The following is a 55,271-nucleotide window of genomic DNA, read 5'->3' on the forward strand; positions in this document are numbered from 1 at the left end:
ATAGCTCACTAGTCGAGTCGGCCTGCGCGGAAGATGTAACGGGGCTCAAACTGGACACCGAAGCTGCGGCTGCATACGCAAGTATGCGGGGTAGGGGAGCGTTCTGTAAGCCGTTGAAGGTGTGTCGGAAGGCATGCTGGAGGTATCAGAAGTGCGAATGCTGACATGAGTAACGATAAAGGGGGTGAAAAACCTCCTCGCCGGAAGACCAAGGGTTCCTGCGCAACGTTAATCGGCGCAGGGTGAGTCGGCCCCTAAGGCGAGACCGAAAGGTGTAGTCGATGGGAAATCGGTTAAAATTCCGATACCACGCATAACTGCGATGGGGGGACGGAGAAGGCTAGGCTGGCCGGGCGTTGGTTGTCCCGGTATAAGCGTGTAGGGAGTGGACTTAGGCAAATCCGGGTCCACAATCCTGAGGCGTGATGTCGAAGTACTCTTCGGAGTACGAAGCAGTTGATGCCAAGCTTCCAGGAAAAGCCTCTAAGCTTCAGGTTATGTGTGACCGTACCCTAAACCGACACAGGTGGTCGGGTAGAGAATACCAAGGCGCTTGAGAGAACTCGGGTGAAGGAACTAGGCAAAATGGTGCCGTAACTTCGGGAGAAGGCACGCCGGTGTGTACGTGAAGCCCCTGCGGGTGGAGCGGAAGCCGGTCGAAGATACCAGGCCCCTGCGACTGTTTATTAAAAACACAGCACTCTGCAAACACGAAAGTGGACGTATAGGGTGTGACGCCTGCCCGGTGCCGGAAGGTTAATTGATGGGGTTAGCCCTCGGGCGAAGCTCTTGATCGAAGCCCCGGTAAACGGCGGCCGTAACTATAACGGTCCTAAGGTAGCGAAATTCCTTGTCGGGTAAGTTCCGACCTGCACGAATGGCGTAACGATGGGGGCGCTGTCTCCACCCGAGACTCAGTGAAATTGAAATCGCTGTGAAGATGCAGTGTATCCGCGGCTAGACGGAAAGACCCCGTGAACCTTTACTACAGCTTCACAGTGGACTTTGACATGACTTGTGTAGGATAGGTGGGAGGCTTTGAAGCCGGGACGCCAGTTCCGGTGGAGCCGACCTTGAAATACCACCCTGGTCATGTTGAGGTTCTAACTCTGTCCTGTTATCCAGGACGAGGACACTGTGTGGTGGGTAGTTTGACTGGGGCGGTCTCCTCCAAAAGAGTAACGGAGGAGCACGAAGGTGCGCTAAGTACGGTCGGACATCGTACGGTTAGTGTAAAGGCACAAGCGCGCTTGACTGCGAGACAGACAAGTCGAGCAGGTGCGAAAGCAGGTCTTAGTGATCCGGTGGTTCTGTATGGAAGGGCCATCGCTCAACGGATAAAAGGTACTCCGGGGATAACAGGCTGATACCGCCCAAGAGTTCACATCGACGGCGGTGTTTGGCACCTCGATGTCGGCTCATCACATCCTGGGGCTGAAGCCGGTCCCAAGGGTATGGCTGTTCGCCATTTAAAGTGGTACGCGAGCTGGGTTTAGAACGTCGTGAGACAGTTCGGTCCCTATCTGCCGTGGACGTTGGAGACTTGAGAAGAGCTGCTCCTAGTACGAGAGGACCGGAGTGGACGAACCTCTGGTGTTCCGGTTGTCACGCCAGTGGCACTGCCGGGTAGCTATGTTCGGACGGGATAACCGCTGAAAGCATCTAAGCGGGAAGCCCCCTTCAAGATGAGGTCTCCCTGAGGACTTGATCCTCCTGAAGGGCCCTTGAAGACCACAAGGTTGATAGGCTGGGTGTGTAAGCGCTGTGAGGCGTTGAGCTAACCAGTACTAATTGCCCGTGAGGCTTGACCATATAACACCGAAGCGGTTTTTTGGATTGCGAGTGTAGCGCAGCTTTCGTTCAGCAGTTTGTGAGAGCAACAGGTTTTTGCCTGATGATCATAGCGGACTGGAACCACCTGACCCCATACCGAACTCAGAAGTGAAACAGTCCAGCGCCGATGGTAGTGTGGCATTGCCCATGCGAGAGTAGGTCATCGTCAGGCATCTTATCCCAGGCCCCGGTAGCAATACCGGGGCCTTCTTGCGTTTGGGGATTGGCGGGTAGTAGCCTCGCTGCCAGGCCAGAGCTGACCTGCCCCCCAGATCAAAGCCCGATGAAGTGCTCGGGCTGCCTGTGAGCGATCCCTCAAATTCTGATAACGATTGTCAAATCTCTGCGAATGTGAACTGGTACAGCTGTTTCACGTTTTGAAATGGGTTATAAAGTAGTCATAACAAAAAACTACGAATCCGTTCAGAGGCAAGGCAAAAATGACAAATCAGGATGGGTGCAGTAAGCGCTCAGTCAGGAGGGGTGTACGTGGCAGGCAAATTGATTCGACCGTTGACGATTCTCGGGATCGCGCTGTTGGCGGCGAGTACCTTGTCATGGGGTAAGCTCAAGCCCATTGATGAGGACGCCATGTCCGATGTGGTCGCCCAGGCTTACATCTCCATCGACAAGCATTTCAATCCGATCGCCGGCGATAATACATCGTATACCCGGGTTAACTTTGGTCTTGATATTGAAACCCAGTTGAATGCTGATGTGCTTGAACTGGGGCGCTATCAGCGTACGGATGATCCCAATGCGCCGGCGGACAGCGCTGACGTCCTGATTAACGATTTTGCACTCGGTTTCATCTATAACGAAGACTACTTCCGGAACAATCCAAGCATGCCTCGCCCGCTCAAGCCGGACGGTTCGAGCTATCGTGATGGAGAGATTGTCCCTTTCAAAATCACCGATCCGTTCATTGAGTTCGCGATGGACGAGGGGACCAACGAGCTGACCGGGTTTCGTATCGGCTTCGGTCAGTCAGAGGGATATCTTTCGGGGGATGTGCAGTACCTTACCGGCAACGTGAACGTCGACATTCGTGATAACGGATCAGGGATGAAGGCCGCCAGTTCCAGCTCGAATAACTTGCTGGACAGAATTGTCGTTGCGCTGGCACCTTTGTTGACAGCAAATAGTCCCCTCTACACCAACGCAAAGCTGGTCGACCAGCAGGGTAACCCGGACAATATTCGGGCTCAGTACATCGGCATTCCCAATGGGGATGTCTTCTACTTGTATGACGTAGACGCAACGACTCGCTATATCCTTTATCAGGCTGCAGAGCAGTTGGGCGTGCTTTCTAATGATATGGTCGTACATGGGTGCAGTGGGACCGTCATTCTGGCGTGGTGTGGATGGGCCTGGGAAAAGGACACCGTTGAAATCAAGCCGAATAACTGTCAGATGCTGGGTGTCAGTGTCTGTTTTGACCTGGGCATGTACAAATCCCTGCCTATCGGTCAGGTTGAAAAGCGTAACGGCAAAAAGTACCTCACCGGACCTTCCTCCGGAATGTTCCTGTCCTTTCAGACCAAGGACCTTCAATGGCTAAACGACGTGCGCAAGGAAAATCCAAACGATGCAGACTTCATCAAGGCAACCAGCGGCGCGTTCTTCAACATTCCGAATAGTGTAATTGAGGTTGATCTGAACCAGGCTCTGAAAGGTACGCCTCGGGTGAGAACCGAGTACATTGACCGCGGCAGGGGGTTGTTCTGATGAAAAAATTCCGTGCGCTCAATGTGTTGATGCTTGGTATTCTGGGGCTGTCCGCCAGCGCTTTGGCCGAATTGCAGTCTCTGGATGATCAGGGGCTCGCCAGTGTAGAGGGGCAGGGCCTTGGCCTTGTGCTTGAAAACTTCAAGTTTGAACATAGGGATGATGCGGCAAATGGGAAGATCTACAGGATTGAGGGGCTGAAAAGTTCGTTTGGTGAGGACGTTGTGGTGGCGGTCGACCAGCTCTATATCGCCAGGGCAGGTTCAAACTATGGCGAAACACTCAATCCGGTCAATCTTGGTCGTCTGGGCAATCCATTCAACATCGATGTGGTGGATGGAAACACTATCGGGATCACCAACAAGGCGGTACTGGAAATCCGGGCGCCTGTTCAGCACTCCCCGGATGGTGTTCAGAACAAGGATCTTGACCTGGATGGGCAGATGGATCCTGTCCGTAACCCGGACGGCACGCCAAAAAAGGATGCCAACGGAAATACTATTCTGCGTGAGTACAACGTAGCTTCTGCCGGCTATGACTGCCTGACCGGCGCAGCCGGGGGTGGGCTGTGTGACAGCCGGATCGCGGGTGCGGGTTATGCAAACGGAGAGCGTCCGGATATCGGGTTGAAGCTGGATATTTCAGTGGGATCCAAATCGCCCTCGAAACTGAATATTCATGCGAAGGCTGCAGTTGTGGATGGTTCTCACCTCAGAGTGTGGGGTGAGGATAACAAGATGGTGGGAGAGTTTCGGCTCAATTTCTATACGCCCGAGTTGACCATCTCCACATGTGAGGATGGTGGTGCAACCTGCGGCAGGGAAATTCTGTTCAAGAATTTCATACTGGAATTGCCGCTGGGTAACGCAAGGCAGCCCATGGCCATGAACGTGAATGGCTCGGGAAATTTTGTCTATGAAATCAAATCCATTGCAGATGCGGCACAGGACAAGTTTGGTGTTTCCCCCACGTCGTTGCCCTCTGCGTTGGGTTGGAGTGGTGGCGGCACCCGCAGTGCAGCCTCCAACAAGGCGCTTTGGGACTGGTTTAACGACTACTATCAGGATCCCGCAAACCGCGGCAACCTTTTCATAGGGAAGCTTGAGGTTCACGACAGCGGCGGAGTCAATGATTTCGGGTCAGCGCGAGTCGAAAACCTGCTGATACAGTACATGAAGATCAGCAGCCATGATCTTGCGAGGTGAGTGGGCGATGAGCACATTGAAAGTGGGTTTGATTCTGGTTTTCCTGGCCTCGTCGTCATTTGCGGAGCTCAGGGCCGTTGAAGAATCCGAGCTGGATGATGTTTCCGGTCAGGGCGGGATCTATCTTTCCGGCGACATCACCATCAATGAGAATGGCGGACCGTTACAAAACGCCTATTTCGGAAACTGTGCGGATAGCAGCAAGAAGTGCGGTGCCCGGATAGCCTATCAGACACGAGAAAATGGTGGCTGGTTTGTGATGGACGATATCCGCGGTCGTTTCAGCTTCCAGGGACTCACCCTGAGAGTCAGACATATCAACAGCGGTTTTGGTGGAGATGGAGCAAAATTTGACAAGGACGTACTGGAAATCGGCTTGCCCGATAAAGTGCGTTTTGATGACGTGCGCTACACCTATGCCACGAGCAGCACAGCCCGGCCAACCGACCCCGGTTTTCAGCAAACCAATATCTATTCAGTGCACATGCAGGGCGACGTGACCATGGAAGGGAACCTTCTGGTTTTCCCGACCGGAAACCCGTGAGGAGGTGACAGAGATGCGTAGGAACCTGTTTGTGCTTGCCCTGCTTGGTCCCGTTTCAGCGGGCGCTGCCCTGCAATCGCTTGATGAGTCCGCACTCGGAGAAGTGAGCGGGCAGGCGGGACTGTCTCTTGAGGTATCGGCCAACCTGTCCATCGATTCGGTGAACTATTGGGATGATGGAGCCGGCCTGAGCTTCAGGGGCGTAAGGATCGAAGCGACCGGGGACCCGTCTCGTGGTGCGGCCCAGGATTACCAGATTGGCGTGACGGATGCCGGAGGTCTCTATATTCCATTCAACTGGCGTGACAACAGGCTGGTCGTCAGTGACGTTTCTCTCTCGGATCATTGGGATCGTAGTCTGGGTACATTCATTTCCGACATTAACGCCGCGGGGAGATTGCATGTTCAGGGTTACCACGGTGCAGGACTGAAATACAGTCTGGACATGGTGCTCAGCAACAGCCGGTTCACATTCAGGGATCAGGGTAACGAGTTTATCCTCGACGATATCAGTGGCTGGATATCAGCACACGATAACCTCTTGGTATTTGCTACGGATCCCAAGGATACCTCAGGGCAGCCTTTCATCTACATGAGCTTCCCGCGCCTGCGGGCAAGCTGGGATGTGGGGGCGGTGCGTTACAGCAATAACCCTGCCGTTTTTGGCGGGATCGGCAATGGCGGTGGTGCCAGTCTGCCAAGCTACGGAGGGCTGCATCTGGATTATGATGTCAGCACCATCTTCCGGATTCATGCCGGTGGGCGCTCGGGTGCCGGATTCACAGTCGACAACAATACCGTCATCTATGGCGCAAACTTTCGCTATCTGGATAACGGTAATGCACTGGCACTTGAGGGAATCACGGGGCAGTTTTTCCTGAACAATCTCACTTTGGACGTGGCGTCCGATCCCGAAGGCGATCTTGGTCTCGCTATCCAGTTTGACCGCTTCAAGGGCAATCTGGATATCGCACATCTTCGGGCTGGTGACATGAGTCGCTCTTTCGGTGTGTTACAGTTTGCCTTCGATTTCCGGGACGGCACCTGGAATGGCCGCAATTATACCAACCGGTTCTACGTTCAGGGCCAGGGAGACCGGAATACCGGATACCAGGGGATAAGGATAGATGCAGAGTGGAGTCTCCCGGAAGCGACTGCGCGCTACATTGACGATGGCAACGCCGTGATCTTCAGCGGGATCCAGGCATGGGGGCGAGGCGATATTACATTTGATGTGACGCGTGCCGGAAATGTAAATGGTCAGGAATATTTTGATGGCCTGCGTATCGGCTTTGAAAATGTGAAAGGTGGATACAAGATTGACGGGCTGAGAGTGGGGCGTGATGATGCGCCGCTCCAGGGCGGCACGGAGCTCTTGCTGGCACTCGAAGTGTTCCCGGCATATGACTTTACGTTGAACGGTCATTATACGTTGGGCCCGGGAGGGGCGCAGGGTGAAGGTATCACGGTCAACGCCGACCTGCATGTCACGGAAGGTAATGCGGCCATCATGGTCGATGAAAACAGTCAGGGGGTCTGGCTGACAGGTGTTGATTATGATCAGCATCTGCGTGACATGACCATTGATGTCGACGCTCAGGGGCTAATGATTGTCAAGGGTGAGGCATGGAGTACGCTCGATATCAGTGACCTTCGAATCGGCTCCCGTCAGTCAGACAGTATCGGACGGATTGTCCTCAAGCGTTATGAAAAGGGATCAACCATGTCTGTACGTGCAGGCGGTGCCGGCCAGGTATGTGTAGGCGGATCGGGGACGTCTGCTTCATCGTGTGCTGCGTCGGGAGGGCGCTGGGAGGATCGGGGTCAGGAAGGCGTCACCATCGCACTGAAGCAGATCTTTTCTCCGGCAGTGAACAGCGACAAGCGAACTCAGCTGATCTGGGAGACCAATCGCAGAAAAAGTGGCAGCAAATCACTCAATGGCACGGGCACCCAGCTCATCATTGATGACATTTCCACGAATGATGGTGTTGATGGAAGTAATACCTACGGATTCCGTAATGATATCAACGTGGACGTATATGAAACACGCGTCGTCACGAAACGCAATGGCGTCGGTGGTGGGGCTCCGGGGACTGTCAGGACTGCGCTCGGATTTGCAGTCAGGGCGCAGACATCCTTCAAGGAGCTTTCAATCGGTAGCGTTCAGTTGAAGCATCCGGACGTCAGTGCGCCTGAGAAAATTATCTATGGCATGCGTTTGCAGAACTTCAACATTACCAGCAACCTGACTGCCACACCCATCGACTAGGTTTCCCAAACCAGCTAGACTGTCTGGTCATGGCTGGATCTAATCTGCGTGATCTTATCCTTGAGCAAGTGGCCGGCACCGACTGGGTGTCCGGCCAGGCTGTGGCCGAGCGATTAGGGGTATCCAGGACTGCAGTCTGGAAACATATCCGGGCGCTTCACGCAGAGGGATACCCTCTGGAGCACATCCGTGGGCGCGGATACAGACTCTCGCCTGATACGGACCTGATCTGTGAGCAGGATTTCAGGGATATTGCGTGCAGGGCGGGTTTCAACCATTCAGATATACGTTACTGCTTTCGTTGCGGCTCGACGAACGATGAAGTGCGGCGTCTGATGGGCTGCGCCGTGTCCTCGATTAGCCTGGTCAGCGCCGAACAGCAGTTGAAAGGGCGTGGCAGAATGGGGCGACCCTGGTCCAGTCCCTTGTGCAAGAGCCTGTACCTCTCGTTGGGAACATCTTTCTCTGTAGGCTATGAAGCATTGTCCGGCCTGAGTCTCGCGATTGGCGCAGTAGTTACAGATGTATTGCAGACTTTTGCAAGTGCACCTCTGTCGCTCAAATGGCCAAATGATATTCACGCAGGGGGAAGAAGCTCGCTGGCATCCTGGTTGAGGTTGAGGCCGAACAGGGAGGAGTCGTCAGAGTTATTGCGGGTTTGGGAATTAATATCCATGAAGATCCTCTTCTGGAAAACCTGGATCAGCCTGCGACCTGTCTTTCCGTTCAGTCCGAGACACCCGTAAGGCGAAAAGAAGTCTTGCTGCAACTGTTGCCCGGGCTCAGAAGGCTTGTTGAGCGCTATCCTTCCGAGGGCTTTCAGGCGTACAAGGGGCTTTGGAATAAATATGATTCCATGATTGGACGTCAGGTGGTCATGAAAGGTCATGGCGGGCGTATCACCTCTGCTGGCTGTTATGATGGGGTGGATGATCTGGGGCGATTACGTTTGAAGACAGCCGATGGCGTGGAGCTGGTCTCGGCCGGTGAGTTGTCGTTGAGGTCGGCGTAATGAACTGGCTGGAGGTCGATCAGGGAAACAGCCGTGTAAAGTGGCGGTTTCGTGCGGATGATCTGGTGGTTACCGAGGGGACGGCTGAAACACCCGAGCATGTTGCCGGACTGCTGGCAGCGAAGGACTTGAGCCCCGGAAGCATTGCCTTATCCAGTGTCCGCGATCCGGGCGAGATCTCGAAATGGCAAACGCTATTTCATTCAAGCGATTTGTGGGTGGTCCAATCGAAGGCCGAGGTGCCGGGGCTGGTGATCGCCTACCGTGAACCGCGTCATCTGGGGGTGGATCGTTGGCTCGCCATGCTTGCTGCTGTGCGCAGATTTCCTCGGGAAACGCTTGCGATTGTTGATGCCGGAACGGCATTGACATTTGATGTGGTGAATCGTGAGGGGGTACACCTGGGTGGAATGATTGCCCCGGGGTTGCAGTTGATGGCCAGAGCTGTGGATGAGGGGATGGCACGTGTCAGTCCGGATACGGAAATACCCGCCGTATTTCTTGGCAAAAGCACTTCCGAGTGTGTCAGAGGAGGTCTTTGGGCTGCGTTGACAGGTATCATAGAAGTGGGTTTGCGTAGTGTTAAAGAGACCGGGGTCGACCGACTGATCCTGACCGGGGGAGATGCCGCCGGTTTGGCCGACGTCTTGTCCCTGCCCGTCACCCTGACCTTGCAGGACGACTTGGTGCTGGAAGGTGTTTATCATGCGAGATGCTTGGAGTTTTCCCAATGAGATGGATATTCCTTTCGCTGCTGCTTTTGAACGGATTGGTATTTTTGGTTCAGTACAAGGGTTGGGCAGGGAGTGCGCCTGTACCGCAGCAAGCGGTTGTGAATGAAAAGGCGCAACCTTTGATCCTGTTGAAGGAGCTGAGGGCAACAGACCCCTATAAGTCAGTCCTCGTTGCCGATTCGAGCCATCGCACCTCCAAAAAATCCCGCGAGCAGTTATGTATGCTGTTCGGCCCCTTGTATGATGAGGACGCTGCAGATGAGCTGTTATCCTATCTCGTCAAAAACCGCATAGAGGCGAGAAAGATTGTGAAGGAAAGGGAAATTGCGCCCGACTATTGGGTGTATATCCCCCCTTGCCATCACGCGCTCAGGCAAACAGAAAGCTGGCGGAGCTGCGTGTCAGGAAGATAGACAGCTACCGAATCAGTCAGGGTCCCTTGCGAAATGGTATTTCGCTGGGTCTTTTCAGGAATATTGACAGTGCACGGGCGATGCTTGAAGAACGTCGCAAGCAAGGCCTGAATGCGGAGCTGAAAGAGGTGCGGCGGACGCGCAAGGAATACTGGGTTGCGCCACTGGAGCCATCCAGCATCGGCTTGCGTGCAAGGCTCGATCCGTTGTTTCTGGGCAACAAGGTCTGGTCGCGAGTCGAACGGCGAGAAATTTTATGCGAAGGGCTTGCATCGCAAAAAAAAGTTCCTTAGTATAGCGGCCTCTCGAAATGAGAGACCTTGTGAGCTGGCGTAGCTCAGTTGGTAGAGCAGCTGACTTGTAATCAGCAGGTCGGGGGTTCGATTCCGTCCGCCAGCTCCATTCAGTTTCGGGCGTTATGCCTTAGGGTGTGACGCATGTGGAGGGGTTCCCGAGTGGCCAAAGGGATCAGACTGTAAATCTGACGGCTCAGCCTTCGTAGGTTCGAATCCTACCCCCTCCACCACTTTTTAAGTGGGATATGCGGGCATCGTATAGTGGCTATTACCTCAGCCTTCCAAGCTGATGACGCGGGTTCGATTCCCGCTGCCCGCTCCAGGTGAAGAGCTCATATAGCTCAGGTGGTAGAGCACTTCCTTGGTAAGGAAGAGGTCACCGGTTCGAGTCCGGTTATGAGCTCCATTTTTATAGTGTATTCTGAGCAGGTCGTCGCCAAAGTCCGTATCCTGGGAGAGTGTAGCAATGGCAAAAGAAAAATTTGAACGTACCAAACCGCACGTCAACGTCGGTACTATTGGTCACGTTGACCACGGCAAAACAACGCTGACCGCTGCACTGACGCGCGTATGTGCGGAAACCTGGGGCGGCGAAATGAAGGCGTTTGACCAGATCGACGCAGCGCCGGAAGAGCGTCAGCGTGGTATCACTATCGCGACTGCGCACGTAGAGTATGAGTCTCCCAAGCGTCACTATGCACACGTGGACTGTCCGGGACACGCTGACTACGTGAAGAACATGATCACTGGTGCGGCGCAGATGGACGGTGCAATCCTGGTCTGCTCCGCTGCTGACGGCCCCATGCCTCAGACTCGTGAGCACATCCTGCTGGCGCGTCAGGTTGGCGTACCGTACATCGTGGTCTTCCTGAACAAGGCAGACATGGTGGATGACGAAGAGCTGCTCGAGCTGGTTGAAATGGAAGTTCGTGACCTGCTGAACCAGTACGAGTTCCCGGGTGACGACACGCCTGTCATCATCGGCTCTGCACTGATGGCCCTGGAAGGCAAGGATGACAATGGTCTGGGTACCAGCGCCGTGAAGAAGCTGGTTGAGACCATGGACGAGTACATCCCCGAGCCGGAGCGTGCCATCGACCAGCCGTTCCTGATGCCGATCGAGGACGTGTTCTCCATCTCCGGTCGTGGTACTGTGGTGACTGGCCGTGTAGAGCGTGGCATCATCAAGGTGGGCGAGGAAGTGGAAATTGTCGGTCTGCGTCCGACCACCAAGACCACCGTTACCGGTGTGGAAATGTTCCGCAAGCTGCTCGACGAAGGTCGTGCGGGCGAGAACATCGGTGTTCTGCTGCGTGGTACCAAGCGTGACGAAGTTGAGCGTGGTCAGGTTCTGGCGAAGCCGGGTACCATCACTCCGCACACCAAGTTCGAGGCAGAGGTCTACGTACTGAGCAAGGACGAAGGTGGTCGTCACACTCCGTTCTTCAAGGGTTATCGTCCGCAGTTCTACTTCCGTACCACTGACGTGACCGGTGCGGTTGAGCTGCAGGATGGCGTGGAAATGGTCATGCCGGGTGACAACGTGAAGATTGGCGTCACCCTGATTGCACCGATCGCCATGGAAGAAGGTCTGCGCTTTGCGATCCGCGAAGGCGGTCGTACAGTAGGTGCGGGCGTTGTTTCCAAGATTATCGAGTAAGTAGCGTTTTTCAGGTAGGCCAGTAGCTCAATTGGCAGAGCGGCGGTCTCCAAAACCGCAGGTTGGGGGTTCGATTCCCTCCTGGCCTGCCACTACCTGAGCCAGGATATCTATGAAGGCTGATACAGAAAAGGCATCAGGAGCATACGACCGCCTTAAGTGGGCGGTCGTTCTGTTGCTGGTGGCTGTTGGTGTTTGGGGTAATCAATATTACTCCGGGGAGTCGGTACTCTATCGTGTGCTGGCACTGCTGGCCTTGGCTGCCGTGGCAGCCTTTGTGGCGGCTCAAACGGAAACCGGTGCACGGTTTGTGGAGCTGCTCAAGGCATCCCGGGCAGAGATTCGTAAGGTGGTCTGGCCTAACAGGCAGGAATGGACTCAGACTACCTTGGTTGTCATTGTGTTTGTGTTGGTGGTTGCGCTGCTTCTTTGGGGGGTTGACTCCCTGATTAGCTGGGTGATCGCCACGGTTATAGGCTAGGGGGCCACGTGTCTAAGCGCTGGTATGTAGTGCAGGCGTATTCAGGCTATGAAAAGCAAGTTATGCGCGCGCTGAAAGAGCGTATAGCCCTGCATGGAATGGAAGAATACTTCGGTGACATCCTCGTGCCGACTGAGGAAGTCATCGAAATGCGTGACGGTAAGAAGCGCAAAAGTGAGCGCAAATTCTATCCGGGCTATGTGCTGGTTCAGATGGATATGAATGACCAGACATGGCACTTGGTCAAATCCACGCCGCGGGTACTCGGCTTCATAGGCGGGACGGCAGACAAGCCTGCGCCGATCAGTGAGAAAGAGGCTCAGGCAATTCTTCAGCGCGTTGAAAGTGGTGCTGAAAAGCCACGTCCCAAGACGCTGTTCGAGCCAGGCGAGACGGTGCGCGTAACAGATGGGCCGTTTGCCGACTTTAATGGTGTGGTCGAAGAGGTTGACTACGAGAAAAGTCGTGTTAAAGTAGCTGTCCTGATTTTTGGGCGTGCAACGCCTGTTGAACTTGAGTTCGGGCAGGTAGAGAAAGAATAACCGCTAAAAGTATCAAGGGCTCGTGCTGAACTGCAGTACGGGCTTTTTGTGTCTCAAATGAGGGGAGCAGCATTGCGGCTGCGTTAATACCCAGGAGGTAAACATGGCAAAGAAAGTTCAAGCGTATATCAAGCTGCAGGTCAAGGCTGGCCAGGCAAACCCGAGTCCCCCGTAGGCCCGGCGCTCGGTCAGCATGGTGTGAATATCATGGAATTCTGCAAGGCCTTTAATGCCAAGACTCAGGGCATGGAGCCGGGTCTGCCGATTCCCGTGGTGATCACGGTTTACAATGACCGAAGCTTCACATTCATCACCAAAACTCCGCCCGCATCAGTGCTGCTGAAAAAGGCTGCTGGCATCAAGAGTGGTAGTGGACGTCCCAATACGCAAAAAGTCGGGACTGTCACGCGTGCCCAGCTGGAGGAGATCGCCAAGGTCAAGGAGCCTGATCTCACTGCTGCTGATATGGATGCGGCCGTGCGTACCATTGCGGGTACCGCCCGGTCTATGGGTTTGAATGTGGAGGGTTAAGGCATGGCTAAACTGACCAAGCGCAAAAAAGTAATTCTTGAAAAAGTGGATGCCAACAAGGCATATACTGTTGAAGAAGCCGTTGCCCTCCTCAAGGAGTTGAACGGGCTGGTTAAGTTCAAGGAATCCATTGATGTGGCGGTGAATCTGGGTATTGATGCCCGTAAATCCGACCAGGTCGTTCGTGGGTCCACCGTTCTTCCTCACGGTACCGGAAAATCCGTTCGTGTGGCTGTTTTCACGCAGGGTGCCAATGCAGACAAGGCACGTGAAGCAGGTGCAGATATCGTTGGCATGGAAGATCTGGCTGAGCAGGTCAAGGCCGGTAATCTCGACTTTGACGTGGTGATTGCTACCCCTGATGCCATGCGTGTCGTTGGCCAGCTGGGTCAGATTCTTGGTCCGCGTGGTCTGATGCCGAACCCGAAGGTGGGTACTGTTACCGCTGACGTGGAAACTGCAGTCAAGAATGCCAAGGCGGGCCAGGTGCGTTACCGTAATGACAAGGCCGGCATCGTACACACCCGTGTGGGCAACGTCGATTTTGATGCCAATGCGATCAAGGAAAACGTTGAGGCGCTGCTTGCTGACCTGAAAAAGGCCAAGCCGCCTGCAGCAAAAGGTGTATATCTCAAGAAGGTAACTTTGTCTTCCACCATGGGCCCGGGTCTTCAGATTGATCTGAATGCCCTGAGTGCATGATGGAAACGATTTGGTGGTCTTGCGACTGAGCGTCGTAGGCTGTCAAAGACCGCAGGTCCTCGCGAGAGGTTAAAGTTGCCTGCGCAGACGGTGTGAGTAGTTCACCTACCAGCGCCGTGATCCAGGCCCGCCCCGGCGGGCAATACTGAAACGCCGGACTTTCCGGCAAACACAGGAGAAATCCAGTGGCAATTAGACTTGAAGACAAAAAGGCGATTGTCGCTGAGGTTAACGACACTGCCAGCCAGGCGCTTTCAGTGGTTCTGGCCGACTATCGAGGTGTTGAGTCCAACGATATGGCAGCATTGCGTGCCAAGGCTCGTGCAGAGAATGTTCATCTGCGCGTAGTTCGTAACACGCTTGCACGTCGTGCGGTGGAAGGCACCGAGTTTGAGTGCATCAAGGATGCGCTGGTTGGTCCGACCCTGCTGGCATTTTCCATGGAGGATCCGGGTGCGGCCGCGCGCATCTTCAAGGATTTCGCCAAGGAAAACCAGAACTTTGAAGTTAAGGCGTTGGCCGTGGGGGGTGAGTTGCTGGGTGCCAATCAGTTGGATCGCCTCGCTAACCTGCCGACCCGTGACCAGGCTCTGGCAATGCTCATGAGTGTCATGTTGGCGCCGGTAACCAAGCTGGCCCGCACACTCAACGAAGTACCTGCCAAGGTAACCCGTGTGGTTGCTGCAGTGCGTGACCAAAAGAAAGCGGCGAGTTAAATTTAATTTTTTAGGAGAAACTACCAATGGCTCTGTCAAAAGACGATATTCTGAATGCAATTGCTGAAATGAGCGTAATGGACGTAGTCGAGCTCGTTGAAGCAATGGAAGAGAAGTTTGGCGTATCTGCAGCAGCTGCTGTCGCCGTAGCCCCTGCGGCTGCTGGTGGTGACGCTGGTGCGGCTGCCGAAGAGAAGACCGAGTTCGATCTGGTTCTGACTTCCGCTGGTGACAAGAAAGTGAACGTCATCAAGGTTGTGCGTGCCATCACTGGTCTGGGCCTGAAAGAAGCCAAGGCTATGGTTGACGGCGCTCCGGCCACTGTTAAGGAAGGCATGAGCAAAGAAGACGCTGAAAAGGCGAAGAAGGAACTCGAGGAAGCGGGTGCTACCGTCGAGCTCAAGTAAGCAGTCTGTGCTCGATGAAACTGGCTGGCGTGCATGGCACGCCGGCCTTTTTCCGTTGTAAAAGCGCCATTCCAAGACCTCTGTTCCAGGGGCGAAGCCGAAGTGTCATGACATAGCTGGGGAAAATCGATGACATACTCCTACACCGAAAAAAAGCGTATCCGTAAAGAGTTCGGGAAACTCCCGGTCATCATGGATGTGCCTTATCTGCTCGCAATCCAGTTGGATTCATACCGCGATTTTCTTCAGGCCTCTACATCGCCTGAAGAGCGGCTGGAAGTCGGGCTGCACGCAGCTTTCAAGTCGGTTTTCCCGATCACGAGCTTTTCCGGAAATGCCGCGCTCGAGTACGTAAGCTATCGCTTGGGCGAGCCGGTATTCGACGTCAATGAGTGCCAGATCCGCGGGGCGACCTATTCTGCGCCTCTGCGTGTGAAAGTTCGACTGGTGATTTACGACAAGGAAAGCAATAACAAAGCCATCAAGGATATCAAGGAACAGGAAGTCTACATGGGCGAAATTCCGCTCATGACCGAAAATGGTACCTTTGTGATCAATGGTACCGAGCGGGTTATTGTTTCCCAGCTGCATCGATCTCCTGGTGTGTTCTTTGATCATGACAAGGGCAAAACACACTCTTCAGGCAAGCTCCTGCATTCAGCCCGCGTCATTCCTTATCGCGGTTCCTGGCTGGACTTTGAATTTGATCCCAAAGACTGCGTATTCGTGCGCATCGACCGGCGCCGGAAGCTGCCTGCGACAATTTTGCTGCGTGCTCTCGGATACGATTCCGAACAGATCCTGGAGATGTTCTTCGAAACATCCCGGTTCACGCTCAAGGAAGACAGCGCAATGCTTGAGCTGGTACCGTCTCGTCTGAGAGGGGAGCTGGCTACCTTCGATATCAAGGATCCTGACGGCAACATCATTGTTGAAGAGGGGCGCCGGATTACTGCGCGCCACATTCGTCAGGCTGAAAAACTCGGTATGACCGAGCTTGAAGTCCCGCTGACCTATCTTTATGGAAAGGTGCTTGCTCACAACGTTGTCGATCCCCAGACGGGTGAGATACTGTTTGAGTGCAATACGGAAATTACAGAGGATGTCGTCAGCAAGCTCCAGGAAGCCGGCATCACTGAAATTGAAACGCTGTATACCAACGATCTGGATTGCGGACCCTTCATTTCCGATACGCTGCGCATTGATCCCACACGCACCCAGCTGGAAGCGTTGGTCGAAATCTATCGCATGATGCGCCCGGGTGAACCGCCTACGAAAGAGTCTGCGGAGAACCTGTTCAATAACCTCTTCTTTACGGAAGAGCGGTACGACCTGTCGGCCGTTGGCCGCATGAAGTTCAATCGCCGTCTGGGTCGCGAAGATCCGACTGGTCCGGGGACCCTCGACAAGCAGGACATCATCGATGTACTCAAAACCCTGATCGACATTCGTAACGGCAAAGGTCAGGTTGATGATATCGACCATCTCGGTAACCGCCGCATCCGCTCCGTGGGCGAGATGGCAGAGAACCAGTTTCGGGTTGGTCTGGTGCGGGTGGAGCGCGCAGTCAAGGAGCGCCTGAGCATGGCAGAATCCGAGGGGCTGATGCCTCAGGATCTGATCAATGCCAAGCCGGTCGCTGCGGCCATCAAGGAATTCTTTGGATCCAGTCAGCTGTCCCAGTTCATGGATCAGAACAACCCGCTGTCCGAAGTCACGCACAAGCGCCGTGTTTCCGCGTTGGGTCCGGGTGGCCTGACACGAGAGCGTGCAGGATTTGAGGTGCGGGACGTTCATCCGACTCATTACGGTCGGCTGTGTCCGATTGAAACGCCGGAAGGTCCGAACATCGGTTTGATCAACTCCCTGGCAACCTATGCGCGTACCAACCCTTATGGCTTTCTGGAAACGCCCTACCGCAAGGTCGTGAATGGTCGCGTTACGGATGAGATCGAATACCTGTCGGCCATCGATGAGGCTGAGCAGGTCATTGCCCAGGCGAGTGCCCGTGTCGATGAAGAAGGCCGTCTGCTGGATGACCTCGTGACTGTACGCCACCAGAATGAAACGACAGTGATGCCACCGGAGCGCGTCAGCTATATGGATGTGTCGCCGCGGCAGGTTGTCTCCGTGGCTGCGTCTCTGATTCCGTTCCTTGAGCACGATGACGCCAACCGGGCCCTGATGGGTTCCAACATGCAGCGGCAGGCTGTGCCGACGCTCAAGGCGGAGAAACCGCTGGTGGGTACGGGATTTGAACGTTACGTGGCGCAGGATTCGGGTGTATGCGCCGTGGCCCGGCGTGGTGGTGTTGTGGTGAGCGTGGATGCTGCCCGTATCGTTGTCCGTGCCAATGAGGATGAAGTCGATGGGGGTGATGCAGGTGTCGATATCTACAACCTCACCAAATATACCCGCTCGAACCAGAATACCTGTATCAATCAGCGTCCCATCGTCAAGGAAGGTGATGTAGTGCAGCGGGGTGATGTCCTGGCAGACGGACCCTCCGTTGACCTGGGTGAGCTCGCACTGGGTCAGAACATGCGCATCGCGTTTATGCCCTGGAATGGATACAACTTTGAGGACTCCATTCTGCTGTCGGAGCGCGTGGTTCAGGAAGACCGTCTGACGACGATTCACATTCAGGAATTGAGCTGTATTGCGCGGGATACCAAGCTTGGGCCCGAGGAAATCACGGCGGATATTCCCAACGTGGGTGAAAGTGCGCTCTCGAAGCTTGATGAGTCCGGCATCATTTATATTGGTGCGGAGGTAGAACCGGGCGACATTCTGGTAGGCAAGGTGACACCGAAGGGCGAATCACAGCTGACACCGGAAGAAAAGCTTCTGCGCGCGATTTTTGGCGAGAAGGCTTCTGACGTCAAGGACACCTCCTTGAGAGTAGGCACCGGTGTTCGCGGTACGGTTATCGGCGTACAGGTCTTCACCCGCGATGGCGTTGAGAAAGACCAGCGATCCAAGGAGATCGAAAAGGCTGAGCTGGACAAGTACCGCAAGGATTTGACCGATGAGTACCGTATTGTTGAAGGTGCGGTATTCAAGCGGCTGCGCGATGCCTTGACGGGGCAGACCGTGTTGTCGGGCCCGGGTCTGAGCAAGGGTGATGTGCTGACAGAGTCACACCTCAATGCGTACGAAAAGGACGAGTGGTTCAAGCTCAAGATGATGGACGATACGCTCAATGATCTGCTGGCCAAAGCGGAGCAGCAGCTTGAAGAGCGTCGGGCCTCTATTGAGGAGCGTTTTGAGATCAAGAAGCGCAAGCTTTCCAATGGCGATGATCTGGCGCCGGGCGTGCTCAAGGTGGTCAAGGTCTATCTGGCCGTGAAACGACGGATTCAGCCTGGTGACAAGATGGCCGGTCGTCATGGTAACAAGGGTGTCATCTCCGCGATCATGCCTGTTGAGGACATGCCCTATGACGAACAGGGCAATCCGGTGGATATCGTCCTCAATCCGCTGGGTGTGCCGTCGCGCATGAATGTCGGCCAGGTGCTGGAGACACACCTGGGCGCAGCGGCAAAGGGTCTGGGGGATCGGATCAACGAAATGCTTGAGCAGCAGCGTCGCGTTGCAGAGATCCGGGACTTCCTCAAGCAGATCTACTGTGAGATTGGCGACAAGAAAGAGGATCTGGATAGCCTGTCTGACGCCGAGATCATGGAGCTGGCCGAGAATCTGAAGGACGGCGTGCCCATCGCAACGCCGGCTTTTGATGGTGCCAAAGAGGAAGAGATCAAGAAAATGCTGCGTTTGGCGGGTCTCGACGACAGCGGGCAGATCCGTCTGTTTGACGGGCGTACCGGCGAGGAATTCCATCGTAAGGTGACTGTTGGCTACATGTACATGCTGAAGCTGAATCACCTGGTGGATGACAAGATGCACGCCCGGTCCACAGGCTCCTACAGCCTTGTTACGCAGCAGCCGCTGGGTGGTAAGGCTCAGTTTGGTGGTCAGCGATTTGGTGAGATGGAGGTTTGGGCACTGGAAGCGTACGGTGCTGCCTACACACTGCAGGAAATGCTTACTGTCAAATCCGATGATGTGGCAGGGCGGACCAAGATGTACAAGAACATTGTGGATGGCAACCATCAGATGGAACCGGGCATGCCGGAGTCATTCAATGTTCTCGTCAAGGAAATCCGCTCGCTGGGTATCGACATCGAACTGGAAACCGAATAACTGGATTGAACGAGGGGAGGGTGTCCTCCCCCTGTCATCAGAGGCCACTGCCCATGAAAGATTTGCTTAAAGAAATCAAGAAAGAGAATCATAACAACGAGTTCGATGTTATCCGTATCGGACTGGCATCGCCCGACATGATTCGCTCCTGGTCCTACGGTGAAGTCAAGAAGCCGGAAACCATCAATTACCGGACGTTCAAGCCAGAGCGTGATGGCCTTTTCTGTGCCAAGATTTTTGGTCCGGTCAAGGACTACGAGTGCCTTTGCGGAAAATACAAGCGCCTGAAGCACCGGGGTGTCATTTGTGAAAAGTGTGGCGTTGAAGTCGCACCGGCGAGCGTGCGTCGCGAGCGGATGGGTCACATCGAGCTTGCCAGCCCCGTTGCACATATCTGGTTCCTGAAGTCGTTGCCATCCCGTATCGGCCTGCTCCTTGACATGACGCTTCGGGATATCGAGCGGGTGCTGTATTTTGAATCCTTCATCGTCATTGACCCGGGCATGACCAGTCTGGAGCGCGGGCAACTGCTCAATGATGAGCAGTATTATGAGGCGCTTGAAGAGTTTGGCGATGAATTTGATGCCCGCATGGGAGCTGAAGCAATCCAGGCGCTGCTGGCGGACATGGATCTGGAGGATGAGATTCGCCGTCTCCGCGAAGAGATTCCGGCGACCAATTCCGAAACCAAACTGAAGAAGTTGTCCAAGCGGCTGAAGCTCATGGAGGCGTTCCTGGATTCCGGGAACAAGCCGGAGTGGATGATCCTCAAGGTGCTGCCGGTTTTGCCGCCTGATCTGCGCCCTCTGGTACCGCTGGATGGTGGACGTTTCGCCACCTCTGATCTCAACGATCTGTATCGTCGGGTCATCAACCGGAACAATCGCCTCAAGCGACTGCTTGAGCTCAATGCGCCGGATATTATCGTACGCAACGAAAAGCGTATGCTGCAGGAGGCCGTTGACGCGCTTCTGGACAATGGTCGTCGTGGTCGGGCAATCACCGGATCAAACAAGCGTCCGCTGAAGTCCCTTGCAGACATGATCAAGGGCAAGCAGGGTCGTTTCCGTCAGAACCTGCTGGGTAAGCGCGTTGACTACTCCGGGCGTTCGGTCATCGTTGTGGGTCCGACACTGAGGCTGCACCAGTGCGGTCTGCCCAAGAAAATGGCGCTTGAGCTGTTCAAGCCATTTATCTTCTCCAAACTGGAGCATCGCGGCCTGGCGACCACCATCAAGGCGGCCAAGAAAATGGTCGAAAGGGAGGAGCCGGTCGTTTGGGATATCCTGGATGAGGTGATCCGCGAACATCCCGTATTGCTTAACCGTGCGCCGACACTGCACCGCCTCGGTATTCAGGCATTCGAGCCTGTTCTGATTGAAGGCAAGGCCATTCAGCTCCATCCGCTGGTATGTACCGCCTATAACGCAGACTTTGACGGTGACCAGATGGCCGTTCACGTGCCCCTCACGCTGGAGGCCCAGCTCGAGGCGCGTGCCCTGATGATGTCAACGAACAACATCCTGTCGCCGGCCAATGGTGAACCCATTATTGTACCGTCACAGGACGTTGTACTCGGTCTGTACTGGATGACCCGAGAGCGTATCAACGCGCCCGGCGAGGGTATGGCATTTGCCGATACGGATGAAGTGGAGCGTGCCTATGGTGCAGGCAAGGTTCATCTGCAGGCCAGAATCAAGGTTCGCATACGTGAGGTGGCATTTGATGACGAGGGGGGCGCCAGGAAACGGTGACACTCTATGACACCACCGTGGGACGCGCGCTCCTGTATCGGATTGTGCCTGAGGGGCTGCCTTTCGAACTGGTCAATCAGAACATGACCAAGAAGGCGATCTCAAGGCTTCTGAACGCCTGTTACCGGCGTGTTGGTCTCAAGGAAACGGTCATTTTTGCAGACCAGATCATGTATACCGGGTTCCGCCTCGCGACCGTATCCGGCTCCTCCATCGGTGTGAACGACTTCGTGATCCCCGAAGAGAAGGCCCGGATCATCGCTGCAGCCGAAGCCGAGGTCAAGGAAGTTGAAGAGCAATATGCATCCGGTCTGCTGACTCAGGGTGAAAAGTACAACAAGGTCATTGATATCTGGTCACGGGCAAATGACCAGGTCGCCAAGGCCATGATGGAGCGCCTGGGTTACGAGGAAGTGAAGGACCGTGACGGCAACATCGTCAAGCAGCCTTCCTTCAACTCCGTCTTCATGATGGCGGATTCCGGTGCACGGGGTTCGGCGGCGCAGATCCGTCAGTTGGCCGGCATGCGTGGCCTGATGGCCAAGCCGGATGGCTCGATCATTGAAACGCCGATCACGGCAAACTTCCGTGAGGGACTCAACGTACTCCAGTACTTCATTTCCACGCACGGTGCGCGGAAGGGTCTGGCTGATACCGCATTGAAGACGGCGAACTCCGGTTACCTGACACGCCGTCTTGTCGACGTCGCTCAGGACCTGGTGATCACGGAAGAAGATTGTGGTACGGAAGAAGGCCTGATCGTGACGCCGCACATTGAAGGTGGCGACGTGGTTGTACCGCTGGGTGATCGGGTGCTCGGTCGCGTACTGGCGATTGACCTTGTCAAGCCGGGTACGGATGAAGTCATTCTGCCTCGTGGCACCCTGCTGGATGAAAAACTTGTGCAGGTCGTTGAGGCGTCCGGTGTGGATGAAGTCCTGGTACGTTCACCGATTACCTGTGAAACCAAGTACGGCGTCTGTGCCAAGTGTTATGGCCGGGATCTGGCCCGCGGTCATCTGGTCAACGTGGGTGAGGCTGTAGGTGTCATTGCCGCGCAGTCCATTGGTGAGCCGGGTACCCAGCTGACCATGCGTACGTTCCATATTGGTGGTGCGGCGTCACGGGCGTCGGCCGTTGATAATATCCAGGTGAAGCACGGCGGTACCATTCGTCTGCATAACATCAAGTCCATCGAGCGTGAAGACGGACAAGCAATCGTCATTTCCCGCTCGGGTACGCTGGCCGTAGCCGACGAGCAGGGGCGTGAGCGTGAATCCTACAAGCTGCCTTACGGCGCTCTGCTGAGTATCAAGACGGGCGATGTCGTCGAGCCGGGTACGGTTGTGGCGAAGTGGGATCCGCATACCCACCCGATTGTCACGGAAGTGGCTGGACGGGTTTCATTCGTTGGAATGGAAGAGGGTATCACGGTCAGAACACAGACAGATGAGACCACCGGCCTCTCCAACATCCAGATTCTGGATGCCAAGGAACGCCCTGCGGCAGGCAAGGACATCCGTCCGATGGTTCAGATCGTGGATGAGTCCGGTGAGCCCGTTAAGTTTCCGGGAACCGATACCCCTGTTCAGTACTTCCTGCCCCCGAATGCCCTGCTCAGCCTTAAAAACGGCGATCAGGTCAAGGTTGGTGAGGTGGTTGCCCGTATTCCGCAGGAATCATCCAAAACACGGGATATCACCGGTGGTCTGCCGCGTGTTGCCGATCTGTTCGAAGCAAGAAAGCCGAAGGAGCCTGCAATTCTGGCAGAAGTGACCGGTGTCGTATCTTTCGGTAAGGAAACAAAAGGAAAGAAACGCCTGGTGATTACCCCGAAGGATGGCGAGCCGGTCGAGACGCTCATTCCCAAGTGGCGTCAGCTGAACGTGTTTGAGGGTGAGACCGTTGAAAAGGGCGAGGTGATTTCCGATGGCCCGGTCAACCCGCACGATATCCTGCGGCTGCTGGGTGTCAGCGAACTGGCCAAGTACATTATCAATGAAATCCAGGAGGTCTACCGTCTCCAGGGCGTTGTCATCAACGACAAGCATATCGAAGTGATTGTTCGCCAGATGATCCGCAAGGTTGAAGTCCTCGAGCCGGGCGACACGCCGCTGATTCAGGGTGATCAGGTCGAATACGTGACCATTCTGGAAGAAAATGAAAAGGCGCTTGCCAACAATCTGATGCCGGCACGCTATGAGCGTGTGCTTCTGGGTATCACCAAGGCATCGCTGGCAACTGAAAGCTTCATTTCCGCGGCATCCTTCCAGGAGACGACCCGCGTGTTGACGGAAGCGGCAGTGACTGGCAAGCGCGACCATCTTCGCGGGCTGAAGGAAAACGTGGTGGTGGGGCGTCTCATCCCTGCGGGTACCGGTCTGGCCTACCACAGCGAGCGGAAACGCAAGCGCCAGAGCCGCGAAGGGGTCACCGCTGCGGAAGTCGAAGCAGCGCTGAGCAGCGAACTGAACAAGTAAAGAGGTTGGGTAAAAAAGAACCAATCCTCTTGACTGTACAAGGGGGGCAAATTAAACTTGCCCCCCTTAAATCCAAAGGTGGTTATACAATAGACAGTAACTGGAGTAACTGAATGGCTACGATAAACCAGCTCGTGCGCAAGCCGCGCAAGCGCAAGGTGGTCAAGAGCGACGTACCCGCTCTGCAGGCCTGCCCTCAGCGCCGTGGTGTGTGCACTCGCGTATATACAACAACCCCGAAGAAGCCGAACTCGGCGCTGCGTAAAGTCTGTCGTGTGCGCCTGACCAACGGCTATGAAGTCACCTCGTACATCGGTGGTGAAGGACACAACCTGCAGGAGCACAGCGTCGTGCTGATCCGGGGCGGTCGTGTCAAGGACTTGCCGGGCGTGCGTTACCATACCGTTCGCGGCACACTCGACCTGGCTGGCGTGAAAGACCGTAAGCAGGGTCGTTCCAAGTACGGTGCCAAGCGCCCGAAGTCGTGATCACCAAGTAAGGCTGGTTCGCCCATGTCGGGCGCATACCAGAGCAACCTGAAGCATTGAGGAAAAGAAATGCCTAGAAGACGTGTAGTCGCAAAGCGGGAAATTCTGCCGGATCCCAAGTTTGGAAGCCAGAAGCTGGCCAAGTTCATCAACCATGTCATGGTCAGCGGAAAGCGCTCAGTAGCCGAGCGCATTGTTTATGGTGCACTCGATATCGTAGCCGAGAAAACCAAGAAAGAACCTTTGGAAGTTTTTGAGAAAGCACTGGAAAACATCCAGCCGCTGGTTGAGGTCAAGTCCCGTCGTGTTGGTGGTGCAACCTACCAGGTGCCGGTAGAAGTGCGTCCATCGCGTCAGATGGCGTTGTCCATGCGCTGGCTGGTGGATTATTCCCGCAAGCGCAGCGAGAAGTCCATGGCTCAGCGTCTGGCTGCCGAGATGATGGAAGCTGCCGAAGGGCGTGGTGCAGCGGTCAAGAAGCGTGAAGATACGCACCGCATGGCCGAAGCGAACAAGGCTTTTGCCCACTATCGCTGGTAAACCGATCCGAGACTGTAATAGGATATAGAACATGGCTAGAACGACCCCGCTTGAAAGGTATCGGAATATCGGTATCAGTGCGCACATTGATGCTGGTAAGACGACCACAACCGAGCGTATTCTTTACTACACAGGTGTCAGTCACAAGATCGGCGAGGTGCACGACGGTGCAGCGACGATGGACTGGATGGAGCAGGAGCAGGAGCGTGGTATAACCATTACCTCTGCTGCGACCACCTGTTTCTGGAAGGGCATGGATCAGCAGTTTGACCAGCACCGCATCAATATTATCGATACCCCGGGACACGTGGACTTCACCATTGAGGTAGAACGTTCCATGCGTGTGCTGGATGGCGCGGTGATGGTGTACTGTGCGGTCGGTGGCGTGCAGCCGCAGTCCGAGACCGTATGGCGCCAGGCCAACAAGTACAACGTGCCCCGTATTGCATTCGTCAACAAGATGGACCGGATGGGCGCAAACTTCCTGCGCGTGGTTGAGCAGATGAAGACTCGTCTGCAGGCCAATCCGGTTGTCATGCAGATCCCTATCGGTGCCGAAGAAGATTTCAAGGGTGTTGTGGATCTCGTGACCATGAAGGCGATTTACTGGGATGACGAGACCCAGGGTATGACCTTCAAGCTGGAAGAGCCTCCCGCGGACCTCCAGGATCTGTGTGAAGAATGGCGTGAAAAGCTGGTCGAGAGCGCTGCCGAGGCGAACGAAGAGCTGATGGACAAGTACCTCGAAGGCGAAGAGCTCAACGAGGAAGAAATTCATCGCGCGATTCGTATTCGGACTCTGGCAGGCGAAATTGTACCGGCATTCTGCGGCTCGGCCTTCAAGAACAAGGGCGTGCAGGCGGTTCTGGATGCGGTGATCCGTTATCTGCCTTCGCCGGTTGACATTGAAGACGTCAAGGGTGAAACACCCGAAGGCGAACCGGCAACCCGCAAGACCTGTGACGACGAGCCTTTCTCTTCGCTGGCGTTCAAGATTGCGACTGACCCGTTTGTGGGTACGCTCACGTTCATTCGCGTTTACAGCGGCGTCGTGAGCAGTGGTGATGCCGTGCTGAACAGCGTCAAGGGCAAGCGTGAGCGGGTCGGCCGTATCGTTCAGATGCATGCCAACGATCGTCAGGAAATCAAGGAAATCCGGGCGGGTGATATCGCGGCTTGTGTCGGTCTGAAGGATGTCACGACCGGTGACACGCTCTGTGCAATTGATGCGCCGATTATCCTGGAGCGGATGGAATTCCCGGAGCCGGTTATCTCCATCGCGGTTGAACCCAAGACCAAGAGTGACCAGGAGAAAATGGGTCTGGCCCTGCAGCGGCTGGCTCAGGAAGACCCGTCCTTCCGCGTTCATACGGACGAAGAGTCTGGTCAGACTATCATTTCCGGTATGGGTGAGCTGCACCTTGAAATTATCGTCGATCGTCTGAAGCGTGAATTCAAGGTAGAAGCGAACGTCGGTAAACCTCAGGTTGCCTACCGTGAGACGATCCGCAAGCCGGTTCAGCAGGAAGGCAAATTTGTGCGTCAGTCTGGTGGTCGCGGTCAGTACGGTCACGTCTGGCTGAAGATTGAGCCGAATGAGCCGGGCGCAGGGTACGAGTTTGTCAACGAAATTGTCGGTGGTGTGATTCCGAAGGAATACATCCCGGCGGTTGACAAGGGTATCCAGGAACAAATGGAAAATGGTGTCATCGCTGGTTATCCGGTTGTTGACGTCAAGGTTACCCTGTATGACGGCTCATACCACGATGTGGACTCCTCGGAAATGGCGTTCAAAATCGCCGGCTCCATGGCATTTAAGGAAGGTGCTCTGAAAGCGGATCCGGCGCTGCTGGAGCCGATCATGAAGGTCGAAGTTGAAACGCCGGAAGAGTACATGGGTGACGTCATCGGTGACCTGAACCGCCGTCGTGGCATGGTTCAGGGCATGGATGATCTGCCTGGCGGTATCAAGAGCATTCGCGCCGAGGTGCCGCTCTCGGAAATGTTTGGTTACGCTACAGATCTGCGGTCAGCAACCCAAGGTCGCGCAACCTACTCCATGGAATTCTCACATTACGCCGAAGCCCCGAAGCCTGTGGCTGAAGCGGTGATTGCTTCACGGAAATAGTTATCATTCATTTTGCTGGAAAGAGGAAACGAAAATGGCAAAAGAAAAATTTGAACGTACCAAACCGCACGTCAACGTCGGTACCATTGGTCACGTTGATCACGGCAAAACAACGCTGACCGCTGCACTGACGCGCGTATGTGCGGAAACCTGGGGCGGCGAAATGAAGGCGTTTGACCAGATCGACGCAGCGCCGGAAGAGCGTCAGCGTGGTATCACTATCGCGACTGCGCACGTAGAGTATGAGTCTCCCAAGCGTCACTATGCACACGTGGACTGCCCGGGACACGCTGACTACGTGAAGAACATGATCACTGGTGCGGCGCAGATGGACGGTGCAATCCTGGTCTGCTCCGCTGCTGACGGCCCCATGCCTCAGACTCGTGAGCACATCCTGCTGGCGCGTCAGGTTGGCGTACCGTACATCGTGGTCTTCCTGAACAAGGCAGACATGGTGGATGACGAAGAGCTGCTCGAGCTGGTTGAAATGGAAGTTCGTGACCTGCTGAACCAGTACGAGTTCCCGGGTGACGACACGCCTGTCATCATCGGCTCTGCACTGATGGCCCTGGAAGGCAAGGATGACAATGGTCTGGGTACCAGCGCCGTGAAGAAGCTGGTTGAGACCATGGACGAGTACATCCCCGAGCCGGAGCGTGCCATCGACCAGCCGTTCCTGATGCCGATCGAGGACGTGTTCTCCATCTCCGGTCGTGGTACTGTGGTGACTGGCCGTGTAGAGCGTGGCATCATCAAGGTGGGCGAGGAAGTGGAAATTGTCGGTCTGCGTCCGACCACCAAGACCACCGTTACCGGTGTGGAAATGTTCCGCAAGCTGCTCGACGAAGGTCGTGCGGGCGAGAACATCGGTGTTCTGCTGCGTGGTACCAAGCGTGACGAAGTTGAGCGTGGTCAGGTTCTGGCGAAGCCGGGTACCATCACTCCGCACACCAAGTTCGAGGCAGAGGTCTACGTACTGAGCAAGGACGAAGGTGGTCGTCACACTCCGTTCTTCAAGGGTTATCGTCCGCAGTTCTACTTCCGTACCACTGACGTGACCGGTGCGGTTGAGCTGCAGGATGGCGTGGAAATGGTCATGCCGGGTGACAACGTGAAGATTGGCGTCACCCTGATTGCACCGATCGCCATGGAAGAAGGTCTGCGCTTTGCGATCCGCGAAGGCGGTCGTACAGTAGGTGCGGGCGTTGTTTCCAAGATCATCGAGTGATCGTTGATCAGCGTTGACGAAAAGGGCGGTCTTAACCGCCCTTTTCTTGTGTTGTCCCTGGGGTTGACAGCATTGTTCACTATGCGTACAATGCGGCTCCTTTTTAAAATGGGATGACGGTTAGTCGCCTGTCAATTTGGAGTAACACATGCAAAGCCAGAAGATTCGCATTCGGCTCAAGGCGTTTGACTATCGGTTGATCGATCAGTCTACGCAGGAGATTGTTGAAACGGCCAAGCGCACTGGTGCTCAGGTACGCGGACCCATTCCGCTGCCCACGCGCAAGGAGCGTTACACTGTTCTGATTTCTCCGCATGTCAACAAGGACGCGCGTGACCAGTACGAGATTCGTACACACAAGCGTCTTCTGGACATTGTCGAGCCAACGGAAAAAACCGTTGATGCGCTCATGAAGCTTGATCTTGCTGCAGGTGTGGACGTTCAGATCAGCCTGGGCTGATTGCACCCCTCAACAAGTCAACCTTCATAGTGATAACAACGTTGTTCGTGGCCATAGAGGGTTAAAGCCCCGTACACTAGTGAGGTGAAAAATGGCATTAGGATTGGTCGGCCGCAAGGCTGGCATGACCCGCATCTTTATGGAGGATGGTCGGGCAGTACCCGTAACCGTCATCCATGTCGAGAAAAATCTCGTCACACAGATCAAGACGCTTGAGACCGATGGGTATCAGGCGGTTCAGGTTGCTACTGGCGCAGTCAAGCCGGGGCGCGTAACCAAGGCCGTGGCAGGCCACTTCGCCAAGGCTGGCGTAGAGCCGCGTCGCAAGCTTGTCGAATTTCGTGTTGATGAAATCGGTGAAATCAAGGTTGGTGACGAGCTGAGTGTCAGTCTGTTCGAGGCTGGCCAGAAAGTGGACGTGACCGGTCAAAGTAAGGGTAAGGGCTTTCAGGGCGTTGTGAAGCGCTGGAACTTCCGTACTCAGGATGCGACACACGGTAACTCGCTGTCGCACCGCGCTCCGGGTTCCATTGGTCAGAACCAGTCCCCCGGAAAGGTTTTCAAGGGCAAGAAGATGTCCGGACACATGGGTGCTGAACGTGTCACGGTTCAGACGCTTGAGCTGGTTCGGGTCGACGAAGAAAAGGGTCTGTTGCTGGTCAAGGGCGCCGTCCCGGGTGCCACAGGTGCAGACGTGATTGTCAAGCCGGCAGTCAAGGCATAAGGGGGCGGTGATGGAATTGTTGGTAAAAGGTTCTGAGAACGCCAAGGTCGCCGTATCTGACGAGACGTTTGGCCGCGAGTTTAACGAGTCTCTGGTACACCAGGTGGTTGAGTCATATCTCGCTGGTGCGCGCCAGGGTACAAAGGCTCAAAAAACCCGCGCTCAAGTGAGCGGTGGTGGCAAGAAGCCGTGGCGCCAGAAGGGTACAGGCCGTGCTCGTGCGGGCTCCATTCGGTCTCCCATTTGGGTAGGTGGCGGCAAGGCTTTCGCTGCAACCCCTCGTGACTACAGCAAAAAAGTCAACCGGAAGATGTACCGTGCGGCACTGCGCTCCATTCTGTCTGAACTGGTGCGTCAGGATCGGCTGGTCGTGGTTGATGATATCAAGGTGGAAGAGCCGCGCACCAAGCTGTTTGTAGGCAAGATGAAAGAGCTGGACGTTCAGGACGCGTTGTTCGTTACCGGTGAGGTTGACACCAATCTGTACCTGTCAGCCCGCAACGTGCCTAACGTGGATGTGATCGATGTTGCTGCCATCAATCCGGTCAGCCTCATTGCTTATGAGAAGGTGGTCATGTCCGTGCCCGCTCTGAAAAAAGTAGAGGAGATGCTCGGATGAACCAGGAGCGTATTTTCAAGGTTTTGGTCCAGCCCCACTTTTCAGAGAAAGCGGCTCTTTTGACCGAACGAAACAATCAGTATGCATTCCGCGTGGCAAAGGATGCGACCAAGCCCGAGATCAGAGCAGCGGTTGAAGCCTTGTTCAACGTCAAGGTTGAGTCCGTTCAGGTAGTGAACATCAAGGGCAAAACCAAGCGCACCGCGCGCGGTCTGGGTAAGCGCAATGATGTTCGCAAGGCCTACGTTCGCCTGGCGGATGGACAATCCATTGAGTTTGCTGACGTCGAATAGTGAGGAGACCCGACCATGCCAGTAGTTAAAACCAAGCCAACGTCTCCGGGGCGTCGCCACATGGTGAAGGTCGTCAACCCTGATCTTCACAAGGGTGCTCCTTACGCGGCGTTGACAGAGAAAAAGCGCAAGACAGGTGGTCGTAACAATAACGGCCGGATCACGACTCGTCACAAGGGTGGTGGTCACAAGCAGCTTTACCGGATCATCGACTTCAAGCGCAACAAGGACGGAATTCCCGCCGTTGTAGAGCGTCTGGAATATGATCCGAACCGTACAGCGTACATTGCCCTGATCAAGTACGCCGATGGCGAACGTCGCTATATCATTGCGCCGAAAGGGCTCAAAGCCGGAGATCCGGTAGAGAGCGGCGAGGCTGCACCGATTCGTGCCGGCAGCACGTTGCCGCTGCGGAACATTCCGGTCGGCTCCGTGGTGCACTGTGTCGAGCTGAAGCCTGGTAAGGGTGCACAGCTCGTGCGTTCCGCAGGTACATCCGCGCAGCTGGTTGCCCGCGAAGGCGCCTACGCAACACTGCGTCTGCGTTCCGGTGAGATGCGCAAGGTGCTCGCAGAGTGTCGCGCAACACTCGGAGAGGTTTCAAACTCCGAGAACAACCTGCGTACATTGGGCAAGGCTGGCGCAAGTCGCTGGCGCGGCATCCGGCCGACAGTACGCGGCACGGCCATGAACCCGGTGGATCATCCGCACGGTGGTGGTGAGGGTCGTAACTTTGGTAAGCACCCGGTTACACCCTGGGGTGTACCGACCAAGGGTTACAAGACCCGTAAAAACAAGCGTACAGACAAATTCATCGTACGCCGCCGTAATGCCAAGTAAGGAGGGTAAACCGTGCCACGTTCACTGAAAAAAGGTCCGTTTATTGACTTGCACCTCCTGAAGAAGGTTGAGGTTGCACTGGAGAAGAATGACAAGCGCCCGATCAAGACTTGGTCGCGTCGTTCAACTATCTTTCCGGAGATGGTTGGTCTGACGATCGCCGTCCACAACGGTCGCCAGCATGTTCCGGTGTTCATCACCGAAGACATGGTTGGTCACAAGCTGGGTGAATTCGCAGCAACACGCACGTTCCGCGGTCATGCTGCTGACAAAAAGGCTAAACGGTAAGGGGAGTCCGAGATGGAAGTAGCAGCTAGATTGTCTGGTGCACGGCTGTCTGCCCAGAAGGCGCGTTTGGTCGCAGATCAGATTCGCGGAAAGCATGTTGAAGAGGCGCTGGATATTTTGACGTTCAGCCCGAGAAAGGGTGCCAAGATCATCAAGAAGGTACTTGAATCGGCCATTGCCAATGCCGAAAACAATGACGGTCTGGATGTGGATGAGCTGCATGTCAGCACGGTCTTCGTTGACGAAGGTCCCACGCTGAAGCGGATCCGTCCGCGTGCCAAGGGGCGGGCTGACCGCATCCTCAAGCGCACGTGCCACATTACCGTCAAGGTTTCCGAGAAATAGGAGCGAAGAACATGGGTCAGAAAGTACATCCGACCGGCATTCGTCTCGGCATTGTCAAGGACCACAATTCCGTGTGGTACGCCGAGAAGGACAAGTATGCCGAGAACCTGCTTGCAGATCTCCGCGTTCGCGAGTATCTGGAGAAGAAGCTTGCCAATGCGTCTGTAAGCAAAATCACCATCGAAAGGCCGGCGCAAAACGCCCATATTACAATTCATACGGCGCGTCCGGGGATTGTTATCGGCAAGAAAGGTGAGGACGTAGACCGCCTGCGCCGTGAGCTGAATGAGATGATGGGCGTGCCCGTGCACGTCAATATCGAAGAAATTCGCAAGCCAGACCTGGATGCGAAACTGGTGGCCATGAGCATTGCGAACCAGCTTGAGCGCCGTGTCATGTTCCGTCGTGCGATGAAGCGCGCAGTGCAGAACGCGATGCGTCAGGGCGCTCAGGGCATCAAGGTTCAGGTTTCTGGCCGGCTGGGCGGTGCTGAAATTGCCCGGACCGAATGGTATCGTGAAGGCCGTGTCCCCCTGCACACTCTGCGTGCAGATATCGACTACGCCACCCACGAGGCGCTGACAACCTATGGCGTCATTGGTGTGAAGGTCTGGATTTTCAAGGGCGAAATTCTTGGTGGCATTGAGCAGGTGCGGGCCGAGAAGAAAAACGCCTCCAGGAAAAAAGGTTCTAAGAGCAGTCGATAAAGGGGCACTATCATGTTGCAACCTAAGCGTACCAAATTCAGAAAATTGCAAAAGGGCCGCAATACCGGGCTGGCGTTCAGGGCGAACAAGGTCAGCTTTGGTGAGTTTGGTCTGAAAGCGACCGGCCGTGGTCGTATCACCGCGCGCCAGATTGAGGCCGCACGTCGGGCGATGAATCGTCGTATCAAGCGTGGCGGTAAAATCTGGATTCGCATTTTCCCGGACAAACCCATTACCAAGAAGCCTCTGGAAGTACGTATGGGTAAGGGTAAGGGTTCTGTGGAATACTGGGTCGCCGAGATTCAGCCGGGCAGAATGCTTTATGAAATGGAAGGTGTGGCAGAAGACGTGGCTCGTGAGGCTTTCGAGCTTGCGGCAGCCAAACTGCCTGTACCGACAACATTCGTTAAGCGGACGGTGATGTGATGAAAGCAGCAGAATTGAGAAAGAAAAGCGTGGAAGAGCTGAAAAAAGACCTGCTTGATCTGCTCAAGCAACAGTTCAATCTGCGTATGCGCAAGGCCACGGGCCAGCTGAATCAGACTCATCTGATGAAGCAGGTGCGTCGCGACATCGCGCGCGTAAAAACAGTTTTGACAGAGAAGGCGGGTGACTGAAGATGGCAGAAGCAGAAAAGAAAGTGCGGACGCTGACTGGCAAGGTCGTCAGTGACAAGATGGACAAGTCCATCGTTGTCCTGGTTGAGCGCAAGGTTAAGCACCCGATCTATGGTAAATATGTTAAGCGTTCCACCAAGCTGAAGGCGCACGACGAAAACAATGAGTGTCGTATCGGAGATACGGTTGTCATCGCAGAGTCGCGCCCGATTTCAAAGCAAAAAGCGTGGAAGCTGGTCGATATCGTTGAGCGCGCAGTTAGGGTATAATCGCGCGTTCAGTTTTAGCTAGCAGGTGGAGAAAGCCCAATGATTCAAGCGCAAACCATGTTGGATGTGGCTGATAACAGCGGGGCACGCCGGGTTATGTGTATCAAGGTTCTCGGTGGGTCACACCGCCGTTACGCCAATATTGGTGACATAATCAAGGTGACCGTTAAAGACGCCATTCCGCGCGGCAAGGTGAAGAAAGGTCAGGTAATGAATGCGGTGGTTGTGCGTACCCGTAAAGGTGTGCGTCGCCCGGATGGATCCCTGATCAAGTTTGACGGGAATGCAGCGGTTCTCCTGAACAACCAGGAGCAGCCGATTGGTACCCGTATTTTTGGGCCTGTAACCCGTGAACTGCGTGGCGAAAAGTTCATGAAGATCATTTCGCTTGCACCGGAAGTTCTGTAGGAGATCACAGGTCATGAAAAAAATTCGCAAGAATGACGAAGTCATTGTTATTGCCGGCAGGGACAAGGGTAAGCGCGGCAAGGTAGTCAAGGTGCGTGACGATGGTCGCCTGATTGTTTCAGGTATCAATATGGTCAAGCGTCATACCAAGCCCAATCCCTTGACCGGTGCGCCCGGTGGCATCATTGAGAAGGAAGCGCCCATCCAGGCGTCGAACGTGGCGATTTTCAACCCGAAAACCAACAAGGCTGACCGAGTTGGCTTCCGTATCCTGGAAGACGGTAAGAAAATCCGAATTTTCAAGTCGACCAAAGAAGCGGTCGATCAATAAGATCCGGGTGGTAAGACAATGGCAAGATATAAAGAGTTTTATCGCAACGAGGTCGTCCCTGCGCTCATTAAAGAAATGGGCTACAAGAACGTCATGCAGGTACCTCGTATAACCAAAATCACCCTCAACATGGGCGTCGGTGAAGCGGTGGGCGACAAGAAGCAGATCGAATCTGCCGTTGCCGATCTCGAGAAAATCTCCGGTCAGAAGCCGCTCATCACCAAGGCCCGGAAATCCGTGGCGGGTTTCAAGATTCGTCAGGGGTTCCCGATCGGCTGCAAGGTGACGCTGCGTGGCGAACGCATGTGGGAGTTTTTCGAGCGCCTGGTTGACGTGGCGATCCCCCGTGTCAGGGATTTTCGTGGTTTGAATCCGAAATCTTTCGACGGTCGCGGAAATTATTCCATGGGTGTCCGGGAGCAGATCATTTTCCCAGAAATCGATTACGACAAGATTGATCGGGTTCGTGGTCTGGATATCACCATTACTACGACTGCCGAAACTGATGAGGAAGGTCGCGCGCTGCTGAAAGCGTTCAACTTCCCGTTCCGGAAATAAAGAGGGGCAACATGGCTAAGGTATCCATGGTTCAGCGCGAGCTGAAGCGCGAAAAAACAGTTGCCAAGTACGCCGCCAAGCGGGCGGAGTTGAAGGCGATTATCCGTAACCCGAACAGCACTGACGAAGAGCGTTGGGACGCACAGCAGAAGCTGCAGAAGCTTCCGCGCGATGCAAGTCCGGTTCGCCAGCGTCGCCGCTGTCAAATCACTGGGCGTCCGCACGCGGTACTGCGCAAGTTCAAGCTTTCACGTATCAAGTTGCGTGAAGCAGCGATGCGCGGTGACGTACCCGGGCTCACCAAGGCCAGCTGGTAATACGCCCGTTGGTAAGCGGGGCTTTGGGCCCCGCTGCACAACTAAAACGCAGGAGAATCTGATTAATGAGTATGCAAGACACCCTTGCGGATATGTTTACACGTATCCGTAATGCGCAGATGGCGGAAAAAGAAACGGTCAGCATGCCGTCTTCCAAGCTGAAGGTCGCTATTGCGCAGTTGCTTCGCGACGAAGGCTACGTTGAGTCGTTTGAAGTTTCTGACTCTGCCAAACCCGAACTGACCATCAGACTGAAGTACTACCAGGGTAAGCCGGTTATCGAGCAGATCAAGCGCGTAAGCCGTCCTGGCCTGCGTCAGTATCGTGGCGTTGAAGAGCTTCCCAAGGTGAATGGCGGTCTCGGTATCGCGATTGTCTCAACCTCCAAGGGGCTGATGACAGATAAAGCTGCTCGCCAGGCCGGTATTGGCGGCGAAGTAATCTGTACCGTATTCTAGGAGGTCGGCAATGTCTCGAGTAGCGAAGAACCCAGTCACGTTGCCTGCCGGTGTGACAGTCAAGCTGGAAGGCGGTGTAATCGAAGTCAAGGGCGCCAAGGGTGCTCTGAGCATGAACATTCACAGCGATGTAGAGATCGAACAGGTCGACAACACGCTGACATTCAAGGCACGAAATGGTGGCAAGCAGGCAAACGCCATGGCTGGTACCACGCGTGCTCTGGTCAACAACATGGTAACCGGTGTCAGCCAGGGCTTTGAGAAAAAGCTTCAGCTGGTTGGCGTAGGCTACCGTGCGCAGGCCAAAGGCCGAGTGCTGAATCTGTCACTTGGCTTCTCGCACCCTGTTGATTTCAATCTTCCGGAAGGTATTGAGGCGGAAACGCCCAGTCAGACCGAGATTGTACTCAAGGGAATCGACAAGCAACGCATCGGCCAGGTGGCCGCGGATATCCGCGCCATTCGTCCGCCAGAGCCTTACAAGGGCAAGGGCGTTCGTTATGCTGATGAAGTTGTCCGAATCAAAGAAGCTAAGAAGAAGTAAGGCGCGGCCATGAACGAGAAGAAAATCGCTAGAATCCGTCGAGCTAAGCGGACTCGCTATAAAATCCGCGAACTGGGTGTCGAGCGGCTGTGCGTCAACCGTACTCCCCGGCATATTTATGCACAGATCACTACCGCAGATGGCAGTAAAGTTCTGGTCAGCGCAAGCACTGTAGAAAAGGCGCTGCGGGATGGGCCTACCGGCAATATCGAAGCCGCGAAGAAGGTCGGCGCCATGATTGCAGAAAAGGCCAAGGCTGCAGGTATCACAAAGGTGGCATTCGACCGATCCGGGTTCCGGTATCATGGTCGCATCAAGGCGCTTGCCGATGCCGCGCGTGAAAACGGTCTGGAATTCTAAGGGGTAGGTCATGTCGACAGTTGAGCAAAAAGGCAACGAGCTTCAGGAGAAGCTGGTACAGGTCAACCGTGTTGCCAAGGTGGTAAAGGGTGGCCGTATCTTTTCTTTCACGGCCCTGACGGTTGTTGGAGATGGTAACGGCCGTGTAGGTTTTGGTCGTGGCAAGGCGCGCGAAGTGCCGGCAGCCATCGCCAAGGCTATGGACGCAGCGAAAAAGAACATGGTGAATGTGCGGCTGAATGGCACAACACTGCAATACCCGGTCAAGGCAGCGCATGGCGCATCAAAGGTGTATATGCAGCCGGCTTCTGAAGGTACGGGTATTATCGCTGGTGGTGCAATGCGTGCCGTGCTGGAAGTTGCGGGCGTGCAGAACGTGCTCGCCAAGTGTTACGGCTCCACAAACCCGGTGAACGTCGTTCGCGCAACGATCAAGGGACTGTCTCAAATGCAGGCACCCGAAGAAATCGCTGCCAAGCGGGGCAAAAGCGTACAGGACATTCTGGAGTAAGCCATGGCCGCTAAAAAGATACGAGTCACACTGACCAAGAGCCCGATTTCCGAAAAGCCCAAAGCCAAGCTTTGCGTGAAGGGGCTGGGTCTGAAAAAAATCGGTCAAACCGTGGAGCTGGAAGATACGCCTTCTATTCGCGGAATGATCAACAAAGTCTATTACATGGTTAAGGTAGAAGGAGAGTAACATGCGATTGAATACTCTCAAGCCCGGCGAAGGCGCGAAGCATACAGCCAAGCGCGTTGGCCGCGGTATCGGTTCAGGTCTCGGCAAGACGGGTGGCCGCGGTCACAAGGGTATGAAATCGCGCTCCGGTGGCGGTGTGGCACCTGGTTTCGAGGGTGGTCAGCAGCCCTTGCAGCGCCGTCTGCCCAAGTTCGGTTTCACTAGCCGCAAAGGCAAGTTCGTTGACGAAATCCGCCTTTTTGAACTGAACAAACTCCAGGAAGACGTGATCGATCTGGATGCGCTCAAGCGTGCGGGTCTTGTCAACGTTGCAACACGCGAAGCGCGTGTTATGCTTGCCGGCGAAATCAAGCGCGCGGTCACTATCAAAGGGCTGGGTGTAACCAAAGGCGCACGTGCAGCGATTGAGGCTGCGGGCGGCAAAGTCGAGGACTAAATGGCAACTACATCACTTCCATCAGGAGCTGGGAAGGGCCTGGGCGAGCTTAAAGCTCGCCTTTGGTTCGTGTTGATCGGTCTGATTGTATACCGGATCGGCGCACATATTCCGGTGCCCGGTATCAATCCGGAGCGTCTTGCACAGATGTTTGAACAGAATCAGGGGACGATCCTCAGTCTGTTCAATATGTTTTCCGGGGGTGCGTTGGAGCGCATGAGTATTTTTGCGCTGGGTATCATGCCGTACATTTCGGCGTCGATTATCATGCAACTCCTGACGGCAGTGAGTCCTCAGCTTGAGCAGCTGAAGAAGGAAGGTGAAGCTGGCAGGCGTAAGATTACCCAGTACACCCGGTACGGAACGGTTATTCTTGCAACCATTCAGGCGTTCGGTATTTCGGTGGGTCTGGCGAATCAGGGTGTTACCTTTACGTCTAATTTCAGTTTCTATTTTGTGGCGGTTACCACATTTGTATGTGGTGCCGTATTTCTGATGTGGCTCGGCGAGCAAATCACCGAAAGAGGGGTTGGTAACGGCATTTCGCTGCTGATCTTCGCGGGGATTGTTGCCGGGCTGCCATCTGCCTTGGGTCAGACTTTCGAAAAGGCCCGTCTTGAAGGCAATTATTTGTCGATCATTTTTATTGCCATTTTTGCGGTGGCCATTGTTGCGTTCGTCGTATTCGTTGAGCGGGGCCTGCGCAAGATTCCGGTCAATTACGCGCGCCGGCAGCAAGGGCGTCGTGTTTTTGCGCAGCAGAGCTCCCATCTGCCTCTGAAGGTGAATATGGCCGGCGTGATCCCGCCCATTTTCGCATCCAGTATTCTTCTGTTTCCGGCATCGCTGGGTCAGTGGTTCGGCCAGGGTGAGGGAATGGATTGGCTTCAGGATATTTCTCAGATGCTCGGGCCGAGTCAGCCTTTGTATATCATTCTCTTTGCGGCTGCGGTCATTTTCTTCTGCTTCTTCTATACGGCATTGATGTACAACCCCAAGGAAGTGGCGGACAATCTGAAGAAATCCGGTGCCTTTGTTCCTGGCATTCGCCCCGGAGAGCAGACAGCGAAGTATATTGATGGTGTATTGACCCGTCTGACCGTCTTCGGCGCTTTGTACATTACAGCGGTCTCCCTGTTGCCCCAGTTTCTGGTGGTTGCGTGGGATGTGCCCTTCTATTTTGGTGGGACCTCGCTGCTCATCGTGGTGGTAGTGGTCATGGATTTCATGGCGCAGGTTCAGTCGCACATGATGTCCCATCAGTATGAGTCTTTGATGAAGAAGGCCAACCTGAAAGGGTATGGTCGTTAAGTTGCACACGACACATTGGAGTGAATCATGAAAGTCAGAGCTTCAGTAAAAAAAATCTGCCGGAACTGCAAGATCATCAAGCGTAACGGACAGGTCCGGGTGATCTGCAGTGCGGAACCTCGCCACAAGCAGCGCCAAGGCTGAGCGGGGTTGATTCTTGGGTGATTAGGCGCTATCATGCTGCGCCTTTTCTTTTTTAATCGTTGCGAAAGCACACATTTAGCGGAGTAAGTTGGATGGCTCGTATAGCGGGTGTCAATATTCCCGATAACAAGCACGCCGTCATCTCCCTGACCTATATCTATGGGATCGGGCGGACAACGGCACGCAAATTGTGCGAAGCGACAGGAGTGAAGCCGGACGCCAAGGTCAGCACGTTGAGCGAGGAGCAGCTTGATGCGCTGCGTACCGAGATCAGCAAACTGACGGTTGAAGGTGATCTGCGTCGTGAAGTACAAATGAACATCAAGCGGCTCAAGGATCTTGGGTGTTACCGTGGTCTGCGTCATCGCCATGGTCTCCCGGTACGTGGTCAGCGCACTAAAACCAATGCGCGTACACGTAAGGGTCCCCGCAAGCCCATTCGTAAGTAATAGGATTCAAGCATGGCTAAACCAGGTACACGTACCCGTAAAAAGGTGAAAAAGACCGTTGTTGATGGTGTTGCGCATATTCACGCTTCCTTCAACAACACGATCGTAACCATTACTGATCGTCAGGGTAACGCGCTGTCTTGGGCTACCGCAGGTGGTTCAGGGTTCCGCGGATCCCGCAAGAGTACGCCTTTTGCTGCGCAGGTAGCAGCTGAAAGAGCCGGTAATGCGGCTGCTGAATACGGCCTGAAGAACCTTGAGGTTCTTGTCAAGGGACCTGGACCCGGGCGCGAAAGTGCTGTCCGTGCGTTACATGCTTGTGGGTACAAGATCACGAACATCACTGATGTCACGCCGATCCCCCACAACGGATGTCGTCCACCCAAGAAGCGTCGTGTGTAACAGGAGACAGTAATGGCTCGTTATATTGGTCCTAAGTGCAAGCTGTCTCGTCGTGAGGGGACAGATCTGTTCCTCAAGAGTGGTGTTCGCGCGCTTGAAAGCAAGTGCAAGATCGAGACAGTACCCGGGCAGCATGGTGCCCGCCGTTCGCGGCTTTCAGACTACGGTCTGCAGCTGCGTGAAAAACAGAAAGTGCGCCGGATTTATGGCGTGCTCGAGAAGCAATTCCGCAATTACTACAAGGAAGCTGTCCGTCGTCGTGGCGCGACAGGTGAAAACCTGCTTCAGCTTCTGGAATGCCGCCTGGATAATGTGGTCTATCGCATGGGCTTTGGTGCGACTCGGGCGGAAGCTCGCCAGTTGGTATCGCACAAGGCGATTGAGGTCAATGGCCGCCCTGTGAACATTCCGTCGTATCAGGTTCAGCCCGGTGACGTCATCAGCGTGCGCGAGAAATCACGCAACCAGCTGCGTATCAAGAACGCTCTGGAGCTGGCTGCGCGTCGTGCACCTGTTGAGTGGGTTGAGGTTGATGCTGCCAAGATGACCGGAACGTTCAAGGCAGTGCCTGAGCGCTCTGAGCTGTCTGCGGACATTAACGAAAACCTCATTGTCGAGCTTTACTCGAAGTAAGGCACGTCAGTAACCCAGGAAACAGGGGCGACTATGCAGCGGTCAGTCAACGAATTTTTAACACCTCGGAATATCGAGGTTCAGGAAATCAGCACTACGCATGCCAAGGTTACGCTGGAGCCGCTCGAGCGCGGCTTCGGTCACACGCTGGGCAGTGCGTTGCGTCGGATTCTGCTGTCTTCCATGCCCGGTGCGGCAGTGGTGGAAGTGGAAATCGATGGTGTGCTGCATGAGTACAGCACAATCGAGGGTGTCCGCGAGGATGTCATTGAGATTCTGCTCAATCTCAAGCAGCTTGCCGTCAAGCTGAATAACCGTGATGAGGCTGTTTTGTCTCTGAGCAAGTCCGGCCCTGGCGCAGTAACAGCGGCTGATATTCAGCTTGACCACGACGTGGAAATCGTCAATCCGGATCTGGTGATCTGCAACCTGAACGCCAACGGCAAGATCGACATGAAATTGCGCGTGGCATTGGGGCGCGGTTACGAGCCTGCGGATCAGCGCCGCTCCGACGACGATGAAACCCGTGCTATTGGTCGTCTGCAACTGGATGCGTCCTACAGCCCGGTACGTCGCGTGGCCTACAATGTTGAGCGTGCACGTGTCGAGCAGCGTACAGACCTGGACAAGTTGGTCATCGATCTGGAGACCAACGGGACCATTGATCCGGAGGAGGCGATTCGTCGCGCAGCGACGATCCTGCAGCAGCAACTGGCTGTGTTCGTCGATTTCGAGCAGCAGATTGAGCCTCAGAAGGATGAGGAAGAGGAAGAAATTGATCCGATTCTGCTGCGTCCGGTCGACGATCTGGAGTTGACTGTCCGCTCCGCAAATTGTCTGAAAGCGGAGAACATCTATTACATTGGTGACCTCATTCAGCGAACTGAAGTTGAGTTGCTGAAAACGCCTAACCTGGGCAAGAAGTCGCTGACTGAAATCAAGGATGTTCTTGCGCAGCGTGGACTGTCGCTGGGTATGAGGTTGGAGAATTGGCCGCCGGCCAGTCTGAAAGGTGATGATCGGGTGCTGGGTAAGTAACCGATAGAGACTAAGGGTTAAGAAAATGCGTCATCGTAAAAGTGGTCGTAAATTTAACCGGACCAGCGCGCATCGAAAGGCGATGTTCCGGAACATGGCGGCGTCGTTGTTCGAGCATGAAGTGATCAAGACAACTTTGCCGAAAGCCAAGGAGCTTCGTCGGGTGGCTGAGCCCCTGATTACCTTGGCTAAGAAGGACAGCGTAGCCAATCGTCGTCTGGCTTTCTCCCGTCTGCGTAACAAGGATGCGGTCAGGAAGCTGTTTGATGAGCTTGGTCCGCGGTATGAAGCCCGTCCGGGTGGTTATCTGCGTATCCTGAAGTGTGGTTTCCGCGCAGGAGACAATGCACCGCTGGCATACGTTGAGCTGGTTGACCGTCCTGTTGCAGTTGAAGCAGAGGGCGAGGAAGAGGCCTGAAGTCAGGCGGATTCCAATAAGAACCCCGCTTGATGCGGGGTTTTTTGTATCTGAAGGTTTTGCTTATCGCTGAATGGGGTCCGTGGAAAAGCGTGGTCGGTCGTACCCGGGGCTGGAATCTCTCCAGCGAGATTTGCCTTGAGGGTATGAAGCGAATGCAGCTCAGGCCTCTGCGGCCTGGCTGCTCTTTTCAGCGTCCCTTTCCACGTAGCGCTTCAGAAAACGACCCGTATGTGAAACAGGGCTGCGGGCAACGTCTTCAGGTGTTCCCTCAGCGATGATTTCACCTCCGCCGTTTCCGCCCTCCGGCCCAAGATCGACGATCCAGTCCGCGGTCTTGATGACGTCCAGATTGTGCTCGATGACAACAACCGTATTGCCGCGATCTCTCAGGCGGAACAGAACCTTGAGGAGCTGATCAATGTCGTGGAAGTGCAGTCCGGTGGTCGGTTCGTCCAGGATGTAGAGCGTCTTGCCGGTGTCTCGTTTGGAAAGCTCTCGCGACAGCTTGACACGTTGTGCTTCGCCTCCCGAAAGCGTCACGGCGCTCTGGCCAAGTTTGATGTAGGCCAGCCCAACGTCAATCAGGGTTTGCAGTTTGCGTGCTATGGCAGGTACCGCATCGAAGAATTCACGGGCATCTTCCACGGTCATTTCGAGAACTTCGTGAATGTTCTTTCCCTTGTAGAGAATTTCGAGTGTTTCCCGGTTGTACCGCTTGCCACGGCAAACGTCGCAAGGCACATACATGTCCGGGAGAAAGTGCATTTCGACCTTGATGACCCCATCCCCCTGACAGGCCTCGCAGCGGCCTCCCTTGACGTTGAAGCTGAAACGGCCCGGCTTGTAGCCCCGGCTGCGCGCTTCCTGTGTGGCGGCAAAAAGTTCGCGGATCGGTGTGAAGATTCCGGTATAGGTGGCAGGATTGGATCGGGGCGTCCGGCCGATAGGTGACTGGTCGATATCAATCACCTTGTCGAAATGTTCGAGACCCTCTATGTTGCTGTAGGGTTGCGTGTTGAGCGTGGTGGCATTGTTCAGTGCGCGGGCAGCCACCGGATAGAGTGTATGATTGATGAGCGTGGATTTGCCGGAGCCGGACACGCCGGTCACGCAGGTAAACAGTCCCACGGGCAGCCTGAGGGTGACGTTTTTCAGGTTGTTTCCCGAACAGCCGGATAGGGTCAGCCAGCGCTCGCCCGGGGGGTGCGTTGTTCCGGGATCAGAATACCCTTGCGCCCGCTGAGATACTGTCCGGTAAGGCTGGCAGGATGGCGGGCCACTTCTTCGGGGGTGCCCTGCGCAACGACCTGGCCACCGTGGACGCCGGCACCCGGGCCGATATCCAGGACGTGGTCCGCCGTTCGGATGGCATCTTCATCGTGTTCGACCACGATCACGGTATTTCCCAGATCCCTGAGGTGGGTCAGCGTCGCGAGGAGGCGGTCGTTATCGCGTTGGTGCAGGCCGATGGAAGGCTCGTCCAGCACGTACATGACGCCCACCAGTCCGGCACCGATCTGACTGGCCAGGCGGATGCGCTGGGCTTCTCCGCCCGAGAGCGTTTCGGCGCTGCGATCGAGGGTGAGGTAATCAAGGCCCACGTTGACGAGGAACTCGAGCCGCAGGCGGATTTCGCGAAGGATCTTCTCTGCAATCTCGCCGCGCTTGCCGTGCAGTTTGAGCTGGTTGAAGAAGCTGAGCGCATCGCCGATGGCCATGGCCGTGATGGCGGGCAGCGGTCGCTCCTGGACGTAGACGTGTCTGGAAGCCCTGCGCAGGCGTGTGCCATGACATTCCGGGCAGGCCCGGGCGGTCATCATGCGTGCCAGTTCGTCCCGGACGGACTGGGATTCGGTGCCCTTGTATCGTCGTTCGATGTTGGGGATGACGCCTTCAAAGGGGTGTTCACGCAGGACGGTGTCGCCCCTGGCGTTGACATACTTGAAGGGTACAGGTTCATCACCCGTTCCGTAGAGTACCTTCTGCCGAAATGACTCGGGCAGGTCCCGGAAGGGCTGATTGATGTCCACGCCTTCATGGCTGGCCAGGCTCGTCAGCATCTGATAGTAGAAGACGGCACGGCGGTCCCAGCCCGGGATGGCGCCTTCTGCCAGTGACAGCTCCGGTTTTTCGACAATCCGGTCGGGGTCGAAATACTGGCGCACACCGAGCCCGTCACAAGCCGGGCAGGCACCAGCCGGGTTGTTGAAGGAAAACGCCCGCGGTTCGAGCTCACTGATGGCATATCCGCACTCCGGACAGGCAAAGCGTGCGGAGAAGACAAGTTCCTTTTCCGGTACGTCCATGCTGGCGACAATGACGAGGCCTTCCGAGAGCTGGATTGCCGTTTCCAGGGATTCGGCAAGCCGGGTTTCCAGCCCATCCCGGATCTTGATACGGTCGACGACAACCTCGATGGTGTGCTTTTTCTGCTTGTCGAGATCCGGTGCATCGTCGAGCTCCACTACAATCCCGTCGATTCGCGCCCGGATGAAGCCTTCGCTTCGTAGCTTGGCCAGCACATGCTGGTGTTCACCCTTGCGGTCGCGGATGACGGGGGCCAGAACCATCCATTTGCTGTCTGCTGGCAGGGCCATGATCTGATCCACCATCTGGCTGATGGTCTGGGCTTCGAGGCGATGATGATGGTCCGGACAGCGTGGCTCCCCTACGCGAGCGTAAAGGAGACGAAGATAGTCGTAGATTTCCGTAATGGTGCCCACCGTGGAGCGCGGGTTGTGGGACGTGGACTTCTGCTCGATGGAGATGGCCGGAGAAAGGCCTTCGATATGATCCACATCCGGCTTTTCCATCAGTGACAGGAACTGTCTGGCGTAGGTGGACAGAGATTCCACGTAGCGCCTCTGGCCTTCGGCATAGAGGGTGTCAAAAGCCAGGGAGGATTTGCCGGAACCCGACAGGCCGGTAATGACGATGAGTTTGTCGCGTGGCAGGTCGAGATCAATATTCTTGAGGTTGTGGGTGCGTGCGCCACGTATGCGAATGGTGTCCATGTCACTCTCCGGAATGGGCAGGAACCGGACATTATACCTTGCGACGCGGGGCAGGCCCAATTGTAATGTGTTGAGCAGAGGAGCAGAGGAGCAGAGGAGCAGAGGAGCGTGGCGATCCGTTACGGGGCCTGTTCCTGTAATGAGGGGTCTGTCCGGGCTGGCGGGAATCGGGGAAAAAACGGACGTATTTCTGCTAGAATACGCGCTTTCCGGAGAGGAGGGCCTGTTGAATGAGTCCTGTTGAACGTCGGTCTGTCGGGGTGATTGCCAGCCTGTATGCCATGCGCATGATCGGGCTGTTCATGGTGCTTCCTGTTTTCATGGTGCTGGGGAAGGATCTGGAGGGCGCAACACCGGCGTTGCTGGGGATGGCGATTGGTGCCTACGGGTTGACCCAGGCCCTGCTGCAGATTCCCTTTGGCATGCTGTCTGACCGGTTCGGGCGCAAGCCGGTTATCGTCACCGGATTACTGATCTTTGCTGCGGGCAGTCTTGTGGCTGCCGTCTCCGATTCGATCTATGGCGTGATTGCCGGGCGTTTTCTGCAAGGGGCTGGTGCGATAGCCAGCGCTCTGATGGCCCTGTTGTCGGATGTGACACGTGAAGAAGCCAGAACGCGCGCCATGGCCGTCGTCGGGATGTCCATCGGGCTGTCGTTCATTGTGGCGCTGCTGATCGGGCCGATTATTGCTCAGTGGGTAGGGTTATCGGGCCTGTTCGCGCTGACTGCCGTGATGGCTCTGCTGGGGATGGTTTTGCTGGCCGCGGTGCCTACGCCGCGCGTTCAGACGCATCACCTGGATACTTCCGTGGATGCCTCGCGCTTTTCGGATGTTCTGCGTCACCCGGATCTGCTGCGGCTGGACTGGGGCATTTTCTCATTGCATCTGATGCTGACCGGGTTGTTCGTCATGTTGCCTCGTTTGCTGGCGGAAGTTCACCAGTTGCCGGTCAGCCGGCACGGCTGGTTGTACATCGGGGTGATGGGGGCGGGCTTTGTGGCCATGGTGCCGTTCATCATTATCGGAGAAAAGCGCCGGAAACTGCGTGAGGTATTTATTGGTGCCGTTGCCTTGCTGGTTGCCAGCCTGGCCGTGCTGGATGGGGTGCGCAACCATTTCTGGGGTGTTGTGGCAGCGCTGTTCCTGTTCTTCATGGCGTTCAACCTCCTGGAAGCTTCCCTGCCTTCCCTGGTGAGCAAGATTGCGCCGGCGGGGCTGCGCGGGTCGGCCATGGGGGTGTACGCCAGCAGCCAGTTCTTCGGCGCGTTTCTGGGCGGTGCTGTGGGGGGCTGGTTGTACGGCCACTTCCAGTATGAGGGTGTGTTGGGTTTCGTCATCGGTGTGGGGGTGCTGTGGCTGCTGGTGGCGTCGTTCATGAATCCGCCACCCTACGCCACCAGCATGACTCTGCATCTGTCAGAGGCGGCGCTGGCGGATCCGGCAGGTACGTTGAATCGCCTCAGATCCCTGGACGGGTTGGAGGATGTGGTCATTCTGGAAGAGGAAGGGCTTGCATATCTGAAGGTGGATGAGGCAAAGTTGGATCTGTCCGTCCTGACGCAAGGCCCATGGGCCCGGAATGATGAATCGAAGGTTTAGTGGAGAGTGAAATGGCTAGAGGTTTGAACAAGGTAATGCTGATCGGCAATCTGGGAGCCGATCCGGAAGTCCGGTATACGCAGTCCGGGGCGGCAGTGGCCAATCTGCGTATTGCGACGGATGAAAGCTATCGTGACCGCAATACGGGGCAGATGGTACCGAAGACGGAATGGCATCAGGTGGTCATTTTCGGCAAGCTGGCGGAAATTGCAGCCCAGTATCTGAAGAAAGGCTCCAAGGTTTATCTGGAAGGGAAGCTCCAGACCCGGCAGTGGCAGGATCAATCGGGCCAGAATCGTTACACGACCGAAGTGGTGGTGGATATCAACGGCAGCATGCTGATGCTGGATGGTCGTGGCGATGCCACCGCATCCGGCGGAGACTGGAACCAGCCGGCGGCCATGCCTCAGGGCGGGGCACCTCAGCCCGCCCCCGCGCCACAGGCTGCACCTCAGCCGGCTCCGGCACAGCAGGCACCGGCAGGTGGGTATGCTCCGCCCGCGGATGATTTTGACGATGACATCCCATTCTAGGCAACGCTGATTTGCACGTGTGGATCAGGAAAGGCTGCGCATGACACACGGCTGAAGGCAGGTTTTATGCGGCATCCAGCTGAGTGAGTCGTTCTTGAGAAGGAAATCCCGACGGTCATTGGGTCGTCGGGATTTTTTTGCAGGCTGACGTGGCCGACCCGGATGGCTTTGGAGAGCGCTGTCCTTTCAAAAACCGGCGAGGATGACCTTTTCCCGGGCGAGTGATGCCAGATTGGCATGGGGTTCGTTTTTTTCACTCTTTTATTTTTCAACAACAGGTTATTGAACTATTCTAAGGTAAACATTCACTTGGGCAGGCAGCATGTGGTTCAGGCGCAGGCTTACGTATGAGCGGTATGTGGCTATCGAGTCCATGCCGGATGGTATTGTGTTGGTCGTACAGTCCGGTCTGGACGCGCCACGTTTCGAGCATGTCAGCATTTCGCGGTGTGAGCTGGGTCAGCAGGCCGAGGTGCTGGCGGGCATGGTGCGCGAGCTGGGACTGAAAGGTTTGCCCTGTTCGGTGGTCTTGAATACCGAGCAGTATTCGGTGCAGTCGCTGGAGCGGCCCAATGTGGAGCCGGAGGAAATGTCGCAGGCGGTGCGCTGGAAAATCCGGGAGTATGTGGAAGGCGATCTGTCACAGTGGGTGGTGGACTGGTACGACGTGCCGGAAGACGGGACACGTGGCCGGGCGCGGCAGGTTGTGGCGGTCATGGCGCGTCGTTCTGCGGTTGAGCGGATTATCGGTATTGTGCGCGAGTCAGGTCTGATTCTGGACACGATTGATATTGCCACCATGGCGCTGCGCAATCTGCTTGCGGTTCAGCCGGAAACCCATCCGGGGCTCGCGCGTGCGGTGCTCTGGGTCAGGGACAACGAAGCGCTGATTGATTTTACCAAGGACAATGCGGTGTACCTGTCCCGTCGCGTCGAAGTGGATCTGAACGCGCTGGCCGATCCCGATCAGCGGGACTGGGTGGGGCAGAATCTCGCCCTGGAGGTTCAGCGTTCCATGGATTACTTCGACAGCCAGATGCGTCAGGCCCCCCCGCGGGCCCTGCATGTGCTGGCAAACAGTCAGGTGGATGTGCTGCGCAGCCAGCTCAATGAAGGACTGGGGCTGGATGTGGTGCTGCTGGACGTGCCGGGGGTTGAGCTTGAGCTGGCGGGCGAAGTGGCCCTGGCAGCGGGTGCGGCCCTGCGGCACCTGAGGTTGTTGGAGGAAGCGGCCGCATGAAGCAGCAGGTCAATCTCTATGTTGAAGAGCTCAGGCCCAGGCGGGTTCCGCTGCCCTTTGTCTGGATTGCGGTGTTGTGGGGTGTGGTATTGCTGGGCCTGTTGGGCTTCGGTGTGTGGCTGGAAATGGAAGGCCGCGAGGCAGCCCGCCAGCTTGAGCGGCTGACACAGACCCGGGAGAATTTCGCACGTCAGGTGGCGGAGGCGGAGGCCCGGCTGAAAGCACGGCATGTTTCGCCGGATCTGCTGGCGGAGCAGGATGCGCTCAGACAGGAGTTGCTTCGCGCACGGGCCTTCAATTCACAGGTTGCCGGTCGCCTCACGCGCTCTGTCAGCCGCTCGCCTTCTGCCGTGATGACCAGTCTGGCCCGGCAGGTGGACACGTCCTGGCTGTGGCTGACGGCCTTCCGGATGGATCGTTCGGGTCAGCTTGTTCTGGAAGGCCGGACCCTGTCGCCCAAACGGTTGCCGGAATGGTTGGTTGCCCTGGGCAGGGAGGGGGCATTGAAAGGGGCAACGTTCTCGTTCCTGGAAGCCCGGAAGGCGCAGGATGAAGCGGCTTCAGCCTTCCGCATTGCGGCCCGGCCGCCTGAAGCTGACGTGAGGGCAGAACCGTGACAGAGACGCAGAAAAAGGGTATCGGAGCATACTGGCAACTGCTCAATGACAAGGTGAACGACCTGACGCTGAGAGAGCGGGTCATTCTTCTGTTAACGGGAATCGTGCTCTTGAGCATGATTCTGATTCAGGTCTGGCTGGCTCCGGTCTGGGGAAAGATCAGCGAGGCACGCAAGCAGATGGCCGATATCCGCACGGAGCAGGTCAATCTGGCGGCGCAGCTTGAATCGCTGCAGAAGCAGCTTGCCGTGCATCCGGATGATACGGTGAAACAGCAGATTGCGGCGCTCAGGTCCCAGCTGGAAGGCGAAAAGAGACGGCTGCAGGAAACGCTGGCGGGCGTGGTCAGCCCTTCGGAAATGGTCCGCATTCTGCACAATGTTCTGGGTTCGGCAAAAGGCCTGACACTGGTCTCCATGGAGAAGCTGCCGGTGCGTCCCATTCATTTGTCGGGAGAGGACAAGGATGAGGCGGCTGTATTGTACGAACACGATGTGAAGCTGGTGCTGCAGGGCGGTTATTTTGACACCCTGGCGTACATTTCCGCCCTGGAGGCGCGGGCGGCCACGCTGACCCTGAGCCTGCTGGACTACCGGGTGGAGACTTATCCCCGGGCTGAAATCACGCTGCAGGTTTCCACACTCAGTCTGGATCCGGAGTGGCTGGCCTTATGAGACGCTGGATTGTGTTCGTGGTGATGTGGATGGGAATCGCCGGAGCTGGCGCGGCAGAGTCTGATCTCGGGGATCCCACCCGGCCTGCCGGATGGATGGCGGCGAAAACCCAGCCTGTACGGCTGCCGCATCTTGCGGTCCGGAGTGTGGTGTATTCGGGAGCCAGCCGCTTTGCGGTGATCAATGGCAAGGTGGTGCGTGAAGGACAAAGTGTTTCCGGTGCCCGCGTGCTGAGCATCCGGCCCGGCAAGGTCAAACTGAATTACAAGGGGCATACGTTCTGGCGTCAGGTGGCGTCGGTGAATGATGTCAAGAAACGGTGAAGCGTTTATGAAGCATTGGATTCGTTCAGGTGTGTTGTCTGTGGGTGTGCTGATGCTGGCCGGTTGTGCCACGACGGCCGACCGGGGGCTGGAGCGGCCCAGACTGGATGACAGGACGGCTCAATCCATATCCACCTCTCTGGATGAAGCGGTCAGCAGCCAGGTGACCCGCACCGGCAAGCCTGTTGCGCCACCGGCACCGGTCATGGATGCGCTGCTGCCTGAACCGACCCCGGCAGGCGGCGCCACCGAGCCTCGTTTCGAGCTGGATGTGGAGGGCATGCCGGCACGGGATTTCTTTCTGGGGCTGGTCAAGGGGACACCCTATAACATGATCGTCCACCCCGAGGTGAGCGGCGAGATTTCGCTTCATCTGAAGGATGTGACGGTGCCTGAGGTCATGGCCGCGGTGCGTGACCTGTACGGGTATGACTTCCGGCGTCAGGGCAATCTGTTCAAGGTGTTGCCGTCGGGCATGCGCACCGAGATCTACCCGATCAACTACCTGAATGTGACCCGGGAGGGCAGTGCGGCCATCCAGGTGTCTGCGGGCCAGGTGAGCAGTGCGTCAAACAATGGCAGCAGTTCTGCCGCTGACAGTTCTGCGACGGGCAGTGGTTCGTCCGGCCTCATCGGTTCCCAGATCACCACGCGCACCACGTCGGATTTCTGGGGGCAACTGGCGGACACGCTGAAACTGCTGGTGGCAGATGAGGAGAAGGCTCAGGTGGTGACGAATCCCACGGCGGGTATTGTCATCGTGCGTGCGTCGTCCGCCGCCCAGAAGGCAGTGCGGGATTATCTGGAGCGGGCCGAGCTGATCATGCAGCGGCAGGTCATTCTGGAAGCCAAGATTCTGGAGGTCATCCTCAATGACGGATTCCAGCAGGGCATCAACTGGAGCTATTTTGCAGATTACACCACTCAGCTGGATGATGCCGGACTGCCGGTGAAATCTCTCAATCTGTCACAGACGTCGGAGCCCCTGAGCAATCTCAACCTGCAGGGCATCTTCAGCGCGACCCTGCGCATTCATGATTTCAACGCACTGATTCAGTTGCTGGGAACCCAGGGCACCGTGCAGGTACTGTCCAGTCCCCGCATCGCCACGGTGAACAATCAGAAGGCGGTGATCAAGGTGGGCAGTGATGAGTTCTACGTGACGGACATTGATCTCAACTCGGACAGCACGTCCTCCTCATCCAGTTCGTCCACCAATACGGACATTACCCTGACGCCCTTCTTCTCCGGGATCTCGCTGGATGTGACGCCGCAGATCAGCGAGGACGGGCGGATTACCCTACACGTGCATCCGTCGGTCAGCGAGGTCAAGGATCAGGAAAAGGTCGTTTCGCTCGGAGACCGGGATTCTGACGTTGCCCCTGGCCCAGAGCTCCATCCGGGAAACCGACAGCATCATCAGTGCTGAGAACGGTCAGGTGGTGGTGATTGGTGGCCTGATTCGTGACACGACCGAAGATACCCGTGCGAAGGTGCCGGTACTGGGCGACATGCCGCTGGTGGGCGAGTTCTTCCGGCAGACACGCAAGTCGAGCCAGAAGAGCGAGCTGGTGATCCTGCTGCGGCCGGTTCTGGCTTCACCGGGGAATGTGCGCTCCGATATCGCCGGATCACGGCAGCGTGTCGAGGGTCTGCGCAGTGTGCTGACCGGAGAATGAGGCATGTATGAGGCGCATTTCGGGTTCCGGGAGCTGCCCTTTACCCTGACGCCCAACACCCATTTCTTTCTCAATGCGGCCAGCCATCAGCGGGCCTTTGATACGGTGCGGGTGGCGCTGGAATCCCTGGAAGGCTTCATCAAGGTGGTGGGTGAAGTGGGCACGGGCAAGACGCTCCTCTGCCGCGCCCTGCTGGGCGCCCTCAAGGATCCCTTCTATACGGCCTATGTGCCCAACCCCTGCCTGGAGCCGCTGGATCTCTACTGTACGCTGGCGCGGGAACTGGGGCTGGACGTGGAAGACCTGACCCGGGCGCACAGCGTGCTGGACCGCATTCAGCAACGTCTGATCGAACTGGCGGCCGAAGGTCGGCAGGTGGTGCTTTTCGTGGATGAGGCCCAGGCCTTGCCGGAATCCACCATGGAGGCGGTACGCCTGCTCACGAACCTGGAAACCGAAAGCCGCAAGCTCCTGCAGGTGGTGCTGTTTGGCCAGCCGGAGCTGGATGTCCTGCTGAATCAGCCGCATCTGCGGCAGCTCAAGCAGCGCATCACCTTTCAGGAGCGACTGCAGCCCCTGACGCCGGACGAGGTGGCCCAGTATATCCGGCACCGTGTGGGGGCCGCCGGCTATAACGGGCCGGAGCTGTTTGACCGGCGCGCCCTCCGGGCGGTGGCGGTGAGTTCACGGGGGATCCCCAGACTGGTCAACATTCTCTGTCACAAATCCTTGTTGGCGGCATACGGGGATGGTGCCCGCTCGGTGGGCCGCTCTCATGTCAAGCGGGCTGTGGCCGATACGGAAAGTGCCTGGCCGCTGCCCTGGTATGCGGGAGTCTTTTGATGAGCCTGCTCAATGATGTGCTGAAGGATCTGGATCAGCGTCAGTCGGGCCGGCAGTCGGTCCCGGCGGGATTGCGGTCTGCTGGTACAAAAGGGTCTTATCGTACCCGGTGGTTACCGGGTGTTGTGGCGCTGGTCTGTCTTGTTGGTGTGATCGCGGCGATTTGGTGGTGGGGACAGGATGAAGGGACCGCGGTGGCCCCTGTGGTTGGGGCTGTGCCGCAACCGTCTGCCGTACCCGCCATGCAGCAGGCGACACCCTCTGCAGAGGTTCAGGCACCGGCATCCGGTACCGTGCACGCGGACGTTGTGCAAGGGGGCGGCCCGTCGGAAGCCCCGTCCGATATGCGCCAGGCCTCAGCCCGGCAGATGGCGTCAGAAAACAAAACGGCGCCAGAAAACAAAACCATGCCCGCCGAGCCCAAGGTTGCCGACTCGCCGCGCCAGGCGGCTAACCGGGTTGCAGCCGTGCCCGTTAAAGAAAAACGCTCCGTTACCCATGAAGCCGTCCCCCATGATGAGGCGGGCGGAAGCGCGGACACTCGCAGTCAGGCAGGTCAAGTCGCCGAGGAAGCAGTTGCAACCCCTTCCGGAACGGCCGGGAATTTGGCCGGTGGAGATGAGGATGTATCGCGCCCTGCGCCACGCATGACCAAGGCCGCTGCGCGTTCGCCGGAGCAGGAAGCCCTGGAGATTCTGACGCGTGCACAACGTGTGGCGGATCCGGCCCAGAAACGCCGGATACTGGCTGCCGGACTGGCAAGGTTGCCTGAGCAGGTGGCGCTCAGAGAAGCGTTGGCGCGCAGCTGGATGAGCGAGCAGGCATTGGACAGAGCGCTGGCGGTCATTCAGGCGCATCCGAAACGACCTCTGCCGTCCCCGCTGCTGGGGCTGCAGGCCTGGATTCAGCAGCAGACCGGTCAGATTGCAGAGAGTGTGGCCAGTTATGCGGATCTGATTCGCCTGGAGCCGGAAAACCCCCGCTGGTGGGGTGGACTGGCGATCGGGCTGGAGCAACTGGGGCAGGCTGAACGGGCCCGTCAGGCCTGGTCAAAGGTGGTGGAATTGCCGGGAGCAGATACCCGGCTGCTGAACTGGGCACGACAGCGTCTTGCCGCGCTGCAGAGGGGAGCCTCCTGAAAGATGAGTGAACCGAAAAAGAAATTACGTCTCGGGGATTTGCTGGTTCAGAAGGGGCTGATCACCGAAGAGCAGCTCATGCAGGCACTGGCTGAGCAGAAGAAGCAAGGCCAGAAGCTGGGCCGTACCTTGGTGCAGATGGGGCTGGTGGAAGAAGATGCCCTGCTCAATGTGCTGTCGGATCAGCTCGGCATTCCCTTTGTGGATCTGAAGCACTTCCAGTTCAATCCCGACCTGGTGCAGCGGTTGCCTGAGCATCTGGCGCGGCGGTACCGGGCCATCATCCTGTCCGAAGAGCAGGGCGCACTGCTGGTGGGGATGTCCGACCCCATGGATCTGATGGCCTATGACCACATTGCCCGTGAGGTCAAGCAGCCGCTCAAGCAGGCAGTGGTGCGGGAGAGTGAACTGCTGGAGGCTTTGGATAGGGTCTATCGCCGCACGGAGGAGATTTCCAACCTGGCGGAGGAACTGGAAGAGGAACTGGGCGACGATGCCTTTGACCTGGCCCAGCTGACGGCCGGGGCGGATGACTCGGATGCGCTGGTGGTGCGCCTGCTCCAGTCCCTGTTCGAGGATGCGGTGGCTGCCCGGGCATCGGATATTCACATCGAGCCGGATGAAACCTGTACACGTATCCGGCAGCGCATTGATGGCGTCCTGCACGAGCACGTGATGAAGGAACGCCGGGTGACTTCCGCACTGGTGCTGCGCCTCAAGCTCATGTCGGGCCTGAACATTTCCGAGAAGCGTCTGCCCCAGGATGGCCGCTTCAATATCAAGGTCAAGGGCAAGTCCGTGGATGTGCGTCTGTCCACCATGCCGGTTCAGTACGGCGAGTCCGTGGTCATGCGTCTGCTGGATCAGAGTGCGGGGCTGCTCAACCTGGACAAGATCGGCATGCCGCCGAAACTGCTGGAGCGCTTCCGGCTGCTCATCCGCCGGCCGCATGGCATCCTGCTGGTGACCGGCCCGACCGGCAGCGGCAAGACGACCACGCTCTACGGTGCGCTGACAGAACTGAACCAGCCCAACGTGAAGATCATTACGGCGGAAGATCCGGTGGAATACCGGCTCCCGCGCATCACCCAGGTGCAGGTGAATCCCAAGATCGACCTGCACTTTTCCACCGTCCTGCGGGCGGCCTTGCGTCAGGATCCGGACATCATCCTGATCGGTGAGATGCGCGATCAGGAAACGGCAGAGATTGGTCTGCGGGCGGCCATGACCGGTCACTTCGTGCTTTCCACCCTGCACACCAACGATGCGGTGTCCAGCGCCCTGCGTCTGGTGGATATGGGTGCTGAACCCTATCTGGTGGCCAGCTCCCTGGCGGGTGTGCTGGCTCAGCGGCTCGTCAAGCGCATCTGTGAAGACTGCCGGCAACCCTATCACCCCAACGAGCAGGAACGGATCTGGCTGCATGCCATTTCTCCGCACCCGTTGCCGGATCATTTCTACAAGGGGGCCGGATGCTATCAGTGTGGCAATACCGGCTACCGGGGCCGGATTGGTGTGTACGAGCTGCTGGAGATGGATGAGCCGCTTCTGGATGCCCTGCGCCGTAATGATCCCGCGGCCTTCAACCAGGCGGCCCGCAAGGCACCGGGCTACATCCCGCTGGCACGGGTGGCACTGGATTATGCCAGACAGGGCATTACCACCATAGACGAAGTCTTCCGCATTTCTGCCTCGCTGGGTGGTCATGCGGAAGTTCCGGAAATCGATTACAGCTGAGGCACAGATGGCGACTTTCCGCTACAAGGGGCGAGACAGTCAGGGGGCATTGGTCGAAGGCCGCCAGGAGGCCAATTCGGCGGATGCCCTGGCGTCCGTGCTGCTTGGTCAGGGTATCACGCCGGTACAGATTGAAGCCGTGGAGGAGACTGCAGCGGAAAAGGCGGGAGCGCTGAACATTCGCCTGTTCCGGCCCAAGGTGACGCTCGACGAACTGATCATTTTCTGCCGTCAGATGTATGCCCTGAACAAGGCGGGGATTCCCATCATCCGGGCCATGCGCGGACTGGCGGAATCCACAC

60 protein-coding genes, 5 tRNA genes, 2 rRNA genes and 4 pseudogenes (2 of these 71 cut by a window edge) are annotated in these 55,271 nt (G+C 56.3%); 69 read left to right on the top strand and 2 right to left on the bottom strand.

From position 1 onward, the window contains the following. The 7 genes and pseudogenes from AAIA72_RS14025 to AAIA72_RS14055 form a co-directional block, all read left to right on the top strand. Positions 1-1,812: ribosomal RNA gene (locus tag AAIA72_RS14025) — 23S ribosomal RNA — on the top strand; it begins 1,082 nt to the left of the window's first position. A gap of 78 nt (positions 1,813-1,890) precedes the next feature. After that, a 5S ribosomal RNA gene (gene rrf / locus AAIA72_RS14030) occupies positions 1,891-2,005 on the top strand. Positions 2,006-2,322: 317 nt separating this feature from the next. After that, on the top strand, positions 2,323-3,561 hold the full coding sequence (locus AAIA72_RS14035; RefSeq protein ID WP_369600923.1) for a hypothetical protein: 1,239 nt from the start codon (positions 2,323-2,325) through the stop codon (positions 3,559-3,561). Beyond that, complete coding sequence (locus tag AAIA72_RS14040; protein WP_369600924.1) at positions 3,561-4,766, top strand: hypothetical protein; 1,206 nt, start codon at positions 3,561-3,563, stop codon at positions 4,764-4,766. The genes AAIA72_RS14035 and AAIA72_RS14040 overlap by 1 nt, the downstream gene beginning before the upstream one ends. A 7-nt stretch (positions 4,767-4,773) precedes the next feature. After that, positions 4,774-5,310 carry a hypothetical protein gene (locus tag AAIA72_RS14045; protein ID WP_369600925.1) on the top strand — a complete coding sequence of 179 codons (537 nt, stop codon included), beginning with the start codon at positions 4,774-4,776 and terminating at the stop codon, positions 5,308-5,310. A gap of 13 nt (positions 5,311-5,323) precedes the next feature. After that, positions 5,324-7,582: a DUF6160 family protein gene (locus AAIA72_RS14050; RefSeq protein WP_369600926.1), complete on the top strand. Its 2,259-nt coding sequence runs from the start codon at positions 5,324-5,326 to the stop codon at positions 7,580-7,582. A 29-nt stretch (positions 7,583-7,611) separates the two neighbouring features. Then, a pseudogene (locus AAIA72_RS14055) lies at positions 7,612-8,115 on the top strand (HTH domain-containing protein); the annotation flags it as partial. A 44-nt stretch (positions 8,116-8,159) separates the two neighbouring features. Here AAIA72_RS14055 and AAIA72_RS14060 read toward each other — a convergent pair. Further along, positions 8,160-8,471, bottom strand: coding sequence for a hypothetical protein (locus AAIA72_RS14060; RefSeq protein ID WP_369603028.1), 312 nt, complete (start codon positions 8,469-8,471; stop codon positions 8,160-8,162). On the opposite strand from AAIA72_RS14060, the gene AAIA72_RS14065 reads away from it, so the two are divergent. The 50 genes and pseudogenes from AAIA72_RS14065 (at position 8,460) to rplQ (ending at position 41,566) form a co-directional block, all read left to right on the top strand. Beyond that, positions 8,460-8,594, top strand: a complete 135-nt coding sequence (locus AAIA72_RS14065; protein WP_369603012.1) for a hypothetical protein — start codon at positions 8,460-8,462, stop codon at positions 8,592-8,594. The genes AAIA72_RS14060 and AAIA72_RS14065 overlap by 12 nt on opposite strands. Beyond that, complete coding sequence (locus AAIA72_RS14070; RefSeq protein WP_369600927.1) at positions 8,594-9,328, top strand: type III pantothenate kinase; 735 nt, start codon at positions 8,594-8,596, stop codon at positions 9,326-9,328. The genes AAIA72_RS14065 and AAIA72_RS14070 overlap by 1 nt, the downstream gene beginning before the upstream one ends. After that, on the top strand, positions 9,325-9,741 hold the full coding sequence (locus AAIA72_RS14075) for a hypothetical protein (RefSeq protein WP_369600928.1): 417 nt from the start codon (positions 9,325-9,327) through the stop codon (positions 9,739-9,741). The genes AAIA72_RS14070 and AAIA72_RS14075 overlap by 4 nt, the downstream gene beginning before the upstream one ends. A gap of 26 nt (positions 9,742-9,767) precedes the next feature. After that, the gene (locus tag AAIA72_RS14080) at positions 9,768-10,034 is read left to right on the top strand and encodes a hypothetical protein (protein WP_369600929.1); all 267 of its coding nucleotides are present in this window, start codon (positions 9,768-9,770) and stop codon (positions 10,032-10,034) included. A gap of 33 nt (positions 10,035-10,067) precedes the next feature. Further along, positions 10,068-10,143 (top strand) — tRNA-Thr (locus AAIA72_RS14085). Positions 10,144-10,182: 39 nt separating this feature from the next. Continuing rightward, positions 10,183-10,267: transfer RNA gene (locus tag AAIA72_RS14090), tRNA-Tyr, on the top strand. A gap of 17 nt (positions 10,268-10,284) precedes the next feature. Then, positions 10,285-10,359, top strand: a tRNA-Gly gene (locus AAIA72_RS14095). A gap of 8 nt (positions 10,360-10,367) precedes the next feature. Continuing rightward, positions 10,368-10,443, top strand: a tRNA-Thr gene (locus tag AAIA72_RS14100). 60 nt (positions 10,444-10,503) lie between these two features. After that, positions 10,504-11,697: an elongation factor Tu gene (gene tuf / locus AAIA72_RS14105; RefSeq protein WP_369600930.1), complete on the top strand. Its 1,194-nt coding sequence runs from the start codon at positions 10,504-10,506 to the stop codon at positions 11,695-11,697. Positions 11,698-11,713: 16 nt separating this feature from the next. Next, positions 11,714-11,789 (top strand) — tRNA-Trp (locus tag AAIA72_RS14110). A 20-nt stretch (positions 11,790-11,809) separates the two neighbouring features. After that, the gene (gene secE, locus AAIA72_RS14115) at positions 11,810-12,178 is read left to right on the top strand and encodes a preprotein translocase subunit SecE (RefSeq protein WP_369600931.1); all 369 of its coding nucleotides are present in this window, start codon (positions 11,810-11,812) and stop codon (positions 12,176-12,178) included. An 8-nt stretch (positions 12,179-12,186) separates the two neighbouring features. Continuing rightward, positions 12,187-12,720 carry a transcription termination/antitermination protein NusG gene (gene nusG, locus AAIA72_RS14120; RefSeq protein WP_369600932.1) on the top strand — a complete coding sequence of 178 codons (534 nt, stop codon included), beginning with the start codon at positions 12,187-12,189 and terminating at the stop codon, positions 12,718-12,720. Between the two features lie 103 nt (positions 12,721-12,823). Next, positions 12,824-13,251: pseudogene (gene rplK, locus AAIA72_RS14125) on the top strand (50S ribosomal protein L11). Positions 13,252-13,254: 3 nt separating this feature from the next. Next, complete coding sequence (gene rplA / locus AAIA72_RS14130) at positions 13,255-13,953, top strand: 50S ribosomal protein L1 (protein ID WP_369600933.1); 699 nt, start codon at positions 13,255-13,257, stop codon at positions 13,951-13,953. A gap of 185 nt (positions 13,954-14,138) precedes the next feature. Beyond that, complete coding sequence (rplJ, locus tag AAIA72_RS14135) at positions 14,139-14,669, top strand: 50S ribosomal protein L10 (RefSeq protein ID WP_369600934.1); 531 nt, start codon at positions 14,139-14,141, stop codon at positions 14,667-14,669. Positions 14,670-14,695: 26 nt separating this feature from the next. Then, entirely contained in the window at positions 14,696-15,076 is a 381-nt protein-coding gene (gene rplL / locus AAIA72_RS14140) for a 50S ribosomal protein L7/L12 (RefSeq protein ID WP_369600935.1), read from the top strand. A 129-nt stretch (positions 15,077-15,205) separates the two neighbouring features. Next, positions 15,206-19,279, top strand: coding sequence for a DNA-directed RNA polymerase subunit beta (gene rpoB, locus AAIA72_RS14145; protein ID WP_369600936.1), 4,074 nt, complete (start codon positions 15,206-15,208; stop codon positions 19,277-19,279). Positions 19,280-19,332: 53 nt separating this feature from the next. Beyond that, a pseudogene (rpoC, locus tag AAIA72_RS14150) lies at positions 19,333-23,513 on the top strand (DNA-directed RNA polymerase subunit beta'). A gap of 113 nt (positions 23,514-23,626) precedes the next feature. After that, entirely contained in the window at positions 23,627-24,001 is a 375-nt protein-coding gene (gene rpsL, locus AAIA72_RS14155) for a 30S ribosomal protein S12 (RefSeq protein ID WP_369600937.1), read from the top strand. Between the two features lie 69 nt (positions 24,002-24,070). Beyond that, on the top strand, positions 24,071-24,541 hold the full coding sequence (gene rpsG, locus AAIA72_RS14160; protein WP_369600938.1) for a 30S ribosomal protein S7: 471 nt from the start codon (positions 24,071-24,073) through the stop codon (positions 24,539-24,541). A gap of 31 nt (positions 24,542-24,572) precedes the next feature. After that, entirely contained in the window at positions 24,573-26,669 is a 2,097-nt protein-coding gene (gene fusA, locus AAIA72_RS14165; protein ID WP_369600939.1) for an elongation factor G, read from the top strand. 34 nt (positions 26,670-26,703) lie between these two features. After that, on the top strand, positions 26,704-27,897 hold the full coding sequence (gene tuf / locus AAIA72_RS14170) for an elongation factor Tu (RefSeq protein ID WP_369600930.1): 1,194 nt from the start codon (positions 26,704-26,706) through the stop codon (positions 27,895-27,897). A gap of 148 nt (positions 27,898-28,045) precedes the next feature. Further along, positions 28,046-28,357: a 30S ribosomal protein S10 gene (gene rpsJ, locus AAIA72_RS14175; RefSeq protein WP_369600940.1), complete on the top strand. Its 312-nt coding sequence runs from the start codon at positions 28,046-28,048 to the stop codon at positions 28,355-28,357. A gap of 91 nt (positions 28,358-28,448) precedes the next feature. Further along, on the top strand, positions 28,449-29,081 hold the full coding sequence (gene rplC, locus AAIA72_RS14180) for a 50S ribosomal protein L3 (protein ID WP_369600941.1): 633 nt from the start codon (positions 28,449-28,451) through the stop codon (positions 29,079-29,081). Between the two features lie 10 nt (positions 29,082-29,091). Further along, complete coding sequence (gene rplD, locus AAIA72_RS14185) at positions 29,092-29,700, top strand: 50S ribosomal protein L4 (protein ID WP_369600942.1); 609 nt, start codon at positions 29,092-29,094, stop codon at positions 29,698-29,700. Further along, positions 29,697-29,993: a 50S ribosomal protein L23 gene (rplW, locus tag AAIA72_RS14190; RefSeq protein ID WP_369600943.1), complete on the top strand. Its 297-nt coding sequence runs from the start codon at positions 29,697-29,699 to the stop codon at positions 29,991-29,993. Before rplD ends, rplW begins: the two co-directional genes overlap by 4 nt. A gap of 15 nt (positions 29,994-30,008) precedes the next feature. Beyond that, a complete protein-coding gene (rplB, locus tag AAIA72_RS14195; protein WP_369600944.1) occupies positions 30,009-30,833 on the top strand; it encodes a 50S ribosomal protein L2 in 825 nt (274 codons plus the stop codon). Between the two features lie 12 nt (positions 30,834-30,845). Continuing rightward, the gene (rpsS, locus tag AAIA72_RS14200; protein ID WP_369600945.1) at positions 30,846-31,121 is read left to right on the top strand and encodes a 30S ribosomal protein S19; all 276 of its coding nucleotides are present in this window, start codon (positions 30,846-30,848) and stop codon (positions 31,119-31,121) included. A 12-nt stretch (positions 31,122-31,133) separates the two neighbouring features. Next, positions 31,134-31,466 carry a 50S ribosomal protein L22 gene (gene rplV, locus AAIA72_RS14205; RefSeq protein WP_369600946.1) on the top strand — a complete coding sequence of 111 codons (333 nt, stop codon included), beginning with the start codon at positions 31,134-31,136 and terminating at the stop codon, positions 31,464-31,466. A gap of 11 nt (positions 31,467-31,477) precedes the next feature. Further along, complete coding sequence (rpsC, locus tag AAIA72_RS14210) at positions 31,478-32,173, top strand: 30S ribosomal protein S3 (protein ID WP_369600947.1); 696 nt, start codon at positions 31,478-31,480, stop codon at positions 32,171-32,173. A 12-nt stretch (positions 32,174-32,185) separates the two neighbouring features. Further along, positions 32,186-32,599 (top strand): 50S ribosomal protein L16, encoded by a 414-nt coding sequence (rplP, locus tag AAIA72_RS14215; RefSeq protein ID WP_369600948.1) that lies wholly within the window; start codon positions 32,186-32,188, stop codon positions 32,597-32,599. Then, a complete protein-coding gene (rpmC, locus tag AAIA72_RS14220; RefSeq protein WP_369600949.1) occupies positions 32,599-32,790 on the top strand; it encodes a 50S ribosomal protein L29 in 192 nt (63 codons plus the stop codon). The genes rplP and rpmC overlap by 1 nt, the downstream gene beginning before the upstream one ends. 2 nt (positions 32,791-32,792) lie before the next feature. After that, positions 32,793-33,059: a 30S ribosomal protein S17 gene (gene rpsQ / locus AAIA72_RS14225; protein ID WP_369600950.1), complete on the top strand. Its 267-nt coding sequence runs from the start codon at positions 32,793-32,795 to the stop codon at positions 33,057-33,059. A gap of 39 nt (positions 33,060-33,098) precedes the next feature. Continuing rightward, positions 33,099-33,467, top strand: coding sequence for a 50S ribosomal protein L14 (rplN, locus tag AAIA72_RS14230; RefSeq protein WP_369600951.1), 369 nt, complete (start codon positions 33,099-33,101; stop codon positions 33,465-33,467). Positions 33,468-33,480: 13 nt separating this feature from the next. Further along, positions 33,481-33,798: a 50S ribosomal protein L24 gene (gene rplX, locus AAIA72_RS14235; RefSeq protein WP_369600952.1), complete on the top strand. Its 318-nt coding sequence runs from the start codon at positions 33,481-33,483 to the stop codon at positions 33,796-33,798. Between the two features lie 18 nt (positions 33,799-33,816). Continuing rightward, positions 33,817-34,356, top strand: coding sequence for a 50S ribosomal protein L5 (gene rplE / locus AAIA72_RS14240; RefSeq protein WP_369600953.1), 540 nt, complete (start codon positions 33,817-33,819; stop codon positions 34,354-34,356). An 11-nt stretch (positions 34,357-34,367) separates the two neighbouring features. Then, positions 34,368-34,673: a 30S ribosomal protein S14 gene (gene rpsN / locus AAIA72_RS14245; RefSeq protein ID WP_369600954.1), complete on the top strand. Its 306-nt coding sequence runs from the start codon at positions 34,368-34,370 to the stop codon at positions 34,671-34,673. Positions 34,674-34,738: 65 nt separating this feature from the next. Beyond that, positions 34,739-35,131, top strand: a complete 393-nt coding sequence (gene rpsH, locus AAIA72_RS14250) for a 30S ribosomal protein S8 (protein ID WP_369600955.1) — start codon at positions 34,739-34,741, stop codon at positions 35,129-35,131. Positions 35,132-35,141: 10 nt separating this feature from the next. Further along, positions 35,142-35,675, top strand: a complete 534-nt coding sequence (gene rplF, locus AAIA72_RS14255) for a 50S ribosomal protein L6 (RefSeq protein ID WP_369600956.1) — start codon at positions 35,142-35,144, stop codon at positions 35,673-35,675. Positions 35,676-35,684: 9 nt separating this feature from the next. Further along, entirely contained in the window at positions 35,685-36,035 is a 351-nt protein-coding gene (gene rplR / locus AAIA72_RS14260; protein WP_369600957.1) for a 50S ribosomal protein L18, read from the top strand. 10 nt (positions 36,036-36,045) lie between these two features. Further along, complete coding sequence (gene rpsE / locus AAIA72_RS14265) at positions 36,046-36,546, top strand: 30S ribosomal protein S5 (protein ID WP_369600958.1); 501 nt, start codon at positions 36,046-36,048, stop codon at positions 36,544-36,546. A gap of 3 nt (positions 36,547-36,549) precedes the next feature. Then, on the top strand, positions 36,550-36,735 hold the full coding sequence (gene rpmD, locus AAIA72_RS14270; RefSeq protein ID WP_369600959.1) for a 50S ribosomal protein L30: 186 nt from the start codon (positions 36,550-36,552) through the stop codon (positions 36,733-36,735). 1 nt (position 36,736) lies between these two features. Beyond that, positions 36,737-37,171: a 50S ribosomal protein L15 gene (rplO, locus tag AAIA72_RS14275; protein ID WP_369600960.1), complete on the top strand. Its 435-nt coding sequence runs from the start codon at positions 36,737-36,739 to the stop codon at positions 37,169-37,171. Next, entirely contained in the window at positions 37,172-38,482 is a 1,311-nt protein-coding gene (gene secY / locus AAIA72_RS14280) for a preprotein translocase subunit SecY (protein ID WP_369600961.1), read from the top strand. Positions 38,483-38,509: 27 nt separating this feature from the next. Beyond that, positions 38,510-38,626, top strand: coding sequence for a 50S ribosomal protein L36 (rpmJ, locus tag AAIA72_RS14285; RefSeq protein WP_369600962.1), 117 nt, complete (start codon positions 38,510-38,512; stop codon positions 38,624-38,626). A gap of 92 nt (positions 38,627-38,718) precedes the next feature. Next, positions 38,719-39,075 carry a 30S ribosomal protein S13 gene (rpsM, locus tag AAIA72_RS14290; RefSeq protein WP_369600963.1) on the top strand — a complete coding sequence of 119 codons (357 nt, stop codon included), beginning with the start codon at positions 38,719-38,721 and terminating at the stop codon, positions 39,073-39,075. A 12-nt stretch (positions 39,076-39,087) separates the two neighbouring features. Then, positions 39,088-39,477 carry a 30S ribosomal protein S11 gene (gene rpsK / locus AAIA72_RS14295; protein ID WP_369600964.1) on the top strand — a complete coding sequence of 130 codons (390 nt, stop codon included), beginning with the start codon at positions 39,088-39,090 and terminating at the stop codon, positions 39,475-39,477. A gap of 12 nt (positions 39,478-39,489) precedes the next feature. Then, entirely contained in the window at positions 39,490-40,110 is a 621-nt protein-coding gene (gene rpsD, locus AAIA72_RS14300; RefSeq protein ID WP_369600965.1) for a 30S ribosomal protein S4, read from the top strand. A gap of 33 nt (positions 40,111-40,143) precedes the next feature. Next, complete coding sequence (gene rpoA / locus AAIA72_RS14305; protein WP_369600966.1) at positions 40,144-41,148, top strand: DNA-directed RNA polymerase subunit alpha; 1,005 nt, start codon at positions 40,144-40,146, stop codon at positions 41,146-41,148. 25 nt (positions 41,149-41,173) lie between these two features. Then, complete coding sequence (rplQ, locus tag AAIA72_RS14310) at positions 41,174-41,566, top strand: 50S ribosomal protein L17 (protein WP_369600967.1); 393 nt, start codon at positions 41,174-41,176, stop codon at positions 41,564-41,566. A 162-nt stretch (positions 41,567-41,728) separates the two neighbouring features. Here the strand turns inward: rplQ and uvrA are convergent. Continuing rightward, positions 41,729-44,583 (bottom strand): annotated as a pseudogene (uvrA, locus tag AAIA72_RS14315) (excinuclease ABC subunit UvrA). Between the two features lie 230 nt (positions 44,584-44,813). Between uvrA and AAIA72_RS14320 the strand changes: the two are divergent. From AAIA72_RS14320 to AAIA72_RS14375, 12 genes are all read left to right on the top strand, one after another. Next, positions 44,814-46,184 (top strand): MFS transporter, encoded by a 1,371-nt coding sequence (locus tag AAIA72_RS14320; protein WP_369600968.1) that lies wholly within the window; start codon positions 44,814-44,816, stop codon positions 46,182-46,184. Positions 46,185-46,195: 11 nt separating this feature from the next. After that, a complete protein-coding gene (ssb, locus tag AAIA72_RS14325) occupies positions 46,196-46,717 on the top strand; it encodes a single-stranded DNA-binding protein (RefSeq protein ID WP_369600969.1) in 522 nt (173 codons plus the stop codon). A 322-nt stretch (positions 46,718-47,039) separates the two neighbouring features. After that, positions 47,040-47,957, top strand: coding sequence for a hypothetical protein (locus AAIA72_RS14330; RefSeq protein WP_369600970.1), 918 nt, complete (start codon positions 47,040-47,042; stop codon positions 47,955-47,957). Then, a complete protein-coding gene (locus AAIA72_RS14335) occupies positions 47,954-48,574 on the top strand; it encodes a PilN domain-containing protein (protein ID WP_369600971.1) in 621 nt (206 codons plus the stop codon). The genes AAIA72_RS14330 and AAIA72_RS14335 overlap by 4 nt, the downstream gene beginning before the upstream one ends. Beyond that, on the top strand, positions 48,571-49,248 hold the full coding sequence (locus tag AAIA72_RS14340) for a hypothetical protein (protein WP_369600972.1): 678 nt from the start codon (positions 48,571-48,573) through the stop codon (positions 49,246-49,248). The genes AAIA72_RS14335 and AAIA72_RS14340 overlap by 4 nt, the downstream gene beginning before the upstream one ends. Then, complete coding sequence (locus AAIA72_RS14345; RefSeq protein ID WP_369600973.1) at positions 49,245-49,571, top strand: general secretion pathway protein GspB; 327 nt, start codon at positions 49,245-49,247, stop codon at positions 49,569-49,571. The genes AAIA72_RS14340 and AAIA72_RS14345 overlap by 4 nt, the downstream gene beginning before the upstream one ends. A gap of 7 nt (positions 49,572-49,578) precedes the next feature. Then, on the top strand, positions 49,579-51,000 hold the full coding sequence (locus tag AAIA72_RS14350; RefSeq protein ID WP_369600974.1) for a secretin N-terminal domain-containing protein: 1,422 nt from the start codon (positions 49,579-49,581) through the stop codon (positions 50,998-51,000). Then, positions 50,948-51,250 carry a type II secretion system protein GspD gene (locus tag AAIA72_RS14355; protein ID WP_369600975.1) on the top strand — a complete coding sequence of 101 codons (303 nt, stop codon included), beginning with the start codon at positions 50,948-50,950 and terminating at the stop codon, positions 51,248-51,250. The genes AAIA72_RS14350 and AAIA72_RS14355 overlap by 53 nt, the downstream gene beginning before the upstream one ends. A 3-nt stretch (positions 51,251-51,253) precedes the next feature. Next, positions 51,254-52,093 carry an ExeA family protein gene (locus tag AAIA72_RS14360; RefSeq protein ID WP_369600976.1) on the top strand — a complete coding sequence of 280 codons (840 nt, stop codon included), beginning with the start codon at positions 51,254-51,256 and terminating at the stop codon, positions 52,091-52,093. Next, positions 52,093-53,232 (top strand): hypothetical protein, encoded by a 1,140-nt coding sequence (locus tag AAIA72_RS14365; RefSeq protein WP_369600977.1) that lies wholly within the window; start codon positions 52,093-52,095, stop codon positions 53,230-53,232. Before AAIA72_RS14360 ends, AAIA72_RS14365 begins: the two co-directional genes overlap by 1 nt. A gap of 3 nt (positions 53,233-53,235) precedes the next feature. Further along, positions 53,236-54,969, top strand: a complete 1,734-nt coding sequence (locus tag AAIA72_RS14370) for a GspE/PulE family protein (RefSeq protein ID WP_369600978.1) — start codon at positions 53,236-53,238, stop codon at positions 54,967-54,969. Between the two features lie 7 nt (positions 54,970-54,976). Further along, positions 54,977-55,271: the 5' portion of a type II secretion system F family protein gene (locus AAIA72_RS14375; protein WP_369600979.1), read on the top strand. Its footprint extends 935 nt past the window's final position; only the first 295 of its 1,230 coding nucleotides appear in the window; it begins with the start codon at positions 54,977-54,979; its stop codon lies beyond the right edge, outside the window.

Source organism: Thermohahella caldifontis (assembly GCF_041153465.1).
GTDB classification, from domain to species: Bacteria; Pseudomonadota; Gammaproteobacteria; order Pseudomonadales; family Oleiphilaceae; genus Thermohahella; species Thermohahella caldifontis.

Excerpts from the sequence above, each read along its gene's own strand:
- AAIA72_RS14040 (WP_369600924.1), top strand. The coding sequence starts at position 3,561 with ATGAAAAAATTCCGTGCGCTCAATGTGTTGATGCTTGGTATTCTGGGG.
- AAIA72_RS14045 (WP_369600925.1), top strand. The coding sequence starts at position 4,774 with ATGAGCACATTGAAAGTGGGTTTGATTCTGGTTTTCCTGGCCTCGTCG.
- AAIA72_RS14050 (WP_369600926.1), top strand. The coding sequence starts at position 5,324 with ATGCGTAGGAACCTGTTTGTGCTTGCCCTGCTTGGTCCCGTTTCAGCG.
- AAIA72_RS14065 (WP_369603012.1), top strand. The coding sequence starts at position 8,460 with ATGAAAGGTCATGGCGGGCGTATCACCTCTGCTGGCTGTTATGATGGG.
- AAIA72_RS14060 (WP_369603028.1), bottom strand. The coding sequence starts at position 8,471 with ATGACCTTTCATGACCACCTGACGTCCAATCATGGAATCATATTTATT.
- AAIA72_RS14070 (WP_369600927.1), top strand. The coding sequence starts at position 8,594 with ATGAACTGGCTGGAGGTCGATCAGGGAAACAGCCGTGTAAAGTGGCGG.
- AAIA72_RS14075 (WP_369600928.1), top strand. The coding sequence starts at position 9,325 with ATGAGATGGATATTCCTTTCGCTGCTGCTTTTGAACGGATTGGTATTT.
- tuf (WP_369600930.1), top strand. The coding sequence starts at position 10,504 with ATGGCAAAAGAAAAATTTGAACGTACCAAACCGCACGTCAACGTCGGT.
- secE (WP_369600931.1), top strand. The coding sequence starts at position 11,810 with ATGAAGGCTGATACAGAAAAGGCATCAGGAGCATACGACCGCCTTAAG.
- rplA (WP_369600933.1), top strand. The coding sequence starts at position 13,255 with ATGGCTAAACTGACCAAGCGCAAAAAAGTAATTCTTGAAAAAGTGGAT.
- rplL (WP_369600935.1), top strand. The coding sequence starts at position 14,696 with ATGGCTCTGTCAAAAGACGATATTCTGAATGCAATTGCTGAAATGAGC.
- rpoB (WP_369600936.1), top strand. The coding sequence starts at position 15,206 with ATGACATACTCCTACACCGAAAAAAAGCGTATCCGTAAAGAGTTCGGG.
- rpsL (WP_369600937.1), top strand. The coding sequence starts at position 23,627 with ATGGCTACGATAAACCAGCTCGTGCGCAAGCCGCGCAAGCGCAAGGTG.
- rpsG (WP_369600938.1), top strand. The coding sequence starts at position 24,071 with ATGCCTAGAAGACGTGTAGTCGCAAAGCGGGAAATTCTGCCGGATCCC.
- fusA (WP_369600939.1), top strand. The coding sequence starts at position 24,573 with ATGGCTAGAACGACCCCGCTTGAAAGGTATCGGAATATCGGTATCAGT.
- tuf (WP_369600930.1), top strand. The coding sequence starts at position 26,704 with ATGGCAAAAGAAAAATTTGAACGTACCAAACCGCACGTCAACGTCGGT.
- rpsJ (WP_369600940.1), top strand. The coding sequence starts at position 28,046 with ATGCAAAGCCAGAAGATTCGCATTCGGCTCAAGGCGTTTGACTATCGG.
- rplC (WP_369600941.1), top strand. The coding sequence starts at position 28,449 with ATGGCATTAGGATTGGTCGGCCGCAAGGCTGGCATGACCCGCATCTTT.
- rplD (WP_369600942.1), top strand. The coding sequence starts at position 29,092 with ATGGAATTGTTGGTAAAAGGTTCTGAGAACGCCAAGGTCGCCGTATCT.
- rplW (WP_369600943.1), top strand. The coding sequence starts at position 29,697 with ATGAACCAGGAGCGTATTTTCAAGGTTTTGGTCCAGCCCCACTTTTCA.
- rplB (WP_369600944.1), top strand. The coding sequence starts at position 30,009 with ATGCCAGTAGTTAAAACCAAGCCAACGTCTCCGGGGCGTCGCCACATG.
- rplV (WP_369600946.1), top strand. The coding sequence starts at position 31,134 with ATGGAAGTAGCAGCTAGATTGTCTGGTGCACGGCTGTCTGCCCAGAAG.
- rpsC (WP_369600947.1), top strand. The coding sequence starts at position 31,478 with ATGGGTCAGAAAGTACATCCGACCGGCATTCGTCTCGGCATTGTCAAG.
- rplP (WP_369600948.1), top strand. The coding sequence starts at position 32,186 with ATGTTGCAACCTAAGCGTACCAAATTCAGAAAATTGCAAAAGGGCCGC.
- rpmC (WP_369600949.1), top strand. The coding sequence starts at position 32,599 with ATGAAAGCAGCAGAATTGAGAAAGAAAAGCGTGGAAGAGCTGAAAAAA.
- rpsQ (WP_369600950.1), top strand. The coding sequence starts at position 32,793 with ATGGCAGAAGCAGAAAAGAAAGTGCGGACGCTGACTGGCAAGGTCGTC.
- rplN (WP_369600951.1), top strand. The coding sequence starts at position 33,099 with ATGATTCAAGCGCAAACCATGTTGGATGTGGCTGATAACAGCGGGGCA.
- rplX (WP_369600952.1), top strand. The coding sequence starts at position 33,481 with ATGAAAAAAATTCGCAAGAATGACGAAGTCATTGTTATTGCCGGCAGG.
- rplE (WP_369600953.1), top strand. The coding sequence starts at position 33,817 with ATGGCAAGATATAAAGAGTTTTATCGCAACGAGGTCGTCCCTGCGCTC.
- rpsN (WP_369600954.1), top strand. The coding sequence starts at position 34,368 with ATGGCTAAGGTATCCATGGTTCAGCGCGAGCTGAAGCGCGAAAAAACA.
- rpsH (WP_369600955.1), top strand. The coding sequence starts at position 34,739 with ATGAGTATGCAAGACACCCTTGCGGATATGTTTACACGTATCCGTAAT.
- rplF (WP_369600956.1), top strand. The coding sequence starts at position 35,142 with ATGTCTCGAGTAGCGAAGAACCCAGTCACGTTGCCTGCCGGTGTGACA.
- rplR (WP_369600957.1), top strand. The coding sequence starts at position 35,685 with ATGAACGAGAAGAAAATCGCTAGAATCCGTCGAGCTAAGCGGACTCGC.
- rpsE (WP_369600958.1), top strand. The coding sequence starts at position 36,046 with ATGTCGACAGTTGAGCAAAAAGGCAACGAGCTTCAGGAGAAGCTGGTA.
- rpmD (WP_369600959.1), top strand. The coding sequence starts at position 36,550 with ATGGCCGCTAAAAAGATACGAGTCACACTGACCAAGAGCCCGATTTCC.
- rplO (WP_369600960.1), top strand. The coding sequence starts at position 36,737 with ATGCGATTGAATACTCTCAAGCCCGGCGAAGGCGCGAAGCATACAGCC.
- secY (WP_369600961.1), top strand. The coding sequence starts at position 37,172 with ATGGCAACTACATCACTTCCATCAGGAGCTGGGAAGGGCCTGGGCGAG.
- rpmJ (WP_369600962.1), top strand. The coding sequence starts at position 38,510 with ATGAAAGTCAGAGCTTCAGTAAAAAAAATCTGCCGGAACTGCAAGATC.
- rpsM (WP_369600963.1), top strand. The coding sequence starts at position 38,719 with ATGGCTCGTATAGCGGGTGTCAATATTCCCGATAACAAGCACGCCGTC.
- rpsK (WP_369600964.1), top strand. The coding sequence starts at position 39,088 with ATGGCTAAACCAGGTACACGTACCCGTAAAAAGGTGAAAAAGACCGTT.
- rpsD (WP_369600965.1), top strand. The coding sequence starts at position 39,490 with ATGGCTCGTTATATTGGTCCTAAGTGCAAGCTGTCTCGTCGTGAGGGG.
- rpoA (WP_369600966.1), top strand. The coding sequence starts at position 40,144 with ATGCAGCGGTCAGTCAACGAATTTTTAACACCTCGGAATATCGAGGTT.
- rplQ (WP_369600967.1), top strand. The coding sequence starts at position 41,174 with ATGCGTCATCGTAAAAGTGGTCGTAAATTTAACCGGACCAGCGCGCAT.
- AAIA72_RS14320 (WP_369600968.1), top strand. The coding sequence starts at position 44,814 with ATGAGTCCTGTTGAACGTCGGTCTGTCGGGGTGATTGCCAGCCTGTAT.
- ssb (WP_369600969.1), top strand. The coding sequence starts at position 46,196 with ATGGCTAGAGGTTTGAACAAGGTAATGCTGATCGGCAATCTGGGAGCC.
- AAIA72_RS14330 (WP_369600970.1), top strand. The coding sequence starts at position 47,040 with ATGTGGTTCAGGCGCAGGCTTACGTATGAGCGGTATGTGGCTATCGAG.
- AAIA72_RS14335 (WP_369600971.1), top strand. The coding sequence starts at position 47,954 with ATGAAGCAGCAGGTCAATCTCTATGTTGAAGAGCTCAGGCCCAGGCGG.
- AAIA72_RS14345 (WP_369600973.1), top strand. The coding sequence starts at position 49,245 with ATGAGACGCTGGATTGTGTTCGTGGTGATGTGGATGGGAATCGCCGGA.
- AAIA72_RS14350 (WP_369600974.1), top strand. The coding sequence starts at position 49,579 with ATGAAGCATTGGATTCGTTCAGGTGTGTTGTCTGTGGGTGTGCTGATG.
- AAIA72_RS14360 (WP_369600976.1), top strand. The coding sequence starts at position 51,254 with ATGTATGAGGCGCATTTCGGGTTCCGGGAGCTGCCCTTTACCCTGACG.
- AAIA72_RS14365 (WP_369600977.1), top strand. The coding sequence starts at position 52,093 with ATGAGCCTGCTCAATGATGTGCTGAAGGATCTGGATCAGCGTCAGTCG.
- AAIA72_RS14370 (WP_369600978.1), top strand. The coding sequence starts at position 53,236 with ATGAGTGAACCGAAAAAGAAATTACGTCTCGGGGATTTGCTGGTTCAG.